Source organism: Algoriphagus sp. AGSA1 (assembly GCF_021390545.1).
Taxonomy (GTDB): Bacteria; Bacteroidota; Bacteroidia; order Cytophagales; family Cyclobacteriaceae; genus Algoriphagus.
Genome location: NZ_JAJUWR010000033.1, coordinates 1 through 57,671, shown reverse-complemented (window position 1 = coordinate 57,671; position 57,671 = coordinate 1). Strand labels below are relative to the sequence as shown.

Genomic DNA, 57,671 nt, shown 5'->3' with positions numbered 1-57,671 from the left:
ACTTTCATGGAAGAGGAAAAGGTAGCGGTGACCTTACTTACGGGTAAGGTGAAACTAAACCAGGATGGTAGGGATGACTACCTAGAGTTGAGCCCGGGGGAGGAGTCTTTGCTTTCTCCGGATATTCCGCGGATGGAAAAATATAAAGTGAGCGCAGCAGACAGGATTCTCTGGATCGAAGGGATACTGAAGTTTGATGAAGCTAATCTGGAGGAGATGGTAAAGGTGCTGGAACGATGGTATGGAGTGGCTATAAAAGTAAATGGAAAACCAAAGGATCTAAGTGCTTCCGGGGTTTTTGATAATCAGGAATCACTCAGAAATGTGTTGACCGTGATGAGTCAAACCCTGCAATTTGAATTTGTAATGGATGATAAGATGATAACTCTAAATTTTAACTAATGCCTATGAAATAGATATGGAGACAAAAACAGGGACGTACTACCAATACGCCCCTGCGGATTCAAAACAAATTATGCTCCCCCTGTATCTATCAGTTTGCAGTCTGAAATCAGGGGAAACGATGTTTCAAACTTTCAAGTCAAAATTATGCAAAAAATATTACCGTTTATAGCAATGTCTATCAAACTATTGGCCAGGGGAATTGCAATGCTATGCCTTACTGTAAGTCCTCTTTTCGCCAATTCTTCCAAAGCCCAAATCAAGGGAATTGATGAAGTGACCGTAGTTCTGGAGGGTCAGCCAAAATCCTTGCTTAAGTTTTTTAAAGCGATAGAGAAAAATTCGGATTTTAAATTTTTCTACACGGAGGAAGCTCTAAACGCTGCAGGGGAAATACACTACCTCAAATCAGGAAGTACAGTAGAACAGCACCTGTACACTGTTGCTAAGCAGACCAATTTGCGGTTTAAGCAGGTGAATAACACAATTAGTGTGATTATTCAAAAAGATGAGCAGGAAAAGCTGATCACAAAGGAGCTAAGCTTTGAGAAAATTACCGGGGTAGTAAGGGACGAATTGGGTGAACCTATGCCGGGAGTCTCGGTTTTAGTGAAGGGTACTACTACGGGTACTGTCACAGATCTGGATGGGATATATACGTTGGATGCCGCCCCAGGCCAGGTTTTGCTCTTTTCATTTATAGGCTATCAAACACAGGAACTTACCGTGGGTTCCTCCTCGGTATTGGATGTGGCTATGGCTCAAAGCGAGAACAGCCTCGATGAAGTCGTAGTGGTAGGTTACGGTCAGCAACGGAAGGCTAACCTTACCGGGGCCGTGGATCAGGTCGAATCTGAAGTATTTGAAAATAGGCCTATCTCAAATATTGCTCAGGGTTTGGTAGGAGCTATTCCTAACCTGAACATCAGAATGCTGGATGGGAAACCTACCCAGTCCCCTTCCTTTAACGTACGTGGTACCACCTCAATTGGGCAGCAGGGAAGTGCCTTGGTCTTGATTGACGGGGTAGAGGGTGATCCAAGGATGCTTAACCCCAATGATATTGCCAGTGTGACAGTGTTGAAAGATGCGGCTTCTGCTTCCATTTACGGTGCCAGAGCGGCATTTGGGGTTGTCTTGATTACGACCAAATCAGCTACAGAAGGAAAAACCTCAGTGACCTATTCAGCGAACTTTTCGTCTAAATCACCCACCACAATTCCTGATAACATTACAGAATCTTATCCTTGGGCCAAGGGATTCAGCGATGCTTGGTCTAACTGGAATGACAATGGAAATACCCCCACTGCCATCAATAAAACTTTGCCATTCTCGCCTGCTTACCTGGCGGAGATCAAAAGAAGATGGGAAGACCCTTCTCTGCCAAGAGTGGAGGTAAATCCATCTACTGGCGAATACGAATACTATTATAGTACGGACTGGTATAGGGAGTTGTATAAGGATAACTTCTTTGCCCAGGATCATAACCTAGCCTTGACCGGTGGAGATAAAAAAGCAACCTATTATGTAAGTGGCCGCTACAATGGTCAGGATGGACTATTCCGTTATAATTCAGATACCTACGCCATGTATAATTTCCGGGCAAAAGGTACCATCCAGCTTACCCCATGGTTGCAAGTGGAAAACAATACAGATTACTCCCACATGTCTTATCATCAGCCTCTAAACGTGGGTGAGGGCAGTGGTATATGGAGAAACATGGCAGATGAGGGTCACCCGCTTGCGCCATTATTTAATCCTGACGGTTCATTGTCCTTCCCTGCTGCCTATACCGTAGGGGATTATTACATTGGAAGAAATGCTGTGGATCAAGTGCAGCGATTCCTGAAAAACCGTCTGGCGGCAAAAGCTGAGCTATTTGATAAGAAGGTAACACTGAACGGAAACTTTACCTTCCAGACTAATGACAACAGCTACTTTCAAAAACGGGTGCAGGTGCCCTACAGCAGGTATGAAGGAGTGACTGGATACACAGGTACAAATACCAACGATCTTCAAGATCGCAGAAATACCACGCAGTACTATGCCACTAACCTGTATGCCAATTACCTGAACACCTTTGAGAACGCCCATAATCTAGGTTTGTTGGTCGGCTTCAATTACGAGACTTCACTTTATAAAAACCTGACTACCAGAAGAAACGGGATTGTGTTCCCAGATGCAGATGACCTCAACCTGGCGTTGGGACAAAGCATAGTAACCAATGGGGGCCATCAAAAATGGGCAATTGCCGGTACTTTTTTCCGGGTAAACTATGATTACATGGGCCGTTACCTGTTGGAAGTTAACGGACGATATGATGGATCTTCCAAATTCCCTACAGACCAGCAGTGGGCATTCTTCCCTTCAGCTTCTGTAGGTTGGGCAGTGTCTGAAGAGCAGTTTTGGAAAGTCAAACCTAGTTTTTTAACCAGTCTTAAAATCCGGGCTTCTTATGGCTCTTTAGGTAATGGTAACATCAACCCTTACTCCTTCACAGAGAATTTCTCCATTTCCCAGATGGGAAGAATTATCGATGGGCAACGCCCACAAGCGACTAGGATGCCTGGCGTAGTGCCTCAGGGACTCACCTGGGAAACCTCTACCACGGGAGACATAGGACTGGATTTTGCCAGTGTAAACAATAAGCTGCAATTTACTGCAGACTGGTACCGACGATGGACTACGGATATGTTTACAGTAGGCCCTACCCTGCCTGCGATTTACGGAACCACTGTACCAAAAGGGAACTATGCGGATCTGGAGACCACAGGTTGGGAAGCTACGGTGACCTGGAATGATGACTTCATACTGGCAGAGAAGCCATTCAATTACAGCATCAGATTAACCATGTCTGATTACAAAGCCTATATCACCAAATATAATAATCCTGACAAAAACCTCACAGATTACTACGAAGGTCAAAGAATAGGGGAAATCTGGGGGTACCAGGTAGAGGGCTTGTTCCGTTCGGAAGAGGAGATACTGAATTCTCCCTCTCAGGCAAATATCCCAAATACTAATACCCGGAAAAACTATGTAGGTGATTTGAAATTCAAAAACCTGGATGGGGATGACATAATCCATCATGGATCGAATCGGGTAGGTGATTCCGGGGATAAATCAATCATAGGTAACTCAGAACCACGCTACTCCTATGGGGTGAACTTAAATGCCGAGTGGAACGGGTTTTTTCTCAGTGCTTTCTTCCAGGGTGTCCTACAACAGGACTGGTATCCATCGGCCGAAGCTAGATTCTGGGGACAATATAACCGTCCATACAATCAGTACCCTAGCTGGCATGAGGACAATATGTTCCGGGAGGAACTTGGGAATTTCGATGCATACTTACCTAGACTTGTCGGTTATATCGCTCAGGGAACAGGGAGGGCGTTGAATATGCCTAACGATAGATTTTTGCAGAATGTTGCTTATATCCGTCTTCGAAACGTCCAAGTGGGATATACCTTGCCACGGCGCCTGAGTTCCAAGATCCATGCAAATGACGTGAAGATTTACCTTTCTGCAGAAAACCTCTGGACCTGGTCATCCTTGTACAAGTGGACAAAGGATACCGATGTGACCAGTATTTATGGATCTGACCGGGATCTAAGCGGAGGATCAAGCGGGGATGGATACAACTATCCTATGTTAAAGGCAATTTCAGCTGGGCTTACAGTTAACTTCTAATTCGAACAATCATGAAGATATCTCAATATTTAATACTTATTTTATTAGCGGCAGTTACTTCCTGTAATCTAGATGAATATCCAGTGGATACAGCCAGCAATCAGGCAATTTTTGGTTCTGCCAATGGGCTGGAACTTTACAGTAATTCCTTTTATGATATTTTACCCGGAACCGATGTAGGTGTATTTCAAGGAGATGATGTCTCAGATCTAATCGCAAGAAATGGGGTGGATACTTATCTGGCAGTGAACGCTCTAAGTCCCGTTACCAGCTCTGGTTGGAGCTGGTCAAACTTGAGAAATATCAATTATTTCATCGAAAATGCTGAAAAGAGTCCGGTGACTGAAAAGAACCATTACATAGGAATGGCCAGATTCTTTAGAGCCTTATTCTATTTTGATAAGGTGAAGCGGTTTGGGGATGTACCATGGATTGACAAGACCATAGAGATCACGGATAGTGTGACACTTTATGGGCCAAGAGATGATAGATTTATGGTAATGGACAAAGTCCTAGAAGATCTAGATTTTGCCATCCAAAACATCACTTTGACATCTGATGCCTCCTCTACCAGAATCACAAAAAATGTAGCAAGGGCTTATAAGACCCGGATTGCATTGTTTGAGGCATCTTATAGGAAATATCATGCTGAGCATGGCATGCAGGGTTCTGCAGATGCCTGGTATCAAGAGGTGGTCAACACGGCTAATGAGATTACCGGATTTACGCTACACAGGGCAGCTCAGGAAGATCGCTCTTATAGGGAGATTTTCATTGCTAAGACACCCTATGCGGATGAAACGATTTTAGCAGTTGCCTTGGACGCCAGTTTGCAGGTGTTCAGTTCGGCCAATCGTCGCTTCATTAGCCCAACTTATGGCAACAGGCCTAGCCTGACACGTAATTTTGTCAATACATATCTGAATTTGGATGGTACTCCATTTACCGATAATCCTGAATATAAGACGACTCCATTCGTAGAAGAAGTGAAGAATAGGGATCTGCGGCTGAAACAGACGGTTCGTCTGGGAGATTATCACCGCACTGAGAATGGTGTTCCCGTAGTGGCACCACCCAACTTCAACCAGACCTTTACAGGATATCAGCCAATTAAATGGTCTTATGACGAACGCTTTCCATATGATGATGAAAGTAGAAATGACAACGCCCACATTATTATGAGATATGCTGAAGTCTTATTGAACAAGGCAGAAGCACTGGCGGAGTTAGGAGCTATGACCCCGGGAACTTGGGCCGAAACCATAGGAGCCCTCCGTGACCGAGCTGGAATCAAAGGTGCCACATTGACCTCTCTTCCTACTGAAGCAGATCCTTATTTAGTCGGATACTACAAAGGTAAATTTACGGATCCTGTACTTTTGGAAGTGTTGAGAGAAAGAGCTGTGGAATTGGTCTTTGAAGGGCTTCGTCCAGATGATTTAAGGAGATGGCATATCGGTGAACTCTTTGCAGATTCTCCTATGAATGGAATATATGTGCCGGCTTTGGGAGAATATGACCTTAATGGGGATGGGATTATGGATGTGCTGTTCTATCAAGGTGAGCGGCCTGGGTCATCTAATCCTGCCATAGCCTCTGTGGATGTAAGCCCGTCTTCTGCTGCTGGCAGACTTCAGCTTTCTAATGGCACTTCAGGAGAAGTAATCTTCAATCCGGGAGTCCGGGAGTGGCTGGATAAAAAATACCTGTATCCTATTCCGGAGACGGATCTCATCCGAAATCCCGCATTAGGCCAGAATCCTGGTTGGTAATATTTAAATTCAAACTACACTCCGTAAGCTTTTCCCAAAATCTCTTACGGAGTGTTTAACCTCTTATCATTATGAAAATTTACATAGTAGCCTTTTTAGCTTTGCTGTCATTTACAGCCTTAGGTCAAAAAAACACTGAACTGAAGGTGGCGAGTTACAATCTGAGAATGGACACCCCAAGGGATAGTATGAATGCCTGGCCTCACAGGAAGGAAAATGTGAAGGCGTTGATCCAATACCATGATTTTGACATCGTAGGTACCCAGGAAGCGTTCATCCACCAGCTGAATGATCTGCTGGAGATGCCGGGTTTTGCTTTTGTAGGAGTGGGACGAGATGATGGCAAGTCTGCAGGAGAGCATTCAGCGATATTTTACAAAACAGAGAAGTTTGATCTGCTTGATTCTGGGAATTTCTGGTTAAGTGAGACCCCTGATAAGCCAGGCTTGGGTTGGGATGCTACCTGCTGTAATAGAATTGCCTCTTGGGCACTTTTGAAAGACAGAAAAACCAAGAAGGATTTTTATGTGTTTAATGCGCATTTCGATCATCAAGGGGTAGAGGCCAGAAAGGAGTCAGGTAAACTTATGATCCAGAAGATCAGGGAAATTGCTAAAAACAAACCAATAATTTGTACAGGGGATTTTAATTCCACTCCCGATACAGAGCAAATAATAGCATTGTCTGCTTTCCTTAAGGACTCATACACCAGTACAAAAATGCCTCCTTACGGGCCGATAGGAACAAGCAATGGCTTCCGGTTCACTGCTCCTATGAAAAACCGTATAGATTATGTGTTTGTGAGTGAAGATTTTCAGGTGTTGAAATATGCTGTGCTAACAGATGCGAAGGAGCAGCGTTATCCGTCTGATCATCTTCCAGTCGTAGCTACTGTGCAATTTGCAAAGTAGCTGAGCTAAGTTTAAGAAGGTTAAAGCCATTGGGAAATGTCCTAGTGGCTTCTTTTTTTACATGGTATCAGCGTCAGCTCCCTTTTTCACAACTGTAAGGCAAAATGAGACGGAGATTGATAGATAGCCCGTTAGCCTATGGGTAGGTGTAATTTTCCAAGAATGATGCCTATGGGAAGATGTCTGAAAATTTAATGTGATTATCCGCAATGATGCCAGTAACCCTATTCTCTTTGCTTTACTGGACGGAAGACCGAAGACGGGTGACCGAAGTGGCCTTGACGCTGGTGTTTTCCGAATCCTATGATGCTTTTATTGTTTTACTGGCAGAAAAGCGGATATACATAAAAAATTTAAAGAGATGGAGCGTGGAACCAGGATAATCCGTTAATTTTTGAAATCGCTTAAAAGCTTATGTTCCTTAACGATCAAGTGTGGGGAAAATTATAGATCTTATTTGATGGGCACCTTCTGAAATATCCTTTTTCATAAACTTGTTTTCCTTATCGATCATCGTTGCCGAGAGCCTGAAGTCACTGACAATCCTCAGGTTTTTAAACAAATACACATATTCATTTTCAATCATCTCTTCCCTGATTAATTGGTCGGAAATCAGTTCTTGTATGATCTTTTCAAACTGCAGGGCTCTTTCCTCCAGTAATTAAAGTTGAGGATGTGGATATGCAGAGCTTTTCCACGAAATCCTAAAAGCGGACTTTTATTTGATGCCCGCAAAACAGAGGAGAGACTCATTTTTCCAACAGATAATCTTAATTAAAAATAAAAATCTACGAGATTGTCGTAGATTTTTATAAAATTTTTTAACGGGAATAGGTGAGTGTAATATTACCGGCAACTGTGCCCATCGGAGTATCCATGGAGACCGCATGCACTGTTTTCAATTGATCAGGGTCTAATTTTTTGATCTCATATACAGTTACATTTTCCCTTGCGTCTGTTGTGATAAAGTTATCCCCTTCCATTTTCCATATTCCGTTCCCGTTCATGTCATCTTGCCCGGTTACTATCTGATAAGTCCCGTTCTCTCTAATGATCAACTTACCATCCATATGGAGCTGTTTGCCCCCCTCCATCATTTCTGTCATGTCCGGTCCTTCTGTTTGTTCAAAGGAGAAGTCACTTCCTACCCATGTGCCGACGATCTTTTTAGTACCTCCTGCCATATCGCAGGAGAACAGCCCAATCATTAGTGCCGCAAGCGGTACTGTCAGCAGAAATCTGCTTTTGAGCATACGGTTTGATTTTGTTTTGTTCATCATAATTATTCTTTTTTTGGTTTGAAATTGATTGAAATTATTCGTGAATTGAAGCCCACAGTCAGCAGTGAGCTGCTTCAATAAAAGCCTAGAATAGGAAATTGGGGAATAGGTCTGGGTTACAATCTGATCCGCCTGGAATTCATGGGTCTCGCGCAGGTACTTCTCCAAGAGATATATCGGTGGATTGAACCAAAATAACACTTTGGCAAATTGCATAAGCATAATGTCTATTGAATGGTACTGGCCCGCATGTACTGATTCATGTAAAATAATCTGCTGGTGCTCCTCATTTTCAAGATCAAGAACCGGAAGGAATATGTACTGGAAAAATGAGGAAGGGACAAACCTGGGATTCACGACTATAGTTTTTCCCCTATGACGGACTTTCAGGGAGCGGCGGACCATCAGTATTGTCTTGGCCACTCCCATCAGGAGCCTGATGGAGGCAACTGCTACTCCAGACAAATAGATCCCTGCCACGATGAGCTGCCAGGGGAAGGGAAACCCTTCAGGTTCCAAATTAGTCGTGCTGACTTTTGCCTCTACCCATTGTACGGAACTTCCCAATGTTGCCACTGATGTTGTTCCCAAAAAGTTAAAATCCAGAGATATCAAAGGCAGAACCAATGATATGAGCACGATCCCGATCAGTAGCGCACGATTGCCCTGGAAGAATGTCAATCTTTCAAAAAGACTTATGTAGAAGATCAAACCAAGTCCGGATATCAAACTGCCTTCCAATAAATAATTGACCAGATCACTCATGGTTTATTGCTTTTTTTCGTAGCCATCTATTAATCTCTGCATTTCCCGAATCTCTTTTTCAGACACCTTTTTTTCCTTCACCAAGAAAGACAACACGTTCTCCACGGATCCTCCGAAGAAGTTTCTTACCAAGTGATTGAAACTTTTTTTTCGATAATCACTTTCGGCAACCAGCGTGTAATACTCATTGGTTTTTCCGTAAGACTTATGCCCGAGATACCCTTTTTTTTCCAAAACCTTTACCGTGGAGGCCAAGGTGGTATAGGGAGGTTTGGGATCTGGAAGCTCATATAATACATCCCGGACTATGGCCCGGTCAAGCTTCCAAAATATCTTCATGATCTGTTCTTCATGTGCTGTTAATTCTTCCATGATGTCAAGCTAGATAATAGTGACCAAAAAACCTACGAATAAGTCGTAATATTACGTATTGTTCGTAAATTTTAACATTTAAGCTTACTCTCCCTTTTTTCCCTTTCTTGCAGCTACCCTCTAGCAGAAGAGGAACAGTCAGTTTTTGCCCACCTTCTGGGTATATATCCGACTCCCTTCAGAATCCCTTGTGACACTGCTGGCAAAAGGGGCGCACTTTATTTGGCAACTTAAGATTTTATAATGTGCCGGGGCAATTTATTAATTTGCTCTCAGTAGCACCCGAAGACCTGTGGATAATGGAAATGACACACTACGCAAGGTGCGGGAATAGGGAGGCACAGGGGCTGGTGGGTATAGCAAAACGACGGCTTCAAGAATAAAAAGAAACAGACAGGAATCATAGGTGGAAATAAGAGCAGAAAAACCGCTTGGGGAGCCCTTAATGGAAGACACAGAACTGGCTGTTTTCGTTTCTGCCTTCGAATCATCAGGGTTTACAGGAAGTATAAATTGGTATAGAAACCTTGATAGAAACTGGCACTTAATGGCGGACGTAACCCCAATCATTCATCAGCCGACTCTTATGATATATGGTGAACAGGACACGATTCCAAAGTCCGAAAACCTAGAAAATATCGTTGCTAATTTGGATGTTGTCAGTCTGGATTGTGGTCATTGGATACAGCAAGAAAAGCCAGAGGAAACTACCCAATCAATTTTAGAATGGTTAAAACAACAGAATGCATAATAAGGAAATAGAAATACAATCAGAAGGAGTTATGGCGATTATCGACCCAAAATAAGGAAATAAACCATCCTAAAATTGTAGAATAATAAGTGTGTTGCGGTACACCAAATATTTAATCAGAATACTGATTGCCAGGCAGGGATTCAGTTGTTTCTACGATACCATGTCACCCTATGTGGAACACATTCGTTTCATTTTGGCAGGACCGACCGCCTTCTACTGATAAAGTGTCCGTCCCAATAGTGAAGCGCATCGGGAAGCCAGCCTGTGGGGAGGGCTAGGACGGGAAAGGCTGCAGCAACTTTTACCATCTAAGGATGTTTCTTTGAGCTTCATGTAAATTTAACATAAATCAATAGTCTGAAAGATCGCCATTGAAGTCTTTAATATAAGATCGGGCATGATGCAATAGGCACACGGAGCAGTGATTCTGGATTCTGCCGAATCAAGTTAGGTAAAGGCTCTCAGACCGTTTAAAATTATAAACTAAGCATAGGCAAAAAACCATATTGAAAATCCGGATCCAAAATCAAGTGAAACATAACTAATCGATAATGTGTAAAGTGTTTCAGATAAGCCGAATAGTATTGGCTCTTCTCTCTGTATGGCCAATTTTGGCTTTCTCACAGAATTCATCATCCTATAATATTAATGCTCACCTACTTCCCAGTCTAAAGCCTGACCGGATTATCCTGAATCTATCCGAGGATCCACTTAAGGGAATCCATGTAAACTGGCGGACGGACACCACCCTTGCTGTATCACATCTGGAGCTCGCCAAGGCTACTGCTGGCCCGGAATTTCGTGAAAAGACCAAACTGGAAGAGGCGCTTACCCAAACCCTTGTGTCCCGACAAGACAATGTACCTACTGGTTATGCCAATTATCATGAGGTAAAGTTGACGGGTCTAGAGCCAGGAATCAGCTATGTGTACCGAGTGGGAGGGGGAGAATCCTGGAGTGAATGGTTCCAGTTCACCATTCCACAGAATGATAAGGAAGTGAATTTCCTTTATTTCGGAGATGTACAGAATGAAGTGGTATCTATGTTTAGCCGGGTTATTCGCGAAGCGGTCATCAACTTGCCCAAAATGGATTTTATTGTATATGCAGGTGATCTGATCAATCATGAGAGTGCAGATTTCGAATGGGGTGAGTGGTTTGAAGCAGGGCAATGGATTCACTCCAGCATTCCCTCCATGATGACACCTGGGAACCATGAATTTTCCAAAAATCCAGCAACCCTTACACCATACTGGAATGCCCAGTTCAACTTGCCTACAAATGGCCCCAAGGGTTTGGAGGAAACTACCTTCGAGGTGAACTTTCCGGAGCTCAAACTTATTTCTTTGGACGGGGAGCAAATCGATGAATCCCCGGAGTATAGAAGAGCCCAGATGGATTGGTTGAGATCAATTCTGACTGATAATCCCCGAAAGTGGACTGTGATCACGTTTCATTATCCGGTTTATGCCACTGCGCCAGATCGCTACCATGATAAAATGATCGATTACATCAGGCCGATTTTGCAGGAGTTTAAGGTAGATCTGGCTATACAGGGACATGATCATGCCTACGCTAGGGGTATGGCTTTTGAAGAGAACGGGAAGTTGGATTACGGGAAAGGAACCGTCTATGTAGTGTCCGTGGCCGGCCCGAAAATGTATGATGTCAAGGAAGATGCCTGGATGGAGAGAAAAGCCTATGGTACGCAGACTTATCAGTGGGTGCAGGTAAAGGAAGATGTGCTCAGATTTAAAACTTACACCGCACTTGGCGAACTGTATGATTCCTTTGAGATTCATAAAAACGCACAAGGTGAAAATACTTTGGTAAACAGCATTCCCGACACCCCGGAAAGACTTCAGGACAAGTGAGAAGAACTGCTGAATACGGATAGGCCTACTGATCCTGTCCCATGGGGAAAAAATATTGGAACGAATTACTCCATAAGGGAGATACCACTACATCTGAATATTCACTTCACCACTCCCCTACAAGAAGCGCCATTTTTAATTCCGGAAAAACAAGCCGTATCAATGTGGCGCATTGTATGGCCTCTCTGATCCTATATCAAGAATTATGGGAAAAATGGAAGGAGCAAATGCCATTTATATATAATCATGATTGATTATAGGGCTTTTTATACTTATTTGGAGTGTGTGGAAAAACGCAGGTAGTATTATTTGGCCGATTTGAAAACAATTCACATCACCCTAGCTACCGCCAGACTATCGAATAAGATCTTTACAAATGTCTGCCCGCCATCTCTGTCCAAATGATCCATGTCTCGAAACATTTCGTCCTGATTCAGGAATAGACTGTCGAAATCCGCAACAGGTAAGTTGTGGTTCATCAAGAGATCATCTGCATCATAGCTTTCCTCGTTAAGTAGATCTGCATAGGTTTTGCTTATAGGGAATCTCAAACCTATCAATACAATGTTTTTTGCCTTGCAAAGTGCTATTATTCTCTCCAGGGAATCCGACATCTTTTCTGAAGGGATATCGGTTTCAAAATAATTGTTGATCCGGTCCTGGCTGATCGTTTCTTGCTGCTGATCAGATAGCTCTTCCCAGGAACTTTTGGATCTTACCCCTCCCCATTTACGAAAATCAAATAATTCATCCTGAATGAAATTTTTGATGATCAGACTGTACCTGTCATTCAAAAAGACACAGTAGTATTTTAAATACCTGTCATACATATAGTCTCTATAACTCGGGAAATCCTCCGCTTCTGTGTAGTATGCCGACCTGTCCAGGTTGTTTTGTTTTTCCCTGGTAGGAGAAAGGGTGTGGTCATCTACGCTTAGGTAGATTTTCTCCACCTTGGTGTTGCGTATAAGATAGTTCAGCTTGCGCTCCATATCCAGATAGGAGTCACTATGGCCTGAGAAATTATGTACACGATGGATTTCTGTGAAATCCCCCAATGGGACACCATGTGAATCGGCCAGTAAATATGCGGAATATCTTAAATCCACCTCATCATAATCCTTGATATAAAAGCCGCTGATCACAAAGAACAACAGGAAATTAAATACCAATAGTATCAGTAGAAAGAAAGAAATTTGTTTGAAGAACAGCTTTATCATAATACTATCAGAATTGGAAATAGATAAACTCAATTTCTTCAGAGGTATTTCCAAATATATCGATAATAAAGATGATCATGAGATAAATTGACCATCGACGGGTTTTGCTGGGAATTAGACCCAGTCTGGCAATCCCATATTCCCCTACTCTTCCTTTCCATTCTACCCAAAGAAAGCCGATTATTAACAACAGCAGAGTAATGGCTCCGGGGAATAGATAAAAGTCCGGGGTTTCAAAGAGCTGAGGGGAAAAGATGCCTCCTAGGAAGCTCAGGGCATGGCGCATATTTTCCGCTCTGAAAAACACCCAGGCGATTACTGTCAACATAAATGTGCCCAGAATGGAGAGCATTTCCCTGAGGCTGGGCAGCTTACTTTCGCAGGCCACCGTGTCAAGATTTTTCCTGTTTTTGCCGAATAACAATAGCGGGATAAAGTAGATAGCATTCAGAGCCCCCCAGGCGAGGAAGGTCCAGTTGGCACCATGCCAGAATCCGCTGATCAGAAATATAATGAAAATGTTCCTGATCTGCTGTCCCTTGCTTCCTTTACTGCCGCCTAGTGGGATATAGACATAATCCCTAAACCAGGTGGAAAGGGAGATATGCCATCTTCTCCAAAACTCTGCCATATCCCTGGAGAAATAGGGAAAAGCAAAATTCCGCATCAAATTGATCCCAAACAGCCGGGATGTACCAATGGCAATATCTGAATAGCCTGAAAAATCCCCGTAAATCTGAAAGGTAAAAAACACCGCCCCGAGCAGCAAGGTGCTGCCGCTGTATTCAGAAGAGTTGTTGAATATGGTGTTGGCGAATTCCGCACAGTTATCCGCTATCACGATTTTTTTGAATAATCCCCAGAGGATCTGCCGTAATCCGTCACATGCTTTCGTATGATCAAATTTCCTCCGTTCGTAAAACTGCGGAAGCAGATTGGATGCCCTTTCTATGGGACCGGCCACAAGCTGGGGAAAGAAACTGACAAAAGCTGAAAATGCCACTAAGTCTTTTGTGGCTTTAAGTTTCTTTCTATAAATATCTATAGAGTAGCTCATGGTTTGAAAAGTATAAAAGCTAATTCCTACAGGTAAAATGATATTAAGTGTACTTGCCTTAATGGGCATTCCCATGAAGGTAAACGCGGTTATAAAATTGTCCAGGAAGAAATTATAGTATTTGAAAAAGCCAAGTAATCCCAGATTGACCGCAAGACTCAACACCAGAAGCGATTTTCGCTTGGAGGGCATTTCGCTTTTTTCCAACTGTATCCCTATGATGTAATCAACCAAAGTACTGAAGGCAATCAGGGCTAAAAACCTGCAGTCCCACCATCCATAAAATAGGTAGCTGGCCACCACGATCAAGAAATTCTGCGACTTTAAGCTCTTTTTGCATACGTACCAATAGATAACAAAGACTATAGGCAGGAAAACAGCAAAGTCAAGTGAATTGAAAAGCATCGGAAGTAAAGGTGGTTCTTGGGTTGGGTGGTTAGGTACAATTAACGCTAATTTACAAACCTATCAAAAAACGGGTGTAAAGCAAATAGGGCTTAAGTGCTGAGGGAAACCATTTAAACCAAAGTAGATGGTTTGATTAGGGCTTGGGTTGTATGATGTGTGACCGGATGCCCATGACTATCATCAGTTGGGCTATGGCATAAGTTCCCATGATCAACACACTTGAGTCAGGAATAGCCTTATAGAATTTGTCAAGGGCAATAATGCCATCCGAGATAAAGAATAAGCATGCTCCTATAAAGACCTGCCAAAAGGAGGCAGAATTACATTTTCTATAGCGCTCTCTTGCGGTAGTCAGCATGCTTACGATGACAATGATATAGATGATAACAGGTGTTTTGAGATTTCCCAGATTGGGGTTGATCATGTAAAATGCGAAAGCACCAAGGAAATAGATAGGTAAGTTGATCAAAAAGGTTTTGATGAAATTTACATTTAAAACTGATTCGGGGGCTTTTTGTGCTACTTTAAAGCCAATGATATAGCATACATGGGCTAGCATAAAAGCGCCAATCCCATAAATAAAAAGCTGATCCCAAAGTAGCAGGATATCCCCCACTAGGGAGAATATCAATGCCGCTAAAACAGTTTTGGCCAGCAAAGTGGATGAAATGGGTTTGGTGAAGGAGTAGAAATAACCAATAAGCCCTATTAAAATCAGAGGTTTAGAAAAAAATCTGAGTTCGGATTGCCGCTCTAGGATGAATGCCATATCCACTAGTGTTGCGAACAAAAACAGATAAAGCCATATTAAGTTCTTCTTCTTCAATGTGTTTCTTGTTTTGGAGTTGCCTCAAATATCAAAATAATCATTTGAAATATTGATTTTTTCGTTATTATATGTGGTAAATATTAATAATGACAAACCATGGGTTTTTGGGGTTTCTGAAATTTTATTCTAAAATAACAGCCGATTCTTAGGTAAAAGAATCGGGAAGCGATATTTTTTGTATGGAAAACAGAATTTTATTTATGTTACTATGTTAAGAAATAGTTAAAATTTGTGAAATTTGGGGAGGAAATCTTAACAGTATCTACCCGAACATCAATCCGGGTGGATTTACCTTTGCAATGAACAATTTCAAACCAACATATATCAAAACGTACAAATTATGAGGCAAAATTTACTTAAAAGTATTTGTGTTTCGTTTCTGCTAGTCCTGAGCACAGGTCTGGCAATGTCACAGGGTGTTACATCTGCTAACATGCAGGGTAAAGTGGCTGAAGCAAGTGGAGAAACCTTACCAGGTGCAAATATTGTTGCTACTCACGTTCCTTCTGGGACAAGGTATGGCTCGGTCAGTGATTTAGACGGCCGGTTTGTATTGCCAAATCTTAGAGTTGGCGGACCCTATACCGTTTCTATTTCCTTTGTTGGTTATGAAAGCCGGTCCTACGAGGGGATTGTGTTAGGATTAGGTCAAACTTACACTTTAAATGCAGTTTTATCTGATGGCCTTGAGCTAGAAGCCGTAGAAGTTGTGGCAAGCAATGGAGGTATAATGAACGCTGACCGTACTGGTGCCGCTACTAATATTGGATCAGAGCAATTATCTGATTTACCTTCTATTTCCAGAAGTGTAAATGATTTTGTAAGGCTTACACCGCAAGCGTCTACTTCTGGAAGTGGAGTTTCATTTGGCGGACAAAACAATAGATATAATCAATTTGCAATTGACGGAACGGTGAATAACGATGTATTCGGCTTGGCAGCAAATGGTACCAATGGGGGACAAACTGGAGTTAATCCAATCTCTCTTGATGCAATTGATGAGGTTCAGGTAGTTATTGCTCCTTATGATGTCAAATTAGGTGGCTTTACTGGTGGCGGGATAAATGCCGTTACCAGATCTGGAACAAATAGCTTTGAGGGATCAGTTTTCTACTTTGGAAACAATCAAAATCTAGTTGGTAAAAGCCCAAATGAAGCCAGAACCAAACTGGATGATTATACTGATTATCAAGCTGGATTTAGATTGGGTGGGCCAATTATTAAAAACAAACTGTTCTTTTTTGTAAATGGTGAAGTCACTAGGAATTCTTCTCCTGTTCTATTTGATCCTACCAGTGCATCTGGAGGATCTAATATTACTATAGACGAATTGGATAGAGCTCAGGCTGTAGCTGAACGACTGGGCTATGACCCAGGTACTTATGGTGCCTATAGTAATAGTCAAAGTTCGGAAAAAATATTTGCACGATTGGATTGGAATGTCAATGATAGAAACAAGATAACCTTAAGACACTCCTATGTATATGGTGAGCAAGTAAGTATATCCAGAAGTCCTAATTCTGTTAATTTCTTCAACAGTGGTATTTTCTTCCCTTCTACAACCAATACATCAGTTTTTGAGTGGACTAGTAGATTAAGCAATAACATGTCTAATGAGTTGCGCGTCGGATTTACCAGTGTAAGGGATGATAGAAATCCTCTAGGCTCTCCATTTCCGGCTGTAAACATCAGATTGTCAGGTGGACGCTCTATCAATATGGGATCTGAAGCATTCTCTGTAGCCAACCAGTTGGATCAAGATGTCTTTACTATCACTGATAACTTTACTATATATAAAGGTAAACATACGTTGACTTTTGGTACTCACAATGAGTTCTATTCTACCTACAACTTGTTTATCCGACAGAATTATGGAGCCTATTCATACTATTCTTTAGAGGACTGGGAGTCCGTAGGTACAGCTGATGAAGTGTTGCCAAGAAGTTATGATTATTCTTACTCTAGAACTGATAATCCTCAACAAGGAGCAGAGTTCAATGCTTTCCAGTTAGGCTTTTATGCGCAGGATGAATACCAGTGGAAACCGAACGTAAAAATAACGGCTGGCTTAAGGATTGATATTCCGACTTTCTCTGACAAGCCTTCAGCGAATGCAGATTTCAACAATGATTTTGCTGAGTACGATGTGGCGACTGACCAGGTTCCGGGTGCTCAATTGATGATTTCACCAAGAGTTGGTTTCAACTGGGACGTGATGGACGATGGGAAAACTCAAGTGAGAGGTGGTTTAGGACTATTCACAGGTCGTGTTCCTTTTGTGTGGATCTCTAACCAATACACCAATACGGGAAATGAGTTTGGACGCGTAGCGTTATTCAGAAGTTCAGAAACTTCTACTGGCGATTATCCGGAAGAGTTTGCATTCCAACCAGATCCATTCAATCAGGCCGATGCGGCTGATGTCGGAAAATCACTTGGTGTTTCTGAAATCAACGTGACGGATAAAGACTTCAAATTCCCTCAGGTCTTTAGGGCAAACGCAGCAATCGATCACGAATTGCCAGGTGGTATTATAGGCACATTTGAAGCTATTTACACCAAAAACCTTCAGAATATAGATTTCAAAAACCTGAATAAGCAGGAAGATGGCACGCTATCCGGAGCCGATGATCGGGTCTATTTTAATGGTAGCTATGCCAATTCAGATTATAATGATGTAATTCTTTTGACTAATACAAATAAAGGATTTGCGTATAACCTAACAGCGCAGCTTCAGAAAAACTTTGAATCAGGATTGACCTCAAGCATAGCCTATACCTACGGAAGATCTAAAGATGTAAATGGCGGTACATCCAGTCAGGCATTCTCAAACTGGAGATATGTAGAGCAGGTAAATGGAGGGAACAATGCGGAGATTGGTTTTGCAGATTTTGATGTAAGATCAAGAGTTGTTGCTTCACTTGGATATAAAATCAGATTCCAGAATGGTTCAGCTACCACTATTTCTGCATTCTATAATGGGCAGTCAGGGATTCCTTTCTCTTATGTAGTCAATGGTGATCTTAATAATGATCGAACTTTTGGTAATGATCTGATCTATATACCTGCTTCAAAAAGTGAGATCCAATTTACCGGAACTCAGGCAGAGCAAGATGCACAGTGGAATGCCTATAATGCCTATATCGAGAATGACAAATATTTGAGTGAGCACAGAGGGGAATATGCAGAAAGAAACTCAAACAGACTACCATGGACCAATCAGGTTGATGTTCGTTTTATGCATGAAATTAAATTGAAGACAGAAGGAGAGACTAATCATAGATTAACCCTTACTTTCGATGTACTAAACTTAGGCAATTTGATCAATCAAGAATGGGGAAGACAATATGGCATCAGCAATAACGCCTTCTCTGTTATCGATTTAGATCAGGTAGAAGTAAATGGCTCTACTAGAACTCCTATATATGAGTATACTGGTTCAGGCCTGAATGATGGGAAGCCATACTTCGTAAGTGATTTCCTTTCCCGATGGAGAGGACAAATTGGTATCAGATATACATTTGATTAATCAAAACGTTTTTGAATTTTTAAAAAGCACGCCGTCAACGGGGTGCTTTTTTTTATTCATTCTGGACTTAATTTACTATTTTAAGGGGACAAATTTTATATATATCCGCTTTTCTATTTAAAAGAGACTAAAGCATTATAGGATTAAGTAGTCCCGATAGCCATCGGGACATTTAGGTCATTTCGATCAGCCTTTTTTGGCCTTATGATCGGGCGACCGAAGAAATTTTGACTGCTGGAATAGTTGTGGATTATCATGTTGAAATTTATGACTACGGAAAAAAGTATACTACTTTTAGCATTTGTTTTAGTCCTTTTCTCCCATGCTTCCGCCCAGACTGATTCACTTCTATTGAGCAATGGAAATATAATTGTGGGGGAAATAAAAAGTATGGATAAAGGTGTCCTGACTATTGAGACGGATTATAGTGACTCTGATTTCAAAATCACTTGGAGTGAGATCAGGAAGATTGCTTCCAAAACTAAATATCTGATTACTCTATCCAATGGGAAACGCTACAATGGTACACTCAACAGCATAGATAGCCTTAAAGTCGAGATCGACAGCTATAATCCAGAAGGGTTATTACGAACTATTTCAAAGAGAAAAAACCAGTCCGAACAGCTGATGGGGGGAAGGGAAACTGTAGGTCTCGAAGAAGTAGTTTACCTCAATGCGCTGAACGAGGGCTTTTGGAGCCGTCTTTCTGCGAATGTTGATTTGGGCTGGAGTCTTACACGGGCGAATAATCTCAAACAACTTAATGTCAGAAGTGGGCTGGGGTACCTGGCAGACCTGTGGAAAATCAGATCCTCCTATAATGTGCTACGATCCACACAGGATAATGCGGGGGATGTAAAGCGTACAGATGCAAGTGCTGCCTACAACTATTTTCTTCCCCGGGATTGGTTTTTGCTTTATAACTTTACCTTCTTATCCAATACTGAGCAACTGATCAGAAGCCGGATTGGTAACCAGATAGGTTTGGGTAAATATTTGATCCATACCAATAAAACCTATTTTGGTTTCCAGGCAGGTGTCAACTTAAACTCTGAATCCTACTTTGATGACACATCTTCACGCAACTCAGGTGAAGCTATGCTGGGTGCGGAGCTGAACCTTTATGATATTGGGGATCTCAACCTTTTGACCAGTGTGATGGCTTACCCGGGTTTTACCGAGTCTAGACGGTTCAGGACGGATTTTAAACTTGATGTCAAGTACGACTTTTTCTCAGATTTCTATCTGAAGGTAGGTACTACAATGAACTTTGATAATCAGCCTGTTGAGGGAGCTGCCCAGCTAGATTATGTTTTGCAGACTACGGTAGGCTGGGAGCTTTAATTGATTCCCTGATTTTACGACATTTTAGGCCAGGCTGATTTTGATCCTGGACTTGGTTTTTTTAGTATCCTTCATTTTTTCCATTGATGGTGAAGATTTGCCACCAGTAAGTTTTATTGAACTTTACTGCTTTAAGAAAGCTATTTTTGTAAGCAGACAACCTTATGCTAAGCCTGTAGGTTAACCATATATGTTGTATCACAAAGTATTTTCTCATTCAGTAAGCAAAGAATGGGTAGTGTTTATCCATGGCGCAGGAGGCTCTTCCGCAGTATGGTTTAAGCAGCTTAAGGATTTTAGTGAAAAGTATAATCTTTTGCTGATAGATCTTCGTGGGCATGGCAGATCCACAGATTTACCTAAGGCGATTTACAATGAGGAATATACTTTTCAGGCGGTGACAGAAGACGTAATTGAGGTATTGGATCATTTGAAAATCCCGCCTGCTAACTTTATGGGAGTGTCACTGGGAACCATCATCGTGCGTCAGTTGGCCGAGCTGGCACAATGGAGGGTCAAGGCTCTGATAATGGCGGGAGCCGTAACGAGATTGACTACACGGTCTAGGTTCTTGGTTTCAATGGGGGACACCTTCAAGCGGCTGGTTCCTTATATTTGGCTCTATAGGTTGTTCGCATTTGTGATTATGCCTAGGAAGCAACACACTGAATCGAGGAATGTCTTTATAAATGAAGCTCAGAAGCTCTGTCAGAAAGAGTTTATCCGATGGTTCCAATTGACAAAAGAGATAAATCCTCTTTTAAAATACTTCAAGGAATCCGACTTGGGTATTCCTACCTTGTATGTGATGGGGGATCAGGATGTGATGTTTCTGGAACCGGTGAAGAAGATAATTACAATTCATAAACACTCAGTATTGACAATTTTGAAAAAATGTGGACATGTGGTAAATGTAGAACGTCCTGAAGAGTTCAACAGAATTTCACTAGAATTTATCCAGAATCAAACCTAAAAAAAGCCTATTTCTTTTCTGCCTAGGATCTAACCTGTCACAAAGCCACAGATCACCTGCAGGGATTGAGTGCCTGGGGTATGGCCATAAAAGAGCAGCAACAATTATATGAAGAAGCAAACCAAGACCATATTGATCATCGCTGTAGTCGCGATTGCGGCAGTAGCCTATTTTTACCCCAGAATGGATTTCCGTAAGAGCAACGATACGGGAGTCGCCTCGGTGGGCGCAGGCTCTGGTACTCCAGCGGATTTGTCCGTGAGGGTGGTGAAGCTGAAGCGTGAAACGCTTAGAAACCAGCTTTCGATGACCGGCACAATATTACCCAATGAATCTGTGGATCTCCGGTCAGAAATCTCCGGTCTGGTGACGAAAATCGCTTTCAAAGAAGGGGAATATGTCACGAAAGGCACTCCGCTGGTTTATCTGAACGATGATGAGCTGCAGGCACAATATCAGCGTCTGGAATATACCCAGAAGCTCTTTGAAAGTCAGGAGAACAGGCAGAAACAGTTACTGGCAAGAGAGGCGATCAGCCAGGAGGAATATGATATTGTATTGAATCAATATAATACCACGCTGTCTGATCTTAAACTGGTCGAAGCGCAGCTTTCCAAGACGGTAATCAGAGCGCCTTTCAATGGGATCCTTGGGTTGAGACAGATCAGCGAGGGATCAGTGATCGGCACTGCGGATGTTATTGCCAATTTCGTGAACATAGATCCGATCAAAATAGAATTTTCTATTCCCGAGCGTTATGCAAGTATGGTCAGTGTAGGGTCTTCTATCTATTTTACCAATGAGTCTTCACCCGATGAAGTGGTGGGCAAAGTGTACGCTTTCGAACCTCAGATAGATGCTGCCACGCGTACCTTGAAGCTGCGGGCCGAAAGTCCGAATAAAGACAGAAAGTACCTTCCGGGGATGTTTGTAAGAATCCGCTTTGTACTGGGAGAGACTGAAGATGCCTTGATGGTTCCCTCTGAATCTGTTGTTCCGGAATTGCAGGGATATAAAGTGTTCATAGTCGGTGCTGAAAATAAAGCTGAGGAGCGCTCGGTGGAGATCGGCACCCGTACAGATACCCATGTGCAGATCATCAGTGGTCTGAAGGAGGGAGATCTGGTTCTCACCACAGGAGTGTTGCAAGCAAGTACAGGTACCCCTTTAGAGTTCACCCAAATCAACTGACATGGCTAGTTTATCCAACATAAGTGTCAACAGGCCGGTATTGGCCATCGTGATGTCTCTGGTCATCATGCTTTTTGGCGCTATCGGCATTTCCCTTTTGGGAATCCGGGAGTTTCCAAGCGTGGATCCCCCCATCATCAATGTGAGAACCACTTACGTAGGAGCGAATGCGGACGTGATCGAGGCGCAGATCACAGAGCCACTGGAAGAGGCTATTAATGGAATCCAGGGGATCAAATCCCTCACCTCTACCAGTAATGACGGAGCAAGCAGCATTACTGTGGAGTTTGATGTGGGAGGGGATCTGGAAGCTGCCGCAAATGACGTCCGGGACAAGGTATCCGGAGCGCAGCGTAATCTTCCACCCGATGCTGAACCTCCTGTAGTATCCAAGGCGGATGCAGACTCTGAACCCATTGTTTTCCTGAATGTGAAAAGTAGCGAGAGAAGCCTACTGGAGCTCTCGGACATTGCGCAGAATATTTTCAAAGAAAGGCTCCAGACTATCCCGGGGGTAAGCCAAGTCCGGATTTGGGGGGAGAAAGAATATGCGATCCGACTTCGCATGGATCCACTGAAAATGGCTTCTTATGGAGTAACTCCTCTGGACATCCTGTCCAAAGTGCAAAGTGAGAACGTGGAACTGCCTTCTGGCAAAATAGAAGGAGAGACGATTGAGCTCTCTGTCCGCACCAAAAGTAGGCTGAGTTCGCCGCAGGAATTCAACGATCTGATCATCAAAGAAGACCAGAACAACATCGTCCGCTTCCAAGATGTGGGAAAAGCTGAGCTGGCAGCGCTCAATGAACGTAGTATCCTAAAGCGGGATGGAGTGCCCATGGTCGGGGTGGTATTGGTACCCCTTCCCGGATCCAACAGTATAGAGATTGCGGATGAATTCTACAGAAGACTGGAATTCATCAAGAAGGATCTTCCCGATGACGTAGGCCTGGAGATTGGTTTCGACAAGACCAGCTACATCCGGAGTTCTATCTCTGAGGTACAGGAGACCATTGTTACTGCCTTTGTCCTGGTAGTTGCCATTATCTTCCTCTTTTTGAGAGATTGGAGGACTACTTTCATACCGGTATTGACTATCCCTATATCATTGGTTGGGGTGTTCTTTATCATGTACCTGATGGGGTTTTCGATCAATGTACTTACGCTACTGGGTATAGTACTTTCCATAGGACTCGTGGTGGATGATGCCATAGTAGTATTGGAAAACATATATACCAGGATAGAAAAAGGGGAGAACCCCCAAGATGCGGCGGCAAAGGGTTCCGAAGAGATATTTTTCGCTGTAATCGCGACCACGGTCGCCCTTGCCGCAGTATTCCTTCCTGTGATTTTCCTTACGGGCACCACCGGTCGGCTTTTCCGCGAATTTGGTATCGTGGTCGCCGGGGCAGTGATTATTTCCTCTTTCGTGGCATTGACGATGACTCCTATGCTGAGCTCTAAATTTTTGAAAAAGAGGGAGAAGCATAACCGCTTCTATAATCTTACAGAGCCCGGTTTTGTATGGATCAACGATAAGTATGATCGGGCTCTTTCTTGGTTTATGCGCTTCCGATGGGTTTCATTTGCCATGATTGCGGGAATGGGTTTTGGTATCTACTGGTTGTTCAATGAAATTCCTACCGAACTTGCTCCGACTGAGGATAGGGGTGAAATAGTCATCCGGATGAATGGGCCAGAGGGAGCTACATTTAGCTATATGGATCATATAATTGATCAGATGGTAGCAGAGTTTATTGCGGACTATCCCAAAGATGAGGTCAGTGGTTTGGTGTCGGTGACCTCTCCTGGTTTTGGTACTTCAAGCACTAATTCCGGCTTTGTGAGATTTATCCTTACAGATGCTGAAAATAGAGAAAAGACACAAGGGGAATATTTCAACGAAATAAACCAAAAGCTTAAGAAATATACAGGGGTAAAAGCTTTTGCTTCCCAAGCCCAATCCATCGGTAATAGTCGTGGCGGGCTTCCTGTGCAATATGTCCTGCAAGCGCCTACGCTGGAAAAGCTGAAAGAAGTAATCCCTACTTTCATGGCAGAAGTAGGCAAGAGCCCGGTATTTATTTTCTCGGATATTAACCTGAAATTCACTAAGCCAGAACTGGAAATAGAAATAGATAGGGCAAAGGCAAGAAATATCGGGGTTTCCGTTCAGGAAATAGCCCGTACCCTGCAGCTTTCCTATTCCGGACAACGATTCGCTTATTTCATCAAAAACGGCAAACAATACCAAGTTGTGGGAGAGATGAGACTGGAAGATAGAAATGAGCCCATCAACTTGAGGATGCTGTACGTACGTGCTGAAAACGGTTCCTTGGTACAACTGGACAATTTGGTCACTGTGACGGAAAAGAGTACTCCGCCGCAGTTGTATCGGTTCAATCGTTTTGTGGCAGGTACGGTCTCTGCCAACCTTGCTGAAGGATATACCATCGGCGATGGCTTGGATGAAATGGACAGGATTGCTGCGGAAGTGTTGGATGAGTCATTTACTACGGATGTTTCAGGTCCTTCCAAGGAATTCAGGGAAAGCTCAAACAGCTTGCTATTTGCGTTTATGTTTGCATTGATACTTATTTACCTTGTGCTGTCAGCACAGTTTGAGTCCTTCTTGGATCCGCTGACCATTATGTTTACCGTTCCATTGGCATTATTTGGAGCGCTGTTTACCCTGTGGCTATTTGGATTTACCCTGAATATTTTCAGTCAGATCGGTATTATCATGCTTATAGGCCTGGTGACGAAAAACGGGATACTGATAGTGGAATTCGCCAATCAGCGAAAGGCAACGGGCATGTCTGTGCAAGAGGCTATATATGGAGCGGCTGTGGCCAGGTTCAGGCCAATTCTGATGACCAGTTTGTCCACTATTTTGGGGATTTTGCCTATTGCTCTTGGATTGGGTGCAGGAGCCGAAAGCCGTGTGCCTATGGGAGCTGCCGTAATCGGCGGGTTGACATTTGCTACCCTATTGACCCTATTTGTGATCCCAGCTATTTATACTTATCTCACTTCCAAAGAAGGAAGATTAGCCAGAATTTAATGAAGAAAATCAGTTTACTACTCATTTTGAGTGTTTTTGGAACAAGTATTTATGCACAAAGCAGCGAATCTCTGGATTTGGAAAAGGCCATTACCATAGGCTTGGAAAAAAACCTGGATATCAAAATCGCCGTGGAAAATGTTGTAATTCAAGAAGGAAACGAGCGTATCGGTACAGGGGATTACCTGATGCCAATCGTGGATGCTACATATACCCGAACTTTTAGTACAGAGGATGTCGAACAGGTTTTTGCTACTGATCCTGAGCCTAGGACTATAGATGACGCAAAATCCAGATCAAAGAATTTTAGTGTTGTAGGGATCTATGGATTCCGGCCGGAGAGTTTCATCGTACTGAAGCGGCTGGGAGTGTTGACCGAAATATCCGAGTTGGACGCCAAAGTGGCAGTAGAAAATACAGTGGCCAATATATCTTCCGCCTACTACCGTCTCGTGCTGGAACTGCAGCGGCAAAAAGTTCTGGAACGTACCTTAGAACTTAGCCAGGCCCGTCTGGATATAGCGGAAGCCCAGTATTCGCTGGGAGGGGCCGGCAAACGTGACTATTTGACGGCGGAAGTGGATTACAATTCTGATTTAAGCCTACTGCTTGGCCAGGAGCAGGTGATCCAAAATGCCCGTGTCAACCTCAATGAATTGATGGCTTTAAATCCGGATGTACAGTTTACAGTGAATGATACGATTGCAGTTGGAGAACCTCTGTTTTTGGAAGATCTGGTTGAAAATGCTTTTTTGGAAAATAAGGCTTACCTTATCACACAGCGGCAGGAAAACGTGGCATACTTAGAGCTGAAAGAACTCAGGGCCAGCAGGCTTCCTGTAATAAATGTGAATGGATCTTATACTACGAATACCTCCAACTCCGATGCGGGGATACTCATTCAAAATCAGCGATCAGGGTTTAATTATGGGGGTAATATAGCCTTGAATGTGTTTAATGGGTTCACGCTGAACAGGAGAATCCAGAACGCGAGGGTCCAGCAGAAAATCCAGGGCTATGCCGTAGATCAATATGAGATCCAGCTTCGTTCAGATATCCATCGCGCATACAATACCTACACCACTAACCGTAACCTGCTGGAGGTGGAGAAGAAGAATTATGCAGTAGCTAAGGAGAGTTCTGAAATAGCACTTGAGCGGTTTAGATTAGGGATTGCGTCATACCTGGAATTCCGTGATGCGCAGGTAAACCTACTTACTGCGGAGAACAGGCTGATCACTTCCATATTCAATATCAAGGAGCAGGAAATCGAATTAAGAAGACTCTCAGGCAAGATTTTCTTTGACAATAGTTACCAAGAATTAAACCTTCCTTCCGAAGATTAGTTGTAGAATTAAGGCTTCAGGAATTGTCTTCCTTTAATTCTTTGCTTTTTTTAAGAAATGCTTTGTTTTTCTTTTGGCACAGCATTTGTCAAAAAGGGATTCGTAACATCCAGAGTCTGATGACTCTAGTGAATGAAAAAAGCACTGATTCTCTTTTTCTCTGTATTGATTCTGTTCTTGTTTGGAATCCAATGTACCTTTATAGAGAAGAATTTAACATCCAAATTTAAGAAGGACACTTATATACTTGATCTTTCCGGGATTCAAAACCGTGGGTTCATACGGGCCGCTGTGGACAATAATTCCACAGGGTATTACATCTATCGAGGTAGAAGAATGGGCTATGAGTATGAGCTTCTCCGTGATTTGGCAAAACGCTTGAATGTGCAGTTGCATCTAGTACTGGTGTCTGATATTGAACGGGCGTTTGATTATCTGCAGGAGGGTAAGGTGGATCTGATAGCAATGAACCTGGAGAAAAGCAAAGAGCGTTCCGCTAAAGCTTCTTTTTCTCTTCCTTTGGGTAAAATGAACACCGTATTGGTAGGGAATGAGGCATCAGGGAAAATTTCTGCTTGGGAGGAGCTGGGATCTGATACGGTCTATGTGAGGGAGGGAACTGTATATAAAGCACAGCTCTGCATGTTGAAAGATTCCCTGCGGTTGGACTACACGGTTATTCCTACATTTGACCATGAGGAAAGTCTTATCGATAAAGTAGCTGAAGGAAAAATCAAATGGACTGTGGCAGATCAAAATATTGCCCAGGCCAATGCCACTTACTATAACAGCCTGGATATCTCCTGGAAAATTCAACAGGAAGGGGATGTCTCCTGGGTGGTAAGACAAAACTCCCCTAAACTTCTTTCGGCTCTGGATAATTGGCTCGTTGAAAAGCAAAAGCGGTTTATCCCCGATGTGTATGCCAAATACTTCTTAAATCCCAAAAACAGTTATTTCAGAAGTAATAGCCCATTTTCATCCTTGGCAGGAAACCAGATTTCAGTCTATGATGATCTGATAAAAAACGGTGCGGAACAATTAGGTTGGGATTGGCGGTTGCTGGCTTCGTTGGTATATAAAGAATCCCGCTTCGATACGGTAGCCACCTCTTATGCAGGGGCAAAAGGCCTGCTTCAACTGATGCCGGTAACACTTGAACGTTTTGGTGTGGAAAATCCAAATGATCCTCAGGAATCCCTTATGGGAGGAGTCAGGTACCTGAGATATCTCGATAAGTTTTGGATTGAAAGAGTACCAGACACATCTGAGCGGCTAAAATTCATATTGGCTTCCTATAATATAGGTCATGGGCATGTAGAGGATGCCTGGAAACTTACTATGAAATACGGTGAAAACACACAGACATGGAGTGATGTTTCCAGATTTCTTGAACTCAAAAGCGACCCTGATTATTATACCGATCCTATAGTCAGGAGCGGTTTCGCAAAAGGACATCTTGCCGTGAATTATGTCAAGGACGTGATGTCTGTATTTGACTCTTACAAGGCACTGGTACAGCCGTAGCCTTTCTTTCAAACCTTCTTGATCTGGCCAGATCACTATCCAAAACTAGAAGTGTACGGGGATAACCAATATTGTGTGCGACAACTAGGGGAGTAGCAGAAATGACCCATGCTGCCAAAACCGTTTAGGACATGCTGAAAAACCAGTAACCTGTCAAAAGTTATCATTGTGACTGGATAACACGTTTTTCATGCTATAACGGACACCATTTCCAATACCTTTTTTGCTAAATGTTCATCCCCTTTAATCTCTACCTCGTCAATTATTTCGTGTGGACGGACGCTCTTTGAAAATAAAATCCAAGAGATTTTAATTGGTATAGTTACTATGGCTGAGGGACTTGAACTGGCTTCTAGTTCAAGTGTCCATCCGTCAGCAGTTTTAATTAAGTACCAACTTCCACCAGCCTCTGAAGTTATGCGTGCTTCAATGACTGTATCTTTTTCGGCTACTGTGTTTCGGAATGTGTGTGGTAAAGCCTGAAAGAATGTACTCATCACAGGGTAGAAAAACTCTCTCGACATTATACCCTGTTTATTTACCGCATCTCTGATCTGCTGTTGATGATGCCAATATTCGGTATATTCCCGGGCTAGATGCATCCAGTTATAACTGGTAGATTCTCCGGCCCAAGCAACTGGAAATAGCGCCTCATCCCATGGGTGTAAGGAAGCGTAATGATTTGATACCAAATCCCCTATGGATTCGAGTAATAAGATTAGCGTTTGTGGACTTAGTCTTTGTGTTGCCTTTACCCATTCGCTGTTTAGTTGATTCAGCCATCTGACCAAATCCTCATATTCATTAATTTCCGGGGGTTGTTCTCCGTAATAACCATCGCGTTGAAGAGAGAGAACCCGAAGTTGCGTGTCTAATATATGGCTTACCACGTCTTTTACTTTCCATTGTTTAGCCACAGTTTGCCTGTTCCAATCATCTGCATCTAATGATTTCAGCAATTCAATTAACTTACCTTGTAAAGGACGGAAAAGATTTCTGGTATCAATCGGTAGTTCTTTCATGAATAAACTCTCGCCAGTATATCAATGAAGGTATAGTCACCGGAAGTCAGCGGAAACTCACAAAATTTTATGCCCCCTCATGAAGTTCAAACAAGGCTTCGACTTCCACGGGAATATTGTCTGGGAGAGTTCCCATTCCCACTGCCGACCTTACTCCGATCCCATTTTCCTCTCCCCAGACCTGGGCAAACAATTCACTGCATCCATTGATGATATACGGGTGCTTTTCGAAAGTGGAAACACAGTTCACCATTCCCAGAACTTTGATCACCCGCTTGACTCTATTGAGGGATCCGAGGTTCGCCTTGATGGTGGATAGCATCGCCAATCCCACCTGTCTGGCAGCTAGTTTACCTTCTTCAATATCCATATCTTCCCCTATACGTCCGATGATCAGGCTGCCATCATCCTGTACAGTGCCATGTCCGGAGAGGTAGAGGTACTTGCCGTCAATCAGGCAAGGCTTGTAAACCCCAAGTGGCTTTGGAGCTGGTGGAAGATTGAGGCCAAGCTTGGTAAAGTTACTTTCTGGGGTTTCCATAGTTTGTTTTTTTGAGGCTTAAAATTAAATGAAATCGAGCATGACACAAGAGTCACACACTGAGATGATTATAATGAATGCGAGATTCCATATGACCATTGAAAATCAAATTATAATCATATGAAAATATCCAATAAAAGCACCCCGATCAGACCGGCAACAGCCACAATAGTCTCCATCAATGACCAGGATTTGATCGTGTCCTTGATGCTTACATTGAAAAATTCCTTGTACATCCAGAAGCCTGCGTCATTGAAGTGGGAGAACATCAGACTTCCCGCGCCTATGGATAGGACGAGGAGGTTTGGATCCACATTCATGGTGGTTACCAACGGGGCAATGATCCCTGCGGTAGTCAACCCGGCAACGGTAGCCGAACCCACACATACGCGGATAATGGCGGTAATTACCCAAGCCAGAATCAACGGGTGAATGTCCCAGCTCTGTAGGCCCTCTGCGATCACCAGACTGACTCCTGTATCTGTGAAAATCTGTTTTAGTGCACCGGCCCCAGCTACAATCAATAGAATCATAGCTATATCTTTGGTGGCAACCGTGTAATGGCCCATAATCTCCTTCATGGAGAAATCACGTTTTAGTCCCAGTGTGAATGTTGCGACTAATACAGAAATCAACATCACTATTCCCGGATCAGCCACGAAGGAAATGATAGGTGCGAGGCTGCTTATTGCTGAAACATTCAGATTCAGTATGGTAGTGCCTATCAATAGTACTACAGGTAACAGCGCGGTGAAGAAGCTGTTTACCGCGGAAGGAAGTTCTGATTCAGGTTTGGTTTCCGCCTGGAAGGTCTCCAGAGGCTTTGCTTCCATTTTTCTGAGTGTTCTTGCGAAAATAGGTCCTGCGAGGACAATGGTAGGTATGGCAATCATAAAACCATACAAAAGCGTCAGCCCCATATTTGCATCAAACTGGGCTACCAATGCTGCTGGCGAAGGGTGCGGGGGTAAAAACCCATGGGTAACTGAAAGTGCCGCCAATAGGGGGATACCTACATAAACAGCTGAGATTTTATATTGATACGCTACGGTAAAAGCCAGAGGGACCAAAAGGACAAAGCCTACATTGTAGAAAAGCGGGATGCCTACGATCAGCCCTGTGATGGCCATTGCCCAGGTGATGTGTTTTTGCCCGAAGATTTTCATCAGGAAGCCGGCAATCCGCTGTGCGGCTCCGCTTTCCGCTACCAATTTGCCAAGCATAGCGCCCATGACAATCACGATGACCAAATCCCCTAGCAACACTCCCATACCTCGTTGCACCGATCCGGCGATCTGGTCGGCAGGCAGTCCCAGAAGAAAACCGGCAGCTATAGAAGAGATTATAAAAGCTAAAAACGGATTGAGTTTGGCCCAGACAATAAGCAGCACCAGTATGGCAATACTGATCAGAACAAGTAGAATGGTCATAGGTAGAGATCGGGTTTAGCCGGCAATATAAAAAAATCGGATTAAAGAGAGTTTCACCTTATATAATTCCTCAGAAATAAGAGTTAGTGTTTTATCCATCTATTTTGAAGTGATACTTCTGAATCGGAAATGTTGATTAAATATACACCAGATGGTAAAAATTCTAGTTTTTCCGAGAAAATAGATTCTGTATAGCCAAAAGATGAAATCAAAGCTCCATGAATAGTATGGATACTTATCTGTACATCTTCAAGGTTGAAATCATTAGAAATCTGAAGCTGCACTTTCCCTAAACTATGTGGATTGGGAAATATGGTAGGGATGGGAGTATGGGGCATAGGTTCTCCTGCCAGCCTCACTACTTTACTCCATGACCATTTCCCCATGTGATCAAGAGCTTTTATCCGATAATAGACCGATTTGGGGAGTAGGTGGTTATCGTCAATAAAGGTATAACTGGTAGGGACTTCTGAAGTACCTTGGCTCACGGTTTGGCCTATTTTATCCCATGTTTTTGCCATGTCTTCTGAACGATGGATTTCAAAATTTTCGATGTCTTTTTCTGAAGCCAGCGACCAGGAGATTTGTTTGAGATTGTTATGGTTGGTCGCGGAAATCGACAGCCAAGTGAGAGGTAAAATACTTAAAGCCCTAAAACTCCCTACTGTAAAATTATTTCCCGGGAGATCACCAAAAGCCATATTTCTTATAGCCCATAGGTTATCTTGATCAGAGCTTTCCACATGCATACCCGGTGCAGCATAGCCGGTGCAGACCAACCGCAGATCCTCAGGTTCATCGACGATCAGCTTGTCTGCCGATATCCGTAATTCCAGTGGGTTGCTGCTTGGGCTTAATCCTGAGAAATTGAAGTGGCTATACAGCCTGTAGAGAATAGGGGTGCCATCCAAGTCATTAAAATTAGGGGAGTAGTCAGCTCCATAAAATTCCGTATAATCTATGGTGAGATCTCCCCCGGCATGGGTTCCTGACAGTTGCACTTTTCGGATCCCGCCGTGGTAGCGATCGCCAAATGGGAAGGTGGCGTTGGAAGCATTAAAGGTAGTAGGAGCGTTGGCATAAGTAAAGGAAGTAAGCTTCTCCCAGGAACCTCCTTGATAGCTAAGTGTACCAACGCTTGAGGTGTTTAGAGTTAAGGTGTTGTCCTGGAAATTCAGTTTCCCATCCAGCATGGTGAGATCCCTCAGGACGATTAGGTTATGTGCCAACAGCGCCTCTCCACCGGATTTGTCCACTGTGAGATCCTGGGTATTGAGACTAAAACCCGAGATTAGTTGATCCCCATGGCCCAGTAGAGTAAGATGTGTGTTCTGCGACTGGAATTGGCCGGATCCTGTCTGGAGAATATTGCCTGAAACAGATAAAATTGAGGGTAGGGTCACATTCTGCGTTCCTTGGATTTCAAGGTCATGGAATGTTAACGGTATTTCTGATCCGGGATATGACTTGGTAATAAAATTTTGGATGCCCGAGTTCTTTCTAAAGCTGACTTTTCCGTTTAGTTGCAGGTTTGCTGTTTCAATCTGGGGCGAAGTTCCCAAAAGTATAAGCTCACCACCAGCTTGGAGATCGAAGAGGTTGGCGCTTACAGATCCGGAAATCGATCTTGCGAGTATGTTTTGATTACACTCTGAACTAAGTGTGCCATTTGATTCTATGATAAAATCACCAAAAGAGCCAGAAGGATAGAATGTCGTTTCCGTATTGAATGTGAGTGAGGCACAGAAGCTAGGAGTCACTGATACATCTGCCTTTTGAAGTAGGGTTCCAGACCTAATGGTAAACCTGACAGCTTTAAGGGGCTCCTCTATAGTTAAGGTATGCCCGACTTCCGGCTCAAATATCACGGAATACCTGCTTTGGGTGGTAAAGCCACTCCATGCATTTTTGGGAATGATTGTTCTTGAATTCCCTTTGAAGGTAATGGTACTGGTGACGGAATTTCCTATCCAATTTTGGCTGTTCCACGATCCTGAAGGCATCCCAGGAGCGGCACCAGAAAAAGCCCGAAGGGATCCATATACGTCAAGATTAAAACCATTTAGGTTTAATTTTTCACCCGCACCCGTTTCAGCATTGATAAATAAGCTCTTTACGGCTTCGTTACCTGTCAATGTTACTTTACGGGTTTGGTCTATGTATATGTCATTCAGTAGATTAGGCTTAGCGGAGGCCGCCGTCCAAAATACTCCGTCGAAGACCTCCCAGATTGCGATATTATCAAAATTGCCTGAAGCGATTGTCCTGTAAGCGCCAATTTCTTGACAAAAGGAGTAGTTTAACCCTAGGCACCAAAAAACAACTGCCGGGAATATACTGTATATTCGGCCTGGGAAAAATGCCCCTTGGGCTGTTATTTTGCCCCATATTTCCATTCGAAAAAAGTGTGGTAAAAAAAGAGACTATCAATATAGTAAAATGCGACCGAATAAAACAATAATTAGTTTGATTTTTTTGCTGGCTATCAGTGTTTTACAGGGTGCCCAGGGTCAGTCTTATCGAATCAGCTTACTTACCTGCGATCCCGGCGAGGAGATTTACAGTTCTTTTGGGCATAGTGGGATCAGGGTTTTGGATTTGGGGTCTGGTCGTGATATGGTATATAATTACGGCACGTTTGACTTTGGGGCGCCCAATTTCGTGCTTAACTTTGCCGGGGGCAGACTGGATTATTACCTTTCTGTCTCTACGTTTGATCGTTTTATCGCTGAGTACCAATACTTCCACCGAAGTGTTCGGGAGCAGGTATTGAATTTAAATGAGGACCAGAAACTGAAGTTGATCGGATTTTTGGAGGAAAATTACAGACCGGAGAACAGGGCATATCGTTATGACTTTTTCTATGATAACTGCGCTACGCGTATACGGGATGCGATCAGTAAGGTATTGGGAGATCAGCTAGTCTGGCACGATGAGGAGCAAGAGGCGGTGGAAAAGACTTTCCGGGAGCTGATCGATGAGATGGTTTATTATATGACCTGGTCGGACTTGGGAATAGATCTGGCCTTGGGATCCCGGCTGGACAGAGATGCCACACCTCATGAGGAACAATTTCTGCCAAAATATATGGAGCAGGCTTTCGCCAGAGCTGAGATACAGGGTGATGGCCCTACCCGGTCTTTGGTCGCCGAAGAGCGGGTGATTTTGGATTTTAAAAAGCCTGAAGGAACTTTTGGAGCTGTGAATCCTTACTGGATTTTCTGGGTGGCCGCATTGGTTTTTACAGCGGTTACTTTTATAGGATTCAAAAAGAAAAAACTGTTTATAGGTTTTGATGTGGTTTTTTTTGGTGTTTTAGGAATCATAGGTTTAGTGATGTCCCTTCTTTGGATATATTCATTGATCCCTTCTACCAAGTGGAACTGGAATATACTTTGGGCTTTTCCGGGGCACCTTGTATTAGCGGTTGCATTGCTCAAAAACACGATTAAGCCTTGGGTATTGAAATACCTGCTTTTTGCTCTGATCATGGCAGATGCGGCAGTGGTTTTCTGGATTTTGGGTTGGCAGTCTTTTCATCCAAGCCTTATTCCTTTGCTTTTGGTACTGATCCTGAGAACAAACTATTTATATTATAACGTTGGGAAGTTTAAGAAGATGGTATAGTAGCTTTTAGTCGTTAAGAATAAGACTTTTCTTCCTTGCTCAGAGTGACTTGGCCCAGATTGACCCCATTGAGTTTCAGAGATCTTTACGAGTTCATTTATTTGCTTTGTTTCAAATATTGTCATGTTGAGCGAAGTCTTTTCCTCGATCCGTTATCTTCTACAAATTCTTTACTGGTTAAACTTTTGTATAAGGTTTTGATGTTGGGTATTTTCGGACGAAGCTTATGGAATTTAAACTTATATCAGATTATCAGCCTACGGGAGACCAGCCTAAGGCGATAGCTGAACTTGTGAAGGGGGTATTAAATGGTGACCAGGCCCAGGTTCTCCTTGGAGTCACTGGTTCTGGAAAAACATTTACCGTCGCCAACCTAATTCAGCAAACCCAGAGACCCACGCTGGTTTTAAGTCACAACAAGACCCTAGCTGCGCAATTGTACGGGGAATTCAAGCAGTTTTTTCCTCAAAATGCTGTGGAGTATTTCATTTCCTACTACGATTATTATCAGCCAGAGGCTTTTATCCCTACCTCAGGGACTTATATAGAAAAGGATCTTTCGATCAATGAAGAGATAGAAAAGCTGAGACTGAGCGCTACTTCGGCATTACTTACGGGGAGGAGGGATGTCATTGTGGTAGCTTCTGTGTCATGTATCTATGGTATAGGTAATCCGGATGAATTTGGGAAAAATGTAATCAGGCTCCAGGAGGGCGATAGGATACCAAGGAATCAGTTGCTCTTTAAGCTGGTGGATATTCTTTATAGCCGTACGCAGCTTGACCTTACGCGAGGTACATTCCGGGTGAAGGGAGATACAGTGGACATATTTGTGGCCTATGCGGATTGGGGATATAGAATATTCTTCTGGGGTGATGAGATTGAGGCTATTCAGCGTTTTGATCCGGCTACGGGGAAAAAGCTGAATGAGGAGAAGATCATCTCTATTTTTCCTGCCAACCTATTTGTCACCGGTAAGGATACCTTGCAAACTGCCATACATGAGATCCAACACGATATGGTGGACCAGGTAAATTTCTTCGAAAGAGAAGGGAAGTTTATAGAGGCGAAAAGACTTCAGGAGCGGACAGAATTTGATCTGGAAATGATGCGGGAACTGGGCTACTGCTCTGGTGTGGAGAATTATTCCCGATATTTTGATAGAAGAGCTCCAGGTGCCAGACCCTTCTGCTTGCTGGATTACTTCCCGGATGATTTTTTGCTTGTGGTGGATGAGAGTCATGTGACCTTGCCTCAGGTAAGAGCTATGTGGGGTGGGGATAGATCCAGAAAGGTAAATCTGGTGGATTTTGGTTTTAGACTCCCTTCAGCGTTGGATAATAGGCCCTTGAAATTTGAGGAATTTCAGGATCTGACCAACCAGGTGGTTTATGTCTCTGCCACTCCAGCTGATTATGAGCTATCGTTGACCGAAGGCGTAGTGGTGGAACAAATCATCCGGCCTACCGGACTTTTGGATCCTACCATAGAGGTGCGACCCAGCCAAAATCAGATTGATGATTTGCTGGAAGAAATAGACCAGACCATCAAGACCGGTGCCCGGACTTTGGTCACCACTCTGACCAAGCGAATGGCTGAGGAACTTCAGAAGTTCCTCGAAAGAGCAGGGGTCAAGTCCCGATATATTCACTCCGAAGTGAAAACCCTTGACCGGGTTGAGATTTTGAGAGAACTACGCTTGGGGATTTTCGATGTGCTCGTAGGTGTGAACTTGCTAAGGGAGGGATTGGATTTGCCGGAGGTTTCCTTAGTGGCCATATTGGATGCCGATAAAGAAGGTTTTTTGAGAAATGAGCGCAGTTTGGTGCAAACTATAGGGCGTGCGGCAAGGAATTCCGAAGGCCGTGTGATCATGTATGCGGATAAGATTACCGAATCCATGCAATCTGCCATTGATGAAACTAAGCGAAGAAGAGCTTTACAGATTGAATACAATAGGGCTAATGACATTACGCCGACAACAATCTTAAAATCGCATGATAAAATCATGGGGCAAACCAAGGTGGCGGATTCCAAGAAAAACGCAAAATTCTATGCTGAGCCTATGCCTGGAGAAGAAAGCATGGCGGCGGATCCTGTGGTGCAGTACCTGAGCAAGGATAAATTGGAGAAATTGATTGCACAGACCCAGAAGTTGATGGAGAAGGCTGCCAAAGAACTCAATTTCATGGAGGCAGCGCGTCTTCGGGATGAGTGGCAATCTCAAAAATCAAGATTGGAGCAATTGAATAGAGGGGTAAGTAAATAGAGGGTTTAAACCGCCGAGGACACAAAGGATACGTAAAGAGCTCTACTGTTGGGTTAACGGGCATGCATTTAATTCCGTCCTTGGATGATTACTACAGAGTCGAAGTGAGCCTTGCATTAAATTTGCCATGAAATTAACTCATCATCTCTACTGAAAATTTACAAAAATGACGCTGCAGGAAGTGAAGTCTCTCGCTGCAAGAGGAGAGGGGTTGAGAATAGAATTTAAGAAAAAGGCGACTTTTCCGGAAAAGATTGTCCGTGAATTAATCGCCTTTGCCAATACTTCTGGAGGGGATTTGCTGATAGGAGTGGATGATGATGGGACAGTCTCTGGGCAGCGTTATATAGAAGAGGAGATTTTTGTAATGGAAAAAGCGATCAAGGAGCTTATTCAACCTGCATTGGATTATAAATTGTTCACCTTGAAGATTAATGAGAAGAAAGGAGTGGCAGTTTTTAAGGTTCCTATGAGTCCCAACCGTCCACATTACCTGAAAGAAAAAGACAGGAAACAGGCTTTTGTCCGCGTGGAGGACAGGTCTGTACAGGCGAGTAGGGAAGTTTGGGAGGTTTTGCGTAGAGGGAGAATCCCAAGGGATATGGTTTTTACCTATGGAAGAAAGGAGGAAATCCTGATGAAGGCTCTCGGTGAATCTGATAAAATCACCTTGAAGGAATTTGCCAAGCTTGCAAGTCTCCCTAAGTTTTTAGCGTCTAAAACCTTGGTGTGCTTGGTTTTGGCAAATGTGCTTGAGATTCATCCTCAGGAGTCTGCAGACTTTTTTACGTTGAAAAGTTAACTTCGCTATTCGAGATTTGTAATCTCGAATCGATTCCATAGGATTTTCAATCCGTGTTAATATCAGGAATAACACCCAATTCATCGACGATTTCCGCTATAACCTTATTATACTTACTTTCTAATGCATCCACCTTTGTCCTTGATACCGCATCAACAGCTTTGGTTACCGATATCCAACGCAGTGGATCATCTTCACTGTCTAGTATTAGCTCGTAATAAGGAAATGTTTTCTCTAGATTATTTTCGCCGATAAGATAACACAAGATTACCACAGCATAGAAAACATACACCTCTTGTGGATGAAAGGATTTTCTATGTGGCAATAGCTCCTGCAATTCAGATTTGCCTTCGATTAAGTCCCATGCTTGCTCGTATTGTCCGTTTTGGGTCAACTGAAATGCGTAAAAAAGTCTGCCCAGCAGATAATCAGGAAAATCCCTTACGCATTGCTCAAATTGCTTTGCGCCCTCGACCACATCACCTACAACAAAGTAGCTGTTTGCCATGTAATTCCGAAAGATGGGCTGATTGGGGTATAGGTTGATGTTATCTGAAATTTGTTTTCTAAACGCTTTTATTCCCGCCTTACCCCCTGATTCCTGGAGCTCATGGAGCCTATAATATAGAAATTCCAATGCGTCTGCTTCCTCCTCGTCCATTTCATTTTCAGGCTCTTCCCTTATTATTAATTGCCGATGGGCGTCTTTAATTCTCTGATAGTGATCATCAGGTGTGAACGGAAAGGTCTTTTCATAGGCAAGGTCAATGGTGGTATATACAAGTTTTTGCGCTGTTCTTGCCATTTCTTCTTCTAAAAAATCCTCGTCCTCAAGTTCCTCATCTTCATCCCAAGAATACTCTTCATCCTCCTCGTCATCTAGAATAAATGCAGGTACCCCGCCTATTCCAAACTCCAAGTCCATCAGCGGAATATCATCGGTGTCTTCTTCTAAGACGTAGCGGGCTATTTCCCAGTCTTTATGTGACTTGACGTCATGATCCAAGGCAAATTCCACAGCTCCATATATTAGATTATGCGCTAAAACGTAATCACATTCAACCATGCTTTCGCCTGTGCGGTCAATTAGTTCTTCAAACTCAAATAGAGGCAGGTTGGTATTATACATTGCGTCTTTCACGCCTAGCCCTAGTAGGTCAGTGAGATAGCCTGCAAATGTGACGTTACCGTTTATATGTCTCCTAGCTATGAAAATCTGAGCTAGTTTTGAGGTTTCCCATTCTTCATTGATATAACAGGCATAGATGGGCAGGTGCCTGGCTTTTGTTTGGATGTATTTTTTGGGACTTACCTGAGGAACTTTAGTGACAGTTCCTTTTCTTTTTTTATTCTTTGCCATATCGGAAGAGGGGAAGACTCCAAATGTCAGGATTTTTTGGAAAAGTATAAATTGTAGTGAGGTTAAATTTAGTGATCTCCAAGTGTTGTTCAGCTATTCGGGACTTGCAAACTGCTATTCGAGATTTGTAATCTCGAACCCACTTTCGTAGGATTTTCAATCCGTCTTCGAAGAGAATTTTTTTATAACTCAAAGGCAATTTCTTTAAATTAGAATTAAAACTCTCTTTAGTATGTCATTTGAATTCAGGATCAAAGATCAAGGTGCTGTACATTTTGTGACCTTCACTGTACACCATTGGGTAGATGTATTTACTCGGGATATATACCGAGAGGAATTGATCAAAAACCTTAAATACTGTCAAGCCAATAAAGGTCTGGAGATTTACACATGGGTGCTGATGTCTAACCATTGCCATTTAATGCTTAGGGCAAGAAATGAAGATCTCAGCGATATTATCCGAGACTTCAAGAAATTCATTTCCAAGAAGATTTTGAAGTTGATTATTGACAACCCTCATGAAAGCAGAAAACCTTGGATGGTAAATTTGTTGACTATTGATGATAGAATCTGGTTTTGGGAAGAAGGATATCATGGAGAGGAGGTTTATTCCAAGCAATTCTTTGACACCAAAGTCAATTATATACATATGAACCCTGTTCGCGCAGGTTGGGTGGCGAGAGAAGAAGATTATGTATGGAGTAGTGCCTCGGGATATTTTGGGATAAAAAAAGGAATGCTTGAATTGGCTGAGTTTGGGTGATTATGTATTGAAGGTTGGTTTATATGGATTGCAAATCCAACGGTTTATCCTCGGGATTGCAAATCCCGAGGAGCGTGATCCTGCTATTCGGGATTTGCAATCCCGAATCCTTTTCGTAGGATTTTCAAGGGAGCATTATTCCTGTCCTGTCCGTAAACCCTACGTTGCCCTGCAGTCCTCCGGTGTGGATCATCAGGATTTTGGAGCCTTTTGGGAAATAGCCCGTACATATAAGCTCCCAGAGTCCAAAAGCCATTTTTCCTGTATAAATAGGGTCAAGTGCAATCCCGAAACTCTCGTAAAACCACCAGATGAAATCGATCAATTCTTGCTTGTGTTTGGCATAGCCGCCAAAGTGGTAATTAGTAAAAATCTCATACGATCCTTGACTGGCTAGCTGATATTCATCAATCAGATCAGAGATTTCATTCAGTATAAATTCTCCCTTTAGAGAAGAGAAGCCGAGGAGTATTTGCTTTTCAGAAAGTGAAGCATACAGTCCTGCGAAAGTCCCTCCAGTGCCGATAGAGGAGCAGATAAATGAGAATTGCTGATCTTCAGAGCCAAGGATTTCGGAGGTTCCCTGGATCGCCAATCCGTTGGTGCCGCCTTCCGGGATCAAATAAAAATCCCCGAACTTCTCTTTCAGACCCGCTATAAACCCAGGCTCTGTTTTTTTTCTGTAGGTCGTTCTATCGATAAAGTGAAGTTGCATTCCCAGTCTTTCTGCATGTGAAAGTGTGGTGTTGAGGGGTTCTGTTTTTTCTCCCCGTATGATGCCAATGGCTTCTAGATTTTCAGTTTTTGCGGCTTCTGCCGTGGCGTAGATATGATTCGAAAAAGCCCCTCCAAAAGTCAGAATCTTGCTTTTCCCTTCATTTTTAGCATGTTCCAGATTGTATTTGAGTTTGAAAAATTTATTTCCCGAGACCTCCGGATGGACGAGATCCAAGCGTTTGACTTCTAGCCCCAGTCCAAGATTTGTTAGGGTAGGATGAGACAAAGATTCCGTGGGTGTTGTGTATGGCAAAATCATGCACAAAGCTAAGGATAGTGAATATTTTATGATTTAGTGATTTAAATAAAACATGGGGTGAGTATGATAAAAGAAAAAAGGAGATTTGAATTCATATGAGATTTTTATTAGATTAAAGTCACATAAACCTTCTTTTATGATGACTTCAAGATATTTTCGAGTATATTCTTTTCTCACATTTCTTTTTCTAGCAGGCTGCCAGGAGTTCAATAATGAGCCCCATTCCGATCTAAAGACGGAAATGGAAATTAGAAGTAATTTTGATCAAAATTTTGATTTCGAAGAAATCTCAACTTTGAAATTGTTATGGGAACAGTATTACGAAGATTCTTCAGAATCGTCAACAAGGTATTTTGAAGTCCCTTTTTCGGTTTCATTTGACTCTGCAAACCTTGAGCATGCTTATAAATATATTGGGAAAATTAGTGATAGGGGCATTAAAGAGTCTTTCGTCGTGGCTGTACACACGTTCGAAGAAAGCTTAAAATACAATGACCTTCGCAGTCCAGTCTTTCATAAGCAATCTAAATTTGATGGTATTCTGTATTACTATTATTTAGATGGTGAGTTCTCGCATTGGGAGATTTACAAAAAGGGCGAAATGCAAAATCAAGGAAATAAAGCCTTAAATTATGATGGGAAGATTCATAAGCAGCAAGATTTTTCCAACTTTAATATGCCCGATCCTTCATGTAATGAAGTAAGTACAACTACCTGCACAAGAGGGTGTTGGTATTGGGATTACGGTGGGTCAAGGGAGTATTTTGATTGCTCCTCTTGGTCATGCAGTACTACGGTGATTGATCCTTGTACTGGTGGAGGAGGTGGTGGGCCTTCCAGTTACAGTTATTCAACCGTTGACAAAAACGGCTTTAAATATCCCCCAAATTCAGGTTATGAAGATCTGTATCCTAAACTGACCGAATACCTGAAAAATAAAATGCCTCTCTTAAAAACCAATTATGCGATAACTACTGCAATCATGAATATTACCGGTCTCACTTTAACTGAAATTCAAGAGGATCTAGAATGGGGAGAGGGGCCTACAATTATTGTTCAGCAGTTAGGAACAGATCAAAATGGAAACGAAATATATGGACAATTTGATGCTACTCACCCAAATAATTTGTTCATAGATATTGATCTAGTCAACGATATGGAAAATTCGGTTCCTGGGACAATGGATGCAAATGGGCTGGCATTTCTGGTTGGAGTTTCTATTCTTCATGAATATGTGCATTTTGGGGATAATGTGGATGGTGAGGCTTATCAAGAAGGTGTGGAAGAAGGAGTCCTTTTTGAGGAGACTGTCTATGGCCAAACCGTATGGAGACATAACGCAAAATCAATTCTAACCGGAAATTAATACGTCATGAAATGCCCATGAGAACGACTTCTCACACAGGGGAATGATTATTCAGGGCATTACCATCTGACAGGTTAAAGACAATTAAAAACAGATGAAATCGATTATACTAACAGCTATTCTACTGGCTCAATTAAGCTTTCATCCATGTGTTGTGGATAGTATGATGGAACAATTGCTTATGATGAAATTCATAAGGCCTCATAGAGAATCTGATACAGAATATTACCTTTTTAAAAATGAGTATTCGGAGAATTGTAGCCATGTGAAATTTGGTAAGAAGACACTTGTGCCAAGCTCGAAGGAAGAGGGAAATGTCTTCAAAATTTTGAAATTGGATTCTCTTGGAACTAGAGCGCACATAGAGGTTTTACTTGAAAACGAAAATATGGTTCTGAAAGGAAATTATAATAAAATTGAAGGGAAATGGAAACTGGAAAATTCTACGTACATCGTTTACTGATAATACTCAAGTATTTAAGATTTTTCATGTAATCTTTGCGTCAAATGAATACCCAAAACGAACTCAGGATTTTATCGAAGGCAAAACACAGTGCATATTCTAACTAAAAATCAATATGGACTTGAAAACACTCCCTATCGTTGTTTTAGTTTTGATAAATTTAAATTTTAGAGAAAAATGCCAAGTTAAAAGTATGATGGATCAAATTTTGGATGAGGAATTATTTTCCCTTCACAGAGATTCAGCTAATAATTATTTTATTTATCAAAACGAATACACTATAGGTTGTAATTCTATTGCATTTGGAAATGAAGTTCTGAAGCTTACTGATGATACAGTGGGAAGAGTCTTTATAATTCGGGATATTCAATATGATTCATTGAAATACAAAGCTGAAATGAAAATTTTTTTGCAAAGTGATAATCTGCTTATAACCGGGAACTTTACCAATGTAGAAAACAAATGGAAACTGGAAAATTTAAGCTATATCGAATATTGAGTTAAGCCGTATTCTGCGGTGGCTTTTTCTCTATAGCTATTACTATCAATATAATGAAACTGCATCCCCAGTCGTTCTGCATGTGAAAGTGTGGTGTTGAGGGGGTCTGTTTTTCTCCCCGTATGGTGCCAAAGGCTTCTAGATTTTCAGCTTTTGCGGCTTGGGAATTTGCATAGAGATGATTAGAAAAAGCCCCTCCAAACGTCTGAATCTTAGTTTTTTCTTCTAATTTAGCTTTTTCCAGATTGCATTTGAGTTTTAAAAATTTATTTCCGGAAACCTCCGGATGGACTAAATCCAAGCGCTTGATTACCAATTCTATTCCCTTTTCCTCCAAAAAAGAATGTGTAAGAAACTGTGTAGGAACTGGATTTGGATGTAGCATTTGAGGTGCTTTTTTGAAGATATGCCAAAGTTAAGCTTGATAATCTTATTTTTGCAGCATGAGCATGCACCCAGACGAAGATTTTGATGAAGAGGAATTAGAGCTATACGAACATTTTAAGTTTGTAATAGACAAAGGGCAGACCCCCATCAGGATTGATAAGTTTTTAACAGGAAAAATAGCTTTTGCCACGCGTAATAAGATCCAACAAGCCATAGATGCGGGCTCTATCCAGGTAAACGGGGAGTCAGTCAAGGGCAGCTATAAGATAAAGCCTCTGGACGATATACGGGTGCTGATGGGCAAACCCCCGCGGGATACAGAAGTGCTGCCGGAGGATATCCCGCTTGACTTTGTCTATGAGGACACCTATTTATTGGTAGTGAACAAACCTGCGGGGATGGTGGTGCATCCTGCCCACGGCAATTGGTCTGGGACACTGGTGAATGGACTGGTGCACCACTTTCAGCATTTACCCGAGATGAAGGGAAATGAAGGTAGGCCAGGCTTGGTTCACAGGATAGACAAGGATACATCGGGGCTTCTTGTGATAGCCAAATCGGAGGATGTAATGACACATCTGGCAAAGCAGTTTTTTCATCATACCATTGAGCGAACCTATTTGGCTTTGGTGTGGGGCGAGCCGGAAGAGGATACAGGTACGATCGTAGGCCATGTGGGGCGCAGTGCCAAAGACCGTAAGGTAATGGACGTCTATGCAGACGGAAGTCAGGGGAAGCATGCGGTAACACACTGGAAAGTACTGAAGAGGCTACGCTATGTATCACTGATCCAGTGTAATCTGGAGACTGGACGTACGCATCAGATCCGGGCACACATGAAATATCTGGGACATCCGCTGTTCAATGATGCCATGTACGGAGGGGATAAAATCCGCAAGGGAACCCAGTTCTCCAAGTATAAGACCTTTGTGCACAATGCATTTGAACTTTTGCCGCGCCAAGCACTACATGCCAAGTCACTTGGCTTCATGCATCCCGTTTCCAATGAGAAATTATATTTTGAGGCTCCATTGCCGGAAGATTTTCAGTCGGTTTTGGATAAGTGGGAGAACTATGTGAATTTTGAATAATGATTCTCATTGATGAATCACTAATAAATTTTACAAAACAGTGCTGATTCGGCAATAAAATAACCGTTTTTGGCTTGTTTTGGCAATATTGAACTCTTTCATTGAAAAACCGTCAATATGAAGTCTATTATTCATGTGGATTTTAATGATAGTGTATTTTTCAATCGTTTTCATTAAAAATACTGTAAAAATTTAGAAAATTTTTTGAATTATTTTTAATAAACAAACCGACCTGCTATATTTGAATCATACAAAGAGAGAAAAACAAACGGTTTACTCTCAAAGCACCCAGAATGCATTGAAATTACACTATACTGTAGGATGTTGAAATTGGCAGACAAGCCCTCCTGTCTCGGGGGTGGAGGTCATAGGACAAAGCATTTAGCGAGCTCGTAAATTTGCCTAACTACTCCGTGGAGGTTCGAATCCTTCTCCTACAGCAGGTTATTTTGGGTTTATTGTTAATTGACTAAAACCATGGAATTTTGTTTCATGGTTTTTTTTATGCTTTTTTTTCTGAACGTCTATAAGGTATTTCCCGCAGACCTGACTGCCGTTAGACAGGTGGTCGCTGAAAAGAACGAGGATATTTGCAGTATTCGGTAAAGATTCTACTGTCTGCTCCGTTTTTATGAATTCCTCACTCCCTAAAGTTTCTCAGATTTTCCTGATGTTTTGGTTTTTGGCCATATATCCCAATAACATTTGGTAAAAGTGTCTCAAATCTCCATTATTAAATCATTAATATGAGCCTATATTTGGATTGGTTTTTTATAAATAATTTACCATAGCTATCTAAATATTGGTTTAACTGTAAAAAAATAAATTAAATCTTATCAAAATTTTAATAAACGAATGGTATTTCTAATTTTGACCCAGCAAAATTTAAAACTGTCGTAATAAAATCAGTCTCGATCAGTTTCTAATGCTTGCTTTTCAGACCTATTGAACTTTGGTTTTATACAGAAGCCGTTCTGCATGCACAAGGCCTGCAATCAGTAAAGATACTTCATTGTAGGATGTTGAAATTGGCAGACAAGCCCTCCTGTCTCGGGGGTGGGGAATAAAGAATAAAGCGTAATTCAACCGGACTATTGCCTAACAGCCCCGTGGAGGTTCGAATCCTTCTCCTACAGCAATGAGCAGCACATATGTGCTGCTTTTTTTAGTTGGAATTGACTCTAATTGCCTATTTTAGACAAAAATCATTGCATATATGGCAGAAGAGCGAAAACAGAAGCACTCCAGGCATCCCTTTAGAAAGAAGGTGCTCAGAGGAGTCATGTTTACTTTTCTCTCCCTTCTGTTTATAGAATTTGTAGTTTATTTTGGGGCTAATTTGTGCCTCTCGAATTGGGCAAGGGAAAAAATCAATGCAGTAGCCAAGGATGTTTACGTAGTTGATTTTAATAGAGTAAGGGTGTCTCTGTTTCGGCGTGCGGTATTTTTGGATGGTGTCATTATGAAACCCATTAGTGAACGGAGACCGGAACAGCGTCAGGCATTGTTTGATTTGACCTTGGATCAGTTGGCATTGAAAGATCTATGGTTTGATTTCTCTGACAGAGTATTGTATGTGGGCAACATCAAGTTTGACAATCCTAATATCAGTATGGATCTGCCTCCGCGTGTAGATAGGATAGAGGTGGACGAGGAATCAGAAGGGGAGAAGAAGGGCGGGTCTCCGGTCAAGGCATTGGAAGATGAGCTTAAGAAAATCATCGCTAAAAGTAATTTCCCGGGGGTTTATATCAGTGAGTTGGAAATTGACCATGCTAATTTGTTCTTTTTGAATTTTTTGAGCCATAATTCACTTAAGGCGGAAAATTCCAGATTGCTGGTAAGGGATATCGATTGGAGAAGGGCGGAAGAGTGGGAAACACCTTTCAATGCTAAGGGATTTGAGTTTGATCTGGATAACGTGGTTTTTCCCCTTCCGGATGGGGTGCATGCAATCCAGTCTGAAAAAGCGCACATAAGTTCCCTAGATAATCTGATCGATATCAGTGGTTTTAGCCTAAAATCAGACAAGGCAATAGAAAGTAAAGCATATTATGATGTTTATCTTGGAAAACTTCGTGTAGGAAACGTAAACCTTAACGAGGCCTTTATGACCTCGAATGTTAAGATTGATGAGATAGTGATGAAGGATCCGGAGTTTAAAGTCCAGAAAAGTGTATCGAGCACAGCGGACAGTACGGCGACCGGGGATCTGAATGAATTGATAGAAGGAATATTAAAGTCTTTTGAAGTACAGGAGTTGTCGGTGAACAATGGGCAGTTTATTACACATGAACTGGAGGATACGCTCAAGAACCGGATTGATATCAAAAAGCTTGATTTTAAAATGATCAATTTTTACCTGGGAGAGGATCAGTCCAAAAAAGAAGATCAGTTTTTCTATGGAGAAGAGGCTGCTATGGATATAGAAAATGCGGAGTTGTACTTCTCTGATAATGTGCATGTGATTTACGGGGATAAAGTGAGCGTCTCCTCCTTTAAGGATGAGATTGTTGTTGAAAACGTCAGGGTCGAGCCAAGGGAGGAATCTTTCGAAGACAGGGCTGCAAGTCATATTTTACGGATAGCCTTACCCAAACTGGTCTTATCTGGAGCAAACTTGAAACGTCTCTACAATGAGGGGGTGTTCAGTATCGGGGAAATGTTGGTGGAATCGCCCAAAGTGGAAATTATCGAACTTACCGATAAGGAGAAACCTGTAAATAAAGACATGGTCCGTCAGTTGCTGGAGGGCTATTTGAATGAGGTTGCCATAGGGAAAATGGATCTGAGTGAGGGTGAGGTGCAGTTTAGGAATGATAAAGGGCTTCGAAGTGACGATGTGGGATTTGAAAGATTCAGCTTACTGCTGGAGAATGTCCTGCTACAGCCCAATGTGGAATCTGATGTCCGAAATAGATTTTTGGCAGAAGAAATGGTGTTGAGCCTGTATAAGTATAGGCTCAAGCTACGGGACAATCTTCATGAGTTTATGGCTGATAAGGTATTGATAGATTCAAAAAACTCGCTGGTGGTGGTGAATAATTTCACCCTGAGGCCTGAAGTGCCTGATTCTCTGCAAAACATCCTCACGGCTTATGGGAAATCCGTAATTCTGGATATTTCTATTCCGGAGTTCCGTGTGGAAGGGATAGATCTTATGGCTGCTTACATGGAGGAGAAACTGGTGATCAACCGGATCCTTGTCCCGTCACCAGTGGCGAGTGTCACCCGCTTCCGGAAGAGGAATATAGCGGATCTGCCCGCATCTCAAGTGGAATCCGCAGATGAAATAGGTAGTTTATTGACTTCTTATTTTGATTTAATACAGATTGACTCCATAGCCTTTAGTAATGGACAGGTGCAGTACAGTAATTTTGCCGGAAAGAGGGATATTACCCTAAGTGAGGACAGTTTGTCCTTGAATTTGAAGGGTTTTTATCTTGACAAAGGACAGAAGGATAATCCTGAAAAGACCTTTTTCTCTGATGAAATTGATTTGATTTTAAGGAAATATGATTTTAGTGTAGCAGGGGGGGATTATGAGGTGGATACTGATGGCCTGCGTTTCAATTCACGCTCGAGGATTATAGCGATAGATAATCTGACGATTAGCCCGAGCAGTTCTTTTAAAAGTAAAATTGCTTTGTCCCTGAATCTGCCGAGTGTGTCACTGGAAGGTGTGGATATAGAATCCTTCGTATTTGACAATCAGCTTAAGCTTGATAAGCTTGCAGTGGATGGCAGTACCATCAATTTGGAAATCAACAAAAGCTATAAGAATGATTCCAGCCAGCTGGGCTCTATATCGGTGACCAGCAATACCTTGCCAAAATCCATAGAATTGGTTTCAATCGGAGCAATAGAAGCCAGCAACTCCAGCCTAAGCCTTAATTACAGGGTAGGGGATGATGATTTTGAGTCCATACAGACGGATTTTGATCTGGGCATACTGGGCTTAAATCTGGATTCTGCCGCTAACGCAAGTAAGGATATCGCTGGGCTGTTTGATGAAATAAACCTGACCTTAAAAGATTTTTCCTACACCTTGCCGGATAGCATTCATACCGTAAGATTCTCTGATCTGTATGTGGATAATTCTGCTGATGAGACCGTTTTCTCCAATTTTGAAATAGTCCCCAATACGTTAACGGGTAATCCAGGCACAGTTATCTTATCGGCAAAGCTTGATGAGCTAGGCGTTCGGAATAATACTTTGCGGGATATACAGTCCACCGGGATCTTTGACCTGACACAGCTGAGACTTTTAAATCCTAAAATCGACATCTATCTGGACACAGCCCAGAGCGTATCTAAGGCTAAGTCACAAAAAGACACGGTGAAGTCGGTGAAAAGCGGGTTGGTAGAGTCCATTTTGCTACAAGATATCCTGGTCAGCAATGGGGACATAGCCCTTCACAGCAAGGGGGCCGGCCCGATTCCGCACATGGCTTTCAACAAGGTCAACTTTGGCTTGGAGTCCCTAGGTTTTGACCTGTTGAATACAAACAATAGCCTTAGTCCCCGGATTCTTTTGGAAAAGGATCTTAGTTTATCTCTTGCCAACTACGAGATATTTACCAGGGATAGTCTCCATAGGGTGAAGATCGGTAAAATCAAGTATGTGGATAATGCTCTTGTTCTGGATGAGGTCCATTTTCGCCCTACTATGGGGCGTTATGAATTTTTGAGGAGGAAAGGATACCAGGATGACGCTATTGAGGCCCGCGCGGATAGGATTCGTATAGAAGATATAGACTTTGATGCCTATTTTCTCAATAAGAACATAAAAGCCCATGTCCTGAGGATGGAAGGGCTGCGGATGGATGTGTTTAGGGATAAGAGAATTCCGCTGAAAGAAGGAGTGATCAAACCTATGCCGCAGGAGTTGATGGAAAGTGCGCTTTTTGATCTGGAGTTGGACTCTGTGATCGTGCAGCACGGACTGATCCGGTACCAGGAATTTGCACCTAAAGCAATGTTGCCGGGTTCTATTCACTTTGATGAGGTGAATGCTTCTATAGCTCCTTTTATGATGCGGAAAAAAAGTGATCAAGAGTTTCCTTTAGAAACCAGTAGATTAGATGTTCGTGCCAAGTTGATGGGAGAAGGAGATGTAAAACTCACGGCAGATATGAAATTCGGCTCTCCTTATCCGATGGACGTGGATGTGGAGCTAGGTGAGTTTGACCTTAGACTATTGAATAACATGTTGTCCAGAGGCGTGTTTATCAAAGTGGTAGATGGCAGGGTTACGGATGGAAAGTGGGGTTTCAGGATGGATGAGGATGTCGCTAGGGGCACAATGAATTTTAAGTACAAGGGTCTTAAGATTGCATTTTTGGATTCCCTCACTTTGGAGAGGGGAGGCGGGAAACTTGGCCTGATGACCTTTTTGGCAAATGCCTTTACTAAAAGCAGTAATCCCAGGAAATTTTTTAATCGAAGGGTGACTTCCCGGGTGTATTTTGAGCGTGATAAGTCCAAGTTTGTATTTGGAGGCTGGTGGAGGGCTACTTTCAGTGGTTTGAGGGGAAGCTTGGGGCTTGGCCAGCCTAAGGTACCGAGGAAGGAAGAGGAGGAGTAGGTGATCTGAAGTTGATACTGAACAGTACGCAGGCTTTGAATTTAAAGTCGGCCTTTCAGGCCTTTGGTTTTACCTGGGATTAGCGAATCCCCGCCTTGGCGGACTGGGTTGGTATAAGACTGCCCTGCAGGCCTTCAGGGTTAAACCCTGAATTATGCTAGCTCGGGGTGCAGCCCCGAGAAGTTATAAGACAGGATACCCATGAGGTCTGAAAGACCGGGTTATTCCATAATGAAAATGTCAATTAAGGAGACTTATCTTCTTAGGATCTTGAGATGCTCGCTTTGATTGCCCCAAATCAGTTGGACAATATGCACACCCGGAGCAGCTTGAAGCAGGTACTGGTTGACAACCTCACTGACGTCCTCAACGGAATTGACGGTATAAGAATACGCTACACCGCTCACATTCGATAGCTGTACAATTACTTTTCCGTCTTTGTATCCACTTTTATCCAGAAGTTCTACTTTGACATAAGTGCCAGGGCTGCTTGGGTTAGGGTATGCAATCCATTTGGAATAGCCTTTCAGTCCAGGAACCTGAATAGCTCTGGTGATGCTATAAGTATAAGATTCATCGTAATTCACCTGTTTTAGACGATAGAACACATTGCCACCGACGGCAGGAAGATCCGTGTCGGTGAAACTATAATAAGCAGGAGAATCCGTATATCCATTTCCTTTTACTTCCCCTATGTTAGTCCATTTGCTAAGGTCATTGCCTACCACCCTTTCGATTTCGAAGCGGTCATTTTCCCATTCCTTCGCAGTGGCCCAGGTAAGTTCACCACTATGGGTTTCTTTGGTGTAGGTTGCATTGAAATAGAGGTATTCAACTTCTAGGATGCGGTAGTTGAAGTAAGTGATATAAACCACCCCTTGTCCTCCATTACCACCTCCTAAAGTTCCAGCACCGCCACCTGAGCCGGTGTAAATTGTACCATCAAGTCCAATTCCATTTTCGATTCCAGTTCCACCTAATATTAAGCCGTTTACTTCACCTCCAAGTCCACCTTCCCTAGGCGTGCTGTTTGAATTAAATCCTACTCCACCTCCTCCAGCTCCATAGCCATAGATAGAAGTATTAAGTATAAACGACTCACCTTTCCCTCCAGCCCCAGCTTTGGCGTTTCCAACGCCTGCACCACTTCCAATTTCCCCAACACTGCCTGCACCACCTCCACCTCCGCCAGCTCGAGCAGTATTTACACCATTTCCTCTACCTCCATTTCCTCCATTATTTCCTTGTCCAGTACTAGAACCTCCCATCCCTTGAATATCCCTTGCTTGATCGCTAAACGCACCTCCACCTCCAGATGCTCCATCACGGCCATTGAGGTTGTTAAATGATCCCCCGCCACCTCCACCTTGGGCAATAAGATTTACATTAATGTCACTGCTAGGATCAGGGATTGTAGAAGTGACGGTGGAATTTTCGCCGTCTTTACCTGTTACATTAACAGTTTCAGCACCTTGGCCGCCCTCTCTGCCCACTTGAATATCTAAAGAATTTCCAGCAGGAATTCCAAATGGGGCAGTGCTAACTACTGTGGTAGATGCAAAACCACCACCACCGCCGCCGCCGCCGGTGTTTCCCATTCCACCACCACCTCCTTGCCCTATAGCATAAACAGAAAAATCCACAATCCCTTCGGGAATCTGCCATTCGTAGTCACAGGTAAATCTAATAATAGTAGTCCCGGATATACCTCCATCATCGATTACTTCAATACAATCACTGTCATTGGGGTCAGGGCATGTATAAGAAATAAGTACTTGGCCATTTCCGGCACCTCCTGTGCCTACTAGGTGTATGAGGGAGCTGTTTTCAGGGTCTGGCAATGAAGAGTCTAGGGTGACCCAGGTATCCCTATCACTGCCGGTAGTACCGCTTTGGCCAACAAATACTCCTAGCGTTTGCCCAGGTCTGACTGGAATTGTAATGGTGCCAGTTTCCCCTGTGGCGCCTGCCGCAGAAGCTTGGATTGTAATTTCATAGATACCTGCAGGAACATAGAAGGTACCATCAGTGTTAAATGGAGCCCCGCAGACACTGAAATAGGTGGTATTGTTGGGATCTTCTACGTCTAAGTCAATAGTACAAAAATCTGTTGCTTTTTTAATATTTTTTATTGTAAGTGTATAAACATCCACATCATCTATATCTAGCGGGGCAGTAGGAAAAGTCCCCCTTCCATTATTAATAAAGAAAGATGTAGAAGTAAGTTCCTGGAGGGGATTAATACCATCATCCAGAATATAAGTTATTTCATATTCTCCATCTGGAAGTGTTGCTAGGTTACCGTTAATAGTAATACTTGCTGAGCCACCATTTACTGTAGCAGACGCCGAAGAAACTGAAGTTAATTCATAAGTAGGTGTGACGTCAATTGTTCCGGTCGCTTCAAGCCCATTAATACAATTTCCCAATAATGGGATGCTATAGTTATATAGTCCAGGTGTGGCTCCTGCCACGTTTCCAGAGAATTCAATTTCACCTGTTGAGGAATTGAAAGTCGCATATACTCCCACAGGAAGTCCATTCACTCCAGGTACACCATCTTGATTTATTCCCGTTACTCCTGTAGTAGGCTGGGAAAATGGAGTAAGATTGGGTTCGCTACTACAAACACTAGGGAAGTTGTTTGGTGCATCAGGAAGCCCAACTTCTGGAAGGGCTTCTACCTCAGTAACAGATGTAGCTGTACTAGCAGCTGCGCAACCAGTAGTCCCATGCGTGTAACTTACTTCTACAGTCTTTGGGCCACCTGTTAACCAAATAATACTAACTGATGAATCACTCGAGCCAATCCCTCCAGCAGTAATTTCATAATCAGCTCCTTCCGTACCAGTGATAGACCAAATGTAATTTGATTGACCTGCCTGAGTGGTATATGTAATTTCATCGACCTCTGCGCAAACATCTAATCCAGGAGAGGAAGTAAATGTAGGAATGGGCAATGGATCAATTGTAATGGAATTAGTGGTTGGAATAAAAGGCGAGCAACCATTCGAATCTGTATATGAAATGGTGACATCTTTTTGCCCATCTGTTAACCAAGTTACAGTTGCTGTATTGGATGTGTTTGTTCCTCCTGCTGTAAGGGTGTAATCTGTGTTTTCTACTTGACCTGGAAAGCTCCAAATGTAATCGGTCTGTCCTGACTCAGTAGTATAAGTGACAGAGCCCCCTTCACAGATAAAAGGATCTGCATCAATAGTAGAGGTTAACGTAGGGTCAGGTAATGGGTCAACGGTTATAGTATTATTAGCTGGTGCATCTGCGGTACAACCGTTAGGATCTGTGTAATAAACAGCAACATCTTTAGTGCCATCGGTTAACCATGTAATGGAAATAGTGTTAGAAGATGTCGTGCCTCCTGAATTTATGCTATAATCTGTATTGACTACCTGTCCAGGAATGTCCCATATATAATTGGTCTGATCTGGTTCGGTGGTATAGGTAACCGTTGTTCCTTCACAAACTTCTGGATCACCGTCAACATCAGATGTCAGAATAGGTATTGGAAATGGATTGACTGTAAAGGCGCCTGAAGGGTTAGATACTGCATTTTCGCCACATTCACTGGAAACTTTTATGAAATAATACAAGGTTCCTAAAGTGGTTGGAGGGGTAAAGGAATTGCTGTTTTCTCCGGTAAGCTCAATCACTTCTGCGCCTAATGTATCAGCCACAGCAGACGTGTTGCTATACCATTGGTATTCGATAGTACCTGTTCCATCCGCAGTTATGGAGATTGGGCTAAATGAATCATCAACACAGATTTCTTGTCCATTTAAATCTTCACTTGTTACCACCGATGGTTGTGTAACAGTAAATCCACCGGATACTGCCGTTGGAACTGTACCACAGTTGCTTCTTCCTGTTGCATAATAATATTTTGTGCCAACAGTATTATTTGGAGGAGTAAATGTCGGATCAGTTGCTCCGTTTATCAAAGTGCCTCCAGTGTTTTGCGGGCTATTATTACTATACCATTGATATGTAATGGTTCCCTCACCTGAAGCTAATACTTTCAATTCAGGAAATGCATCTCCTGGACAAACTATAAAATCATTTGAATCTGGATTTTGGTCAATAACTGTTTCAGGTGGGTTAACCCGATATTGACCTGATATTATAGAAGTGTCTGAGGTGCAATATCCAGAAACAACCACATAGTAGTATAAGAGACTTCCAATGTCTGTTGAAGGAGGTGTATAGGTAGCAGATATAGCACCGTTTATTAAAGTTCCACCTGTATTTTGCTGATCTGTATTTACATACCATTGATAAGTTAAATCAGCTCCTTCTGCAACTACAGTTAGAGGATCAAATCCATCCCCAAAACATTCTACATCGTCTAAATTGTCAATATCAGTTGTAATAGTTGTAATAGGTTCCACGGTTGCTTGCATAAATCTAGAAGTTGCAATCGAGCCGCAATCACTGGTTACCTCTACATAGTAGTATGTGGTTCCGATCGCATCCGCCGGAGGGGTGAGACTAGGAGAATTTGCCCCAACAGGAGTTGCGCCTGTCTTGTCGGGGGTGTCATTGCTAAACCATTGATAGGAAAGCGCACCTGTTCCGGTAGCAATAATCGAAATTTCAGAAAAAGTATTCCCCTCACATATTCGCTGATCGTCCATGTCTTCGGCAGTTATCTCAGAAGCGGGATTGACAGAAATAGTACCTTCGGCAAATAAGTCTTCACATCCTCCTATCAAAGGAATAGAGTAATTGTATGGGCTATTAACATGTTCACTGGGAGAGCCAGAAATGGTAATGGTATTCCCTGACCATGTTGCAGATAATCCTAGAGGTAAACCATTTGCTCCTGATACTCCATCATTAGCAATGCCATTTGCACCTGCCGTTGTGAATGATATTGCAGTCAAAGGTGTATTGATACAAAGAGTCTGATCCATGGCTGTATTTGCTGAAACCGTATTATCGGGGGTTACAGTTATGGTGCCTGTGGCTTCAATATTTCCGCATCCTCCAGTCAAAGGAATTGAATAATTATAAGGACTTTCTGCAGTGGAGGTAGGGGTTCCGGAAATGGTAATAACTCCATCATCCCAGCTTGCGGAAACACCTGGAGGTAGTCCATTTGCTCCATCAATCCCGTCATTTGAAATACCTGTTGCTCCTGTTGTATTAAATGTAATATCTACCAATGCTTCATTGATGCACTGAGACTGATTTTCACTGCGAATGGGAGTAGCAGTATTAGTTGGGTTAACATTTATTGTTACAGTAAAATCTGATCCTGTGCAGGTTCCAGAAGTTGGTGTTACTGTATAGGTTGCCGTTTGCAAGGAATTGGTAGTGTTAGTTAAATACCCAGCGATGGTACTACCACTTCCATCTACACCTCCAGTTAATCCTCCGGTAACTGAAGTTAATTCCCAGTCATAGGTAGTTCCGGGAGGTACAATTCCATCGGTTCCGTTGGCCGGTGAGATAGAAAATAAATCTCCTGAACAAACGTATAAGGTTTGATCGTTAATGGTTGCATTGGGGTTTATTGTCACTACCACATCGAAGCTGGATCCATCGCACCCACTGTAGGTGGGAGTAACAGTATAAGTTGCAGTTTCTGGGGTATTGGTTGGGTTAGTTAATGCGCCGGTTATATCATCGTTGTCGCTGCCAGATTCTCCACCAGTAAGCCCTCCGGTCACCGAAGGTGGGGTCCAAGAATAAGTAGTGCCAGCGGGAATAAATCCATTGACCCCATCGATAGGAGTGATAGTAAAGGTGTCCTCACTGCAGACGGTTTCAGTAATGTCTGATACATCAGGCCGCGGGATGATCGTAACAGATCCACTTTGGGTAAGAATAACGGGGATACTTGATAAGTAACTTGGCGTTACATTAATAGTGTAGATTCCATCGGAAGTTGGAATTCCTGAAATACTGAGCGTGCCTGCCGCACTATTAACATTTGAAGTTAAGCCAGTCGGAAGATTGTTAATTGACACAGTAGATCCGGCAGGGAAGGAATAGGTAATTTCCGTAATCTGACCATATTCACAAACGGATTGGTTATCCGTTCCAGTCACTGAAGTCAGGGCTATGTATGAAATATGTATCTGGCCATTTCCACCATATCCACCAATTTGCTCTGTCCCTGAAGCACTGGTTCGTTTAGAACCCCCACCTCCTCCTCCGGGAAGAAAACCATCTTCTCCCCGACCTTGCTCACCGGTTTTCCCGTCTCCTCCATCTCCTCCTCCAGTTGTTGCTGTCCCTCCGGTTTGATTAGTCGCATTATTTCCATTTGCAGCAATCGCTGCGGATGATCCTCCGCCTCCTGCATTATTTCCACTTGCATTAGCACCAGATCCTCCGCTAAACTTAACGTCTCCATATCCATCTGTTCCAGAACCACCCGTAGCACCAGTAGTTATATTTCTACCAACAGAATTTCCCCCCTTGGCCATTACTGTGGTATTACCTAAAAACCAGGAGTCCTCTCCGGGGTCAGTTGTAGGGTCAACTGCAGATGCCCTTGCTCCAAATCCCACATAAAAATTGATACTTTGCCCCGGTGTTACAGTTAAAACACTTCGGGAATAGGCACCTCCACCGCCGCCGCCCGCAACTCCATTAGAACCTGATCGTGAACCACCTTGTCCCCCAGCTGCCCAAACCTCTACCATAATTGAAGTTGCTCCAGCAGGCACTGTAAAAGTCCCTGGGCCCGCAGTTGTAATCATCTGAGTCTGCCCATAACTCTTTCCTCCGACCAAAGTCAGTGCAATAAAAAGAAAACCTAACAATACTTGATTTACCATGTAGCGTCAGTTTGTCTATTTCTGAATTTCAAATTGCTAAAAATGTATTTCAAGTTTAATGTTTTTTTCGTGGGTTAAGTGCTATAAATATTTAGAAATAAAAGAGTTCCCAGCTTGGGGTCTTTCAATTTAGGTTGGAAAATAAGGTTTTTATTGAAGAAAATTCCTTAAACAGCAGGTTTAAGCAAAAAAGAGGCTGTCTCAAAAGTAGCTAGTTTAAAAGGCTAGTCGATTTCTCGGCTAGCCTTTCCTGTTTTAACTCAAAACATGTATTTTGAGGTGTGCAAAAACAAGACTTAAATGTAGCCTTTAAG

General features: G+C 42.7%; 37 protein-coding genes (1 of these 37 running past the window's edge). 23 read left to right on the top strand and 14 right to left on the bottom strand.

Annotation, left to right across the window (positions count from 1 at the left end; translation table 11 throughout):
- The 5 genes from LZF95_RS21635 to LZF95_RS21615 form a co-directional block, all read left to right on the top strand.
- On the top strand, positions 1–402 hold the 3' portion of the coding sequence (locus LZF95_RS21635; protein WP_233757324.1) for a FecR family protein. 612 nt of this gene lie to the left of the window's left edge; 402 of the gene's 1,014 nt are visible here — the last part of the coding sequence; its start codon lies off the left edge, out of view; the stop codon is at positions 400–402.
- 147 nt (positions 403–549) lie between these two features.
- Positions 550–4,092: a TonB-dependent receptor gene (locus LZF95_RS21630; RefSeq protein WP_233757322.1), complete on the top strand. Its 3,543-nt coding sequence runs from the start codon at positions 550–552 to the stop codon at positions 4,090–4,092.
- Positions 4,093–4,103: 11 nt separating this feature from the next.
- A complete protein-coding gene (locus LZF95_RS21625) occupies positions 4,104–5,864 on the top strand; it encodes a RagB/SusD family nutrient uptake outer membrane protein (RefSeq protein ID WP_233757321.1) in 1,761 nt (586 codons plus the stop codon).
- A gap of 71 nt (positions 5,865–5,935) precedes the next feature.
- Positions 5,936–6,775 carry an endonuclease/exonuclease/phosphatase family protein gene (locus LZF95_RS21620; RefSeq protein ID WP_233757320.1) on the top strand — a complete coding sequence of 280 codons (840 nt, stop codon included), beginning with the start codon at positions 5,936–5,938 and terminating at the stop codon, positions 6,773–6,775.
- 209 nt (positions 6,776–6,984) lie between these two features.
- Entirely contained in the window at positions 6,985–7,158 is a 174-nt protein-coding gene (locus LZF95_RS21615; RefSeq protein WP_233757319.1) for a hypothetical protein, read from the top strand.
- Positions 7,159–7,196: 38 nt separating this feature from the next.
- On the opposite strand, the gene LZF95_RS21610 is transcribed toward LZF95_RS21615, so the two are convergent.
- From LZF95_RS21610 to LZF95_RS21600, 3 genes are all read right to left on the bottom strand, one after another.
- Positions 7,197–7,418 carry a TetR/AcrR family transcriptional regulator gene (locus LZF95_RS21610; protein WP_262912303.1) on the bottom strand — a complete coding sequence of 74 codons (222 nt, stop codon included), beginning with the start codon at positions 7,416–7,418 and terminating at the stop codon, positions 7,197–7,199.
- 178 nt (positions 7,419–7,596) lie between these two features.
- Complete coding sequence (locus LZF95_RS21605) at positions 7,597–8,820, bottom strand: M56 family metallopeptidase (RefSeq protein ID WP_233757318.1); 1,224 nt, start codon at positions 8,818–8,820, stop codon at positions 7,597–7,599.
- 3 nt (positions 8,821–8,823) lie between these two features.
- Positions 8,824–9,192, bottom strand: coding sequence for a BlaI/MecI/CopY family transcriptional regulator (locus tag LZF95_RS21600; protein WP_233757317.1), 369 nt, complete (start codon positions 9,190–9,192; stop codon positions 8,824–8,826).
- A 406-nt stretch (positions 9,193–9,598) separates the two neighbouring features.
- Here LZF95_RS21600 and LZF95_RS21595 point away from each other — a divergent pair, with 406 nt between their 5' ends.
- Both LZF95_RS21595 and LZF95_RS21590 read left to right on the top strand, forming a co-directional pair.
- Positions 9,599–9,943, top strand: a complete 345-nt coding sequence (locus LZF95_RS21595) for an alpha/beta fold hydrolase (RefSeq protein WP_233757316.1) — start codon at positions 9,599–9,601, stop codon at positions 9,941–9,943.
- Positions 9,944–10,497: 554 nt separating this feature from the next.
- Entirely contained in the window at positions 10,498–11,820 is a 1,323-nt protein-coding gene (locus LZF95_RS21590; RefSeq protein WP_233757315.1) for a metallophosphoesterase family protein, read from the top strand.
- Positions 11,821–12,149: 329 nt separating this feature from the next.
- Here LZF95_RS21590 and LZF95_RS21585 read toward each other — a convergent pair whose 3' ends face one another.
- The 3 genes from LZF95_RS21585 to LZF95_RS21575 all read right to left on the bottom strand — a co-directional run bounded on the left by LZF95_RS21585 (position 12,150) and on the right by LZF95_RS21575 (position 15,274).
- The gene (locus LZF95_RS21585; RefSeq protein ID WP_233757313.1) at positions 12,150–13,040 is read right to left on the bottom strand and encodes a hypothetical protein; all 891 of its coding nucleotides are present in this window, start codon (positions 13,038–13,040) and stop codon (positions 12,150–12,152) included.
- A gap of 7 nt (positions 13,041–13,047) precedes the next feature.
- Complete coding sequence (locus LZF95_RS21580; RefSeq protein WP_233757311.1) at positions 13,048–14,502, bottom strand: MBOAT family protein; 1,455 nt, start codon at positions 14,500–14,502, stop codon at positions 13,048–13,050.
- 136 nt (positions 14,503–14,638) lie between these two features.
- Positions 14,639–15,274, bottom strand: a complete 636-nt coding sequence (locus LZF95_RS21575; RefSeq protein WP_306422389.1) for a lysoplasmalogenase — start codon at positions 15,272–15,274, stop codon at positions 14,639–14,641.
- Between the two features lie 400 nt (positions 15,275–15,674).
- On the opposite strand from LZF95_RS21575, the gene LZF95_RS21570 reads away from it, so the two are divergent.
- The 7 genes from LZF95_RS21570 to LZF95_RS21540 all read left to right on the top strand — a co-directional run bounded on the left by LZF95_RS21570 (position 15,675) and on the right by LZF95_RS21540 (position 28,308).
- Positions 15,675–18,863, top strand: coding sequence for a carboxypeptidase regulatory-like domain-containing protein (locus LZF95_RS21570; protein WP_233757307.1), 3,189 nt, complete (start codon positions 15,675–15,677; stop codon positions 18,861–18,863).
- A 267-nt stretch (positions 18,864–19,130) separates the two neighbouring features.
- On the top strand, positions 19,131–20,207 hold the full coding sequence (locus tag LZF95_RS21565) for a DUF481 domain-containing protein (protein WP_233757305.1): 1,077 nt from the start codon (positions 19,131–19,133) through the stop codon (positions 20,205–20,207).
- A 190-nt stretch (positions 20,208–20,397) separates the two neighbouring features.
- On the top strand, positions 20,398–21,180 hold the full coding sequence (locus LZF95_RS21560; RefSeq protein ID WP_233757304.1) for an alpha/beta fold hydrolase: 783 nt from the start codon (positions 20,398–20,400) through the stop codon (positions 21,178–21,180).
- Between the two features lie 108 nt (positions 21,181–21,288).
- Positions 21,289–22,371 carry an efflux RND transporter periplasmic adaptor subunit gene (locus LZF95_RS21555; protein WP_233757302.1) on the top strand — a complete coding sequence of 361 codons (1,083 nt, stop codon included), beginning with the start codon at positions 21,289–21,291 and terminating at the stop codon, positions 22,369–22,371.
- Position 22,372: 1 nt separating this feature from the next.
- The gene (locus LZF95_RS21550; RefSeq protein ID WP_233757300.1) at positions 22,373–25,435 is read left to right on the top strand and encodes an efflux RND transporter permease subunit; all 3,063 of its coding nucleotides are present in this window, start codon (positions 22,373–22,375) and stop codon (positions 25,433–25,435) included.
- Entirely contained in the window at positions 25,435–26,781 is a 1,347-nt protein-coding gene (locus LZF95_RS21545) for a TolC family protein (RefSeq protein WP_233757299.1), read from the top strand. The genes LZF95_RS21550 and LZF95_RS21545 overlap by 1 nt, the downstream gene beginning before the upstream one ends.
- 132 nt (positions 26,782–26,913) lie before the next feature.
- Positions 26,914–28,308, top strand: a complete 1,395-nt coding sequence (locus LZF95_RS21540; protein WP_233757298.1) for a transporter substrate-binding domain-containing protein — start codon at positions 26,914–26,916, stop codon at positions 28,306–28,308.
- Positions 28,309–28,496: 188 nt separating this feature from the next.
- On the opposite strand, the gene LZF95_RS21535 is transcribed toward LZF95_RS21540, so the two are convergent.
- The 4 genes from LZF95_RS21535 to LZF95_RS21520 all read right to left on the bottom strand — a co-directional run bounded on the left by LZF95_RS21535 (position 28,497) and on the right by LZF95_RS21520 (position 33,697).
- The gene (locus LZF95_RS21535; RefSeq protein ID WP_233757297.1) at positions 28,497–29,330 is read right to left on the bottom strand and encodes a maleylpyruvate isomerase N-terminal domain-containing protein; all 834 of its coding nucleotides are present in this window, start codon (positions 29,328–29,330) and stop codon (positions 28,497–28,499) included.
- 67 nt (positions 29,331–29,397) lie between these two features.
- The gene (locus LZF95_RS21530; RefSeq protein WP_233757296.1) at positions 29,398–29,871 is read right to left on the bottom strand and encodes a RidA family protein; all 474 of its coding nucleotides are present in this window, start codon (positions 29,869–29,871) and stop codon (positions 29,398–29,400) included.
- 116 nt (positions 29,872–29,987) lie between these two features.
- Positions 29,988–31,301: a gluconate:H+ symporter gene (locus tag LZF95_RS21525; RefSeq protein WP_233757295.1), complete on the bottom strand. Its 1,314-nt coding sequence runs from the start codon at positions 31,299–31,301 to the stop codon at positions 29,988–29,990.
- Between the two features lie 83 nt (positions 31,302–31,384).
- A complete protein-coding gene (locus tag LZF95_RS21520) occupies positions 31,385–33,697 on the bottom strand; it encodes a T9SS type A sorting domain-containing protein (RefSeq protein WP_233757294.1) in 2,313 nt (770 codons plus the stop codon).
- 70 nt (positions 33,698–33,767) lie between these two features.
- Between LZF95_RS21520 and LZF95_RS21515 the strand changes: the two genes are divergently transcribed.
- The 3 genes from LZF95_RS21515 to LZF95_RS21505 all read left to right on the top strand — a co-directional run bounded on the left by LZF95_RS21515 (position 33,768) and on the right by LZF95_RS21505 (position 37,999).
- Entirely contained in the window at positions 33,768–34,928 is a 1,161-nt protein-coding gene (locus tag LZF95_RS21515; protein WP_233757293.1) for a DUF4105 domain-containing protein, read from the top strand.
- 226 nt (positions 34,929–35,154) lie between these two features.
- Positions 35,155–37,197, top strand: coding sequence for an excinuclease ABC subunit UvrB (gene uvrB / locus LZF95_RS21510; RefSeq protein WP_233757292.1), 2,043 nt, complete (start codon positions 35,155–35,157; stop codon positions 37,195–37,197).
- A 166-nt stretch (positions 37,198–37,363) separates the two neighbouring features.
- Positions 37,364–37,999, top strand: a complete 636-nt coding sequence (locus LZF95_RS21505; protein WP_233757290.1) for a helix-turn-helix domain-containing protein — start codon at positions 37,364–37,366, stop codon at positions 37,997–37,999.
- A 46-nt stretch (positions 38,000–38,045) separates the two neighbouring features.
- Here the strand turns inward: LZF95_RS21505 and LZF95_RS21500 are convergent, their stop codons facing one another.
- The gene (locus LZF95_RS21500; RefSeq protein WP_233757288.1) at positions 38,046–39,359 is read right to left on the bottom strand and encodes a hypothetical protein; all 1,314 of its coding nucleotides are present in this window, start codon (positions 39,357–39,359) and stop codon (positions 38,046–38,048) included.
- 232 nt (positions 39,360–39,591) lie between these two features.
- Here LZF95_RS21500 and LZF95_RS21495 point away from each other — a divergent pair, with 232 nt between their 5' ends.
- Complete coding sequence (locus tag LZF95_RS21495) at positions 39,592–40,122, top strand: transposase (RefSeq protein ID WP_233757286.1); 531 nt, start codon at positions 39,592–39,594, stop codon at positions 40,120–40,122.
- A gap of 124 nt (positions 40,123–40,246) precedes the next feature.
- Here LZF95_RS21495 and LZF95_RS21490 read toward each other — a convergent pair whose 3' ends face one another.
- Positions 40,247–41,158 (bottom strand): 1-aminocyclopropane-1-carboxylate deaminase/D-cysteine desulfhydrase, encoded by a 912-nt coding sequence (locus LZF95_RS21490; RefSeq protein ID WP_233757285.1) that lies wholly within the window; start codon positions 41,156–41,158, stop codon positions 40,247–40,249.
- Between the two features lie 136 nt (positions 41,159–41,294).
- On the opposite strand from LZF95_RS21490, the gene LZF95_RS21485 reads away from it, so the two are divergent.
- The 3 genes from LZF95_RS21485 (at position 41,295) to LZF95_RS21475 (ending at position 43,486) form a co-directional block, all read left to right on the top strand.
- Complete coding sequence (locus LZF95_RS21485) at positions 41,295–42,524, top strand: hypothetical protein (RefSeq protein WP_233757284.1); 1,230 nt, start codon at positions 41,295–41,297, stop codon at positions 42,522–42,524.
- A 94-nt stretch (positions 42,525–42,618) separates the two neighbouring features.
- Positions 42,619–42,987 carry a hypothetical protein gene (locus LZF95_RS21480; RefSeq protein WP_233757283.1) on the top strand — a complete coding sequence of 123 codons (369 nt, stop codon included), beginning with the start codon at positions 42,619–42,621 and terminating at the stop codon, positions 42,985–42,987.
- A 121-nt stretch (positions 42,988–43,108) separates the two neighbouring features.
- A complete protein-coding gene (locus LZF95_RS21475) occupies positions 43,109–43,486 on the top strand; it encodes a hypothetical protein (RefSeq protein ID WP_233757282.1) in 378 nt (125 codons plus the stop codon).
- 1 nt (position 43,487) lies between these two features.
- Here LZF95_RS21475 and LZF95_RS21470 read toward each other — a convergent pair whose 3' ends face one another.
- Entirely contained in the window at positions 43,488–43,871 is a 384-nt protein-coding gene (locus tag LZF95_RS21470; RefSeq protein ID WP_233757281.1) for a hypothetical protein, read from the bottom strand.
- A 58-nt stretch (positions 43,872–43,929) separates the two neighbouring features.
- Here LZF95_RS21470 and LZF95_RS21465 point away from each other — a divergent pair, with 58 nt between their 5' ends.
- Together LZF95_RS21465 and LZF95_RS21460 are read left to right on the top strand one after the other, a co-directional pair.
- Positions 43,930–44,964, top strand: coding sequence for an RluA family pseudouridine synthase (locus LZF95_RS21465; protein ID WP_233757280.1), 1,035 nt, complete (start codon positions 43,930–43,932; stop codon positions 44,962–44,964).
- Positions 44,965–46,180: 1,216 nt separating this feature from the next.
- Positions 46,181–50,551, top strand: coding sequence for a hypothetical protein (locus tag LZF95_RS21460; protein WP_233757279.1), 4,371 nt, complete (start codon positions 46,181–46,183; stop codon positions 50,549–50,551).
- 254 nt (positions 50,552–50,805) lie between these two features.
- Here the strand turns inward: LZF95_RS21460 and LZF95_RS21455 are convergent, their stop codons facing one another.
- Entirely contained in the window at positions 50,806–57,357 is a 6,552-nt protein-coding gene (locus tag LZF95_RS21455; RefSeq protein ID WP_233757277.1) for a glycine-rich domain-containing protein, read from the bottom strand.
- Positions 57,358–57,671 lie beyond the last annotated feature (314 nt).

Excerpts from the sequence above, each read along its gene's own strand:
- LZF95_RS21545 (WP_233757299.1), top strand. The coding sequence starts at position 25,435 with ATGAAGAAAATCAGTTTACTACTCATTTTGAGTGTTTTTGGAACAAGT.
- LZF95_RS21500 (WP_233757288.1), bottom strand. The coding sequence starts at position 39,359 with ATGGCAAAGAATAAAAAAAGAAAAGGAACTGTCACTAAAGTTCCTCAG.
- LZF95_RS21605 (WP_233757318.1), bottom strand. The coding sequence starts at position 8,820 with ATGAGTGATCTGGTCAATTATTTATTGGAAGGCAGTTTGATATCCGGA.
- LZF95_RS21585 (WP_233757313.1), bottom strand. The coding sequence starts at position 13,040 with ATGATAAAGCTGTTCTTCAAACAAATTTCTTTCTTTCTACTGATACTA.
- LZF95_RS21615 (WP_233757319.1), top strand. The coding sequence starts at position 6,985 with ATGATGCCAGTAACCCTATTCTCTTTGCTTTACTGGACGGAAGACCGA.
- LZF95_RS21485 (WP_233757284.1), top strand. The coding sequence starts at position 41,295 with ATGATGACTTCAAGATATTTTCGAGTATATTCTTTTCTCACATTTCTT.
- LZF95_RS21480 (WP_233757283.1), top strand. The coding sequence starts at position 42,619 with ATGAAATCGATTATACTAACAGCTATTCTACTGGCTCAATTAAGCTTT.
- uvrB (WP_233757292.1), top strand. The coding sequence starts at position 35,155 with ATGGAATTTAAACTTATATCAGATTATCAGCCTACGGGAGACCAGCCT.
- LZF95_RS21505 (WP_233757290.1), top strand. The coding sequence starts at position 37,364 with ATGACGCTGCAGGAAGTGAAGTCTCTCGCTGCAAGAGGAGAGGGGTTG.
- LZF95_RS21565 (WP_233757305.1), top strand. The coding sequence starts at position 19,131 with ATGACTACGGAAAAAAGTATACTACTTTTAGCATTTGTTTTAGTCCTT.
- LZF95_RS21600 (WP_233757317.1), bottom strand. The coding sequence starts at position 9,192 with ATGGAAGAATTAACAGCACATGAAGAACAGATCATGAAGATATTTTGG.
- LZF95_RS21555 (WP_233757302.1), top strand. The coding sequence starts at position 21,289 with ATGAAGAAGCAAACCAAGACCATATTGATCATCGCTGTAGTCGCGATT.
- LZF95_RS21490 (WP_233757285.1), bottom strand. The coding sequence starts at position 41,158 with ATGATTTTGCCATACACAACACCCACGGAATCTTTGTCTCATCCTACC.
- LZF95_RS21580 (WP_233757311.1), bottom strand. The coding sequence starts at position 14,502 with ATGCTTTTCAATTCACTTGACTTTGCTGTTTTCCTGCCTATAGTCTTT.
- LZF95_RS21495 (WP_233757286.1), top strand. The coding sequence starts at position 39,592 with ATGTCATTTGAATTCAGGATCAAAGATCAAGGTGCTGTACATTTTGTG.
- LZF95_RS21540 (WP_233757298.1), top strand. The coding sequence starts at position 26,914 with ATGAAAAAAGCACTGATTCTCTTTTTCTCTGTATTGATTCTGTTCTTG.
- LZF95_RS21590 (WP_233757315.1), top strand. The coding sequence starts at position 10,498 with ATGTGTAAAGTGTTTCAGATAAGCCGAATAGTATTGGCTCTTCTCTCT.
- LZF95_RS21535 (WP_233757297.1), bottom strand. The coding sequence starts at position 29,330 with ATGAAAGAACTACCGATTGATACCAGAAATCTTTTCCGTCCTTTACAA.
- LZF95_RS21570 (WP_233757307.1), top strand. The coding sequence starts at position 15,675 with ATGAGGCAAAATTTACTTAAAAGTATTTGTGTTTCGTTTCTGCTAGTC.
- LZF95_RS21460 (WP_233757279.1), top strand. The coding sequence starts at position 46,181 with ATGGCAGAAGAGCGAAAACAGAAGCACTCCAGGCATCCCTTTAGAAAG.
- LZF95_RS21630 (WP_233757322.1), top strand. The coding sequence starts at position 550 with ATGCAAAAAATATTACCGTTTATAGCAATGTCTATCAAACTATTGGCC.
- LZF95_RS21520 (WP_233757294.1), bottom strand. The coding sequence starts at position 33,697 with ATGGAAATATGGGGCAAAATAACAGCCCAAGGGGCATTTTTCCCAGGC.
- LZF95_RS21530 (WP_233757296.1), bottom strand. The coding sequence starts at position 29,871 with ATGGAAACCCCAGAAAGTAACTTTACCAAGCTTGGCCTCAATCTTCCA.
- LZF95_RS21465 (WP_233757280.1), top strand. The coding sequence starts at position 43,930 with ATGAGCATGCACCCAGACGAAGATTTTGATGAAGAGGAATTAGAGCTA.
- LZF95_RS21620 (WP_233757320.1), top strand. The coding sequence starts at position 5,936 with ATGAAAATTTACATAGTAGCCTTTTTAGCTTTGCTGTCATTTACAGCC.
- LZF95_RS21525 (WP_233757295.1), bottom strand. The coding sequence starts at position 31,301 with ATGACCATTCTACTTGTTCTGATCAGTATTGCCATACTGGTGCTGCTT.
- LZF95_RS21575 (WP_306422389.1), bottom strand. The coding sequence starts at position 15,274 with ATGGCATTCATCCTAGAGCGGCAATCCGAACTCAGATTTTTTTCTAAA.
- LZF95_RS21560 (WP_233757304.1), top strand. The coding sequence starts at position 20,398 with ATGTTGTATCACAAAGTATTTTCTCATTCAGTAAGCAAAGAATGGGTA.
- LZF95_RS21455 (WP_233757277.1), bottom strand. The coding sequence starts at position 57,357 with ATGGTAAATCAAGTATTGTTAGGTTTTCTTTTTATTGCACTGACTTTG.
- LZF95_RS21625 (WP_233757321.1), top strand. The coding sequence starts at position 4,104 with ATGAAGATATCTCAATATTTAATACTTATTTTATTAGCGGCAGTTACT.
- LZF95_RS21550 (WP_233757300.1), top strand. The coding sequence starts at position 22,373 with ATGGCTAGTTTATCCAACATAAGTGTCAACAGGCCGGTATTGGCCATC.
- LZF95_RS21470 (WP_233757281.1), bottom strand. The coding sequence starts at position 43,871 with ATGCTACATCCAAATCCAGTTCCTACACAGTTTCTTACACATTCTTTT.